The 57,671-nt window shown below is 69.0% G+C and carries 47 protein-coding genes (1 of these 47 running past the window's edge); 27 read left to right on the top strand and 20 right to left on the bottom strand.

Translation table 11 applies throughout. The annotated features are described in order from the left end of the window. Nucleotides 1-183 carry the end of an amidohydrolase family protein gene (locus ACIBK4_RS49310; protein ID WP_399006526.1) on the top strand. The gene continues 1,032 nt to the left of window position 1, outside the view, so only the last 183 of its 1,215 coding nucleotides appear in the window; its start codon lies off the left edge, out of view; it ends in the stop codon at nt 181-183. A gap of 78 nt (nt 184-261) precedes the next feature. Here the strand turns inward: ACIBK4_RS49310 and ACIBK4_RS49305 are convergent, their stop codons facing one another. From ACIBK4_RS49305 to ACIBK4_RS49295, 3 genes are read right to left on the bottom strand one after another with little or no spacing between them, the layout of a single operon-like run. Then, nucleotides 262-1,161, bottom strand: a complete 900-nt coding sequence (locus ACIBK4_RS49305) for an aminoglycoside phosphotransferase family protein (protein WP_399006524.1) — start codon at nt 1,159-1,161, stop codon at nt 262-264. A gap of 51 nt (nt 1,162-1,212) precedes the next feature. After that, the gene (locus ACIBK4_RS49300) at nt 1,213-1,677 is read right to left on the bottom strand and encodes a ferritin-like domain-containing protein (RefSeq protein ID WP_399006522.1); all 465 of its coding nucleotides are present in this window, start codon (nt 1,675-1,677) and stop codon (nt 1,213-1,215) included. Continuing rightward, nucleotides 1,674-2,192: a hypothetical protein gene (locus ACIBK4_RS49295; RefSeq protein WP_399006520.1), complete on the bottom strand. Its 519-nt coding sequence runs from the start codon at nt 2,190-2,192 to the stop codon at nt 1,674-1,676. Before ACIBK4_RS49295 ends, ACIBK4_RS49300 begins: the two co-directional genes overlap by 4 nt. Nucleotides 2,193-2,500: 308 nt before the next feature. Here ACIBK4_RS49295 and rimP point away from each other — a divergent pair, with 308 nt between their 5' ends. The 9 genes from rimP to ACIBK4_RS49250 all read left to right on the top strand — a co-directional run bounded on the left by rimP (nt 2,501) and on the right by ACIBK4_RS49250 (nt 14,843). Continuing rightward, nucleotides 2,501-3,040, top strand: coding sequence for a ribosome maturation factor RimP (gene rimP / locus ACIBK4_RS49290; protein ID WP_399006518.1), 540 nt, complete (start codon nt 2,501-2,503; stop codon nt 3,038-3,040). A gap of 2 nt (nt 3,041-3,042) precedes the next feature. Continuing rightward, complete coding sequence (gene nusA, locus ACIBK4_RS49285; RefSeq protein WP_366436953.1) at nt 3,043-4,041, top strand: transcription termination factor NusA; 999 nt, start codon at nt 3,043-3,045, stop codon at nt 4,039-4,041. Nucleotides 4,042-4,131: 90 nt separating this feature from the next. Continuing rightward, the gene (locus tag ACIBK4_RS49280) at nt 4,132-4,410 is read left to right on the top strand and encodes a YlxR family protein (protein WP_200714795.1); all 279 of its coding nucleotides are present in this window, start codon (nt 4,132-4,134) and stop codon (nt 4,408-4,410) included. A gap of 146 nt (nt 4,411-4,556) precedes the next feature. Next, nucleotides 4,557-7,745 (top strand): translation initiation factor IF-2, encoded by a 3,189-nt coding sequence (gene infB / locus ACIBK4_RS49275; RefSeq protein WP_399006515.1) that lies wholly within the window; start codon nt 4,557-4,559, stop codon nt 7,743-7,745. Nucleotides 7,746-7,881: 136 nt separating this feature from the next. Then, on the top strand, nt 7,882-8,175 hold the full coding sequence (locus tag ACIBK4_RS49270; protein ID WP_399006514.1) for a DUF503 domain-containing protein: 294 nt from the start codon (nt 7,882-7,884) through the stop codon (nt 8,173-8,175). Nucleotides 8,176-8,261: 86 nt separating this feature from the next. Next, nucleotides 8,262-8,711: a 30S ribosome-binding factor RbfA gene (gene rbfA, locus ACIBK4_RS49265; RefSeq protein WP_043683505.1), complete on the top strand. Its 450-nt coding sequence runs from the start codon at nt 8,262-8,264 to the stop codon at nt 8,709-8,711. Beyond that, entirely contained in the window at nt 8,708-9,613 is a 906-nt protein-coding gene (gene truB, locus ACIBK4_RS49260; protein WP_399006511.1) for a tRNA pseudouridine(55) synthase TruB, read from the top strand. The genes rbfA and truB overlap by 4 nt, the downstream gene beginning before the upstream one ends. Before the next feature lie 267 nt (nt 9,614-9,880). After that, nucleotides 9,881-13,708: a trypsin-like peptidase domain-containing protein gene (locus ACIBK4_RS49255; protein ID WP_399006509.1), complete on the top strand. Its 3,828-nt coding sequence runs from the start codon at nt 9,881-9,883 to the stop codon at nt 13,706-13,708. A gap of 139 nt (nt 13,709-13,847) precedes the next feature. Then, on the top strand, nt 13,848-14,843 hold the full coding sequence (locus ACIBK4_RS49250) for a bifunctional riboflavin kinase/FAD synthetase (protein WP_399006507.1): 996 nt from the start codon (nt 13,848-13,850) through the stop codon (nt 14,841-14,843). Nucleotides 14,844-14,931: 88 nt separating this feature from the next. Here ACIBK4_RS49250 and ACIBK4_RS49245 read toward each other — a convergent pair whose 3' ends face one another. The 3 genes from ACIBK4_RS49245 to eccE all read right to left on the bottom strand — a co-directional run bounded on the left by ACIBK4_RS49245 (nt 14,932) and on the right by eccE (nt 20,412). Next, nucleotides 14,932-17,967, bottom strand: a complete 3,036-nt coding sequence (locus ACIBK4_RS49245) for an SCO5717 family growth-regulating ATPase (protein WP_399006505.1) — start codon at nt 17,965-17,967, stop codon at nt 14,932-14,934. Between the two features lie 307 nt (nt 17,968-18,274). Beyond that, nucleotides 18,275-19,021: a hypothetical protein gene (locus ACIBK4_RS49240; protein ID WP_399006503.1), complete on the bottom strand. Its 747-nt coding sequence runs from the start codon at nt 19,019-19,021 to the stop codon at nt 18,275-18,277. Further along, on the bottom strand, nt 19,021-20,412 hold the full coding sequence (gene eccE / locus ACIBK4_RS49235) for a type VII secretion protein EccE (RefSeq protein ID WP_399006501.1): 1,392 nt from the start codon (nt 20,410-20,412) through the stop codon (nt 19,021-19,023). The genes ACIBK4_RS49240 and eccE overlap by 1 nt, the downstream gene beginning before the upstream one ends. A 205-nt stretch (nt 20,413-20,617) precedes the next feature. Between eccE and eccB the strand changes: the two genes are divergently transcribed. The 3 genes from eccB (at nt 20,618) to ACIBK4_RS49220 (ending at nt 24,188) form a co-directional block, all read left to right on the top strand. Next, the gene (eccB, locus tag ACIBK4_RS49230; protein ID WP_399006499.1) at nt 20,618-22,150 is read left to right on the top strand and encodes a type VII secretion protein EccB; all 1,533 of its coding nucleotides are present in this window, start codon (nt 20,618-20,620) and stop codon (nt 22,148-22,150) included. Nucleotides 22,151-22,171: 21 nt separating this feature from the next. Next, nucleotides 22,172-23,446 carry a type VII secretion-associated serine protease mycosin gene (mycP, locus tag ACIBK4_RS49225; RefSeq protein ID WP_399006497.1) on the top strand — a complete coding sequence of 425 codons (1,275 nt, stop codon included), beginning with the start codon at nt 22,172-22,174 and terminating at the stop codon, nt 23,444-23,446. Between the two features lie 133 nt (nt 23,447-23,579). Beyond that, entirely contained in the window at nt 23,580-24,188 is a 609-nt protein-coding gene (locus ACIBK4_RS49220) for a hypothetical protein (RefSeq protein ID WP_399006495.1), read from the top strand. Nucleotides 24,189-24,426: 238 nt separating this feature from the next. Here ACIBK4_RS49220 and ACIBK4_RS49215 read toward each other — a convergent pair whose 3' ends face one another. From ACIBK4_RS49215 to ACIBK4_RS49185, 7 genes are all read right to left on the bottom strand, one after another. Further along, nucleotides 24,427-24,975, bottom strand: coding sequence for a hypothetical protein (locus tag ACIBK4_RS49215; RefSeq protein WP_399006493.1), 549 nt, complete (start codon nt 24,973-24,975; stop codon nt 24,427-24,429). A 41-nt stretch (nt 24,976-25,016) separates the two neighbouring features. Next, nucleotides 25,017-27,335: a hypothetical protein gene (locus ACIBK4_RS49210; RefSeq protein ID WP_399006491.1), complete on the bottom strand. Its 2,319-nt coding sequence runs from the start codon at nt 27,333-27,335 to the stop codon at nt 25,017-25,019. Between the two features lie 99 nt (nt 27,336-27,434). Then, entirely contained in the window at nt 27,435-27,947 is a 513-nt protein-coding gene (locus tag ACIBK4_RS49205; protein ID WP_399006489.1) for a hypothetical protein, read from the bottom strand. Nucleotides 27,948-28,021: 74 nt separating this feature from the next. Then, nucleotides 28,022-28,408, bottom strand: a complete 387-nt coding sequence (locus ACIBK4_RS49200) for a hypothetical protein (protein WP_399006487.1) — start codon at nt 28,406-28,408, stop codon at nt 28,022-28,024. A 151-nt stretch (nt 28,409-28,559) separates the two neighbouring features. After that, the gene (locus tag ACIBK4_RS49195; protein ID WP_399006485.1) at nt 28,560-29,096 is read right to left on the bottom strand and encodes a hypothetical protein; all 537 of its coding nucleotides are present in this window, start codon (nt 29,094-29,096) and stop codon (nt 28,560-28,562) included. Then, nucleotides 29,093-31,396, bottom strand: a complete 2,304-nt coding sequence (locus tag ACIBK4_RS49190; RefSeq protein WP_399006483.1) for a hypothetical protein — start codon at nt 31,394-31,396, stop codon at nt 29,093-29,095. Before ACIBK4_RS49190 ends, ACIBK4_RS49195 begins: the two co-directional genes overlap by 4 nt. Before the next feature lie 11 nt (nt 31,397-31,407). Further along, nucleotides 31,408-31,887 carry a hypothetical protein gene (locus ACIBK4_RS49185; protein WP_399006481.1) on the bottom strand — a complete coding sequence of 160 codons (480 nt, stop codon included), beginning with the start codon at nt 31,885-31,887 and terminating at the stop codon, nt 31,408-31,410. Nucleotides 31,888-32,440: 553 nt separating this feature from the next. Between ACIBK4_RS49185 and ACIBK4_RS49180 the strand changes: the two genes are divergently transcribed. The 5 genes from ACIBK4_RS49180 (at nt 32,441) to ACIBK4_RS49160 (ending at nt 36,834) form a co-directional block, all read left to right on the top strand. Next, nucleotides 32,441-32,887, top strand: a complete 447-nt coding sequence (locus tag ACIBK4_RS49180) for a hypothetical protein (protein WP_399006479.1) — start codon at nt 32,441-32,443, stop codon at nt 32,885-32,887. Between the two features lie 2 nt (nt 32,888-32,889). After that, the gene (locus ACIBK4_RS49175) at nt 32,890-34,713 is read left to right on the top strand and encodes a hypothetical protein (protein ID WP_399006477.1); all 1,824 of its coding nucleotides are present in this window, start codon (nt 32,890-32,892) and stop codon (nt 34,711-34,713) included. 90 nt (nt 34,714-34,803) lie between these two features. After that, nucleotides 34,804-36,033 carry a S8 family serine peptidase gene (locus ACIBK4_RS49170; RefSeq protein WP_399006604.1) on the top strand — a complete coding sequence of 410 codons (1,230 nt, stop codon included), beginning with the start codon at nt 34,804-34,806 and terminating at the stop codon, nt 36,031-36,033. Nucleotides 36,034-36,101: 68 nt separating this feature from the next. Continuing rightward, the gene (locus tag ACIBK4_RS49165) at nt 36,102-36,449 is read left to right on the top strand and encodes a WXG100 family type VII secretion target (RefSeq protein ID WP_366436972.1); all 348 of its coding nucleotides are present in this window, start codon (nt 36,102-36,104) and stop codon (nt 36,447-36,449) included. 85 nt (nt 36,450-36,534) lie between these two features. Continuing rightward, nucleotides 36,535-36,834, top strand: coding sequence for a WXG100 family type VII secretion target (locus ACIBK4_RS49160; protein ID WP_366436973.1), 300 nt, complete (start codon nt 36,535-36,537; stop codon nt 36,832-36,834). A gap of 259 nt (nt 36,835-37,093) precedes the next feature. On the opposite strand, the gene ACIBK4_RS49155 is transcribed toward ACIBK4_RS49160, so the two are convergent. The 4 genes from ACIBK4_RS49155 to eccCa form a co-directional block, all read right to left on the bottom strand. After that, nucleotides 37,094-37,723, bottom strand: coding sequence for a hypothetical protein (locus ACIBK4_RS49155; RefSeq protein WP_399006474.1), 630 nt, complete (start codon nt 37,721-37,723; stop codon nt 37,094-37,096). Between the two features lie 20 nt (nt 37,724-37,743). Next, the gene (locus ACIBK4_RS49150; RefSeq protein WP_399006472.1) at nt 37,744-39,942 is read right to left on the bottom strand and encodes a hypothetical protein; all 2,199 of its coding nucleotides are present in this window, start codon (nt 39,940-39,942) and stop codon (nt 37,744-37,746) included. Continuing rightward, nucleotides 39,942-40,403, bottom strand: a complete 462-nt coding sequence (locus ACIBK4_RS49145) for a hypothetical protein (RefSeq protein WP_399006470.1) — start codon at nt 40,401-40,403, stop codon at nt 39,942-39,944. The genes ACIBK4_RS49150 and ACIBK4_RS49145 overlap by 1 nt, the downstream gene beginning before the upstream one ends. Before the next feature lie 285 nt (nt 40,404-40,688). Then, nucleotides 40,689-44,660, bottom strand: a complete 3,972-nt coding sequence (gene eccCa / locus ACIBK4_RS49140) for a type VII secretion protein EccCa (RefSeq protein WP_399006468.1) — start codon at nt 44,658-44,660, stop codon at nt 40,689-40,691. Nucleotides 44,661-44,988: 328 nt separating this feature from the next. Between eccCa and eccD the strand changes: the two genes are divergently transcribed. Beyond that, nucleotides 44,989-46,512 carry a type VII secretion integral membrane protein EccD gene (gene eccD / locus ACIBK4_RS49135; protein ID WP_399006466.1) on the top strand — a complete coding sequence of 508 codons (1,524 nt, stop codon included), beginning with the start codon at nt 44,989-44,991 and terminating at the stop codon, nt 46,510-46,512. Between the two features lie 75 nt (nt 46,513-46,587). On the opposite strand, the gene ACIBK4_RS49130 is transcribed toward eccD, so the two are convergent. Next, entirely contained in the window at nt 46,588-46,869 is a 282-nt protein-coding gene (locus ACIBK4_RS49130; RefSeq protein ID WP_093629502.1) for a DUF397 domain-containing protein, read from the bottom strand. Nucleotides 46,870-47,172: 303 nt separating this feature from the next. Here ACIBK4_RS49130 and rpsO point away from each other — a divergent pair, with 303 nt between their 5' ends. From rpsO to ACIBK4_RS49105, 5 genes are all read left to right on the top strand, one after another. Then, nucleotides 47,173-47,460, top strand: coding sequence for a 30S ribosomal protein S15 (gene rpsO, locus ACIBK4_RS49125; RefSeq protein ID WP_019064787.1), 288 nt, complete (start codon nt 47,173-47,175; stop codon nt 47,458-47,460). Between the two features lie 352 nt (nt 47,461-47,812). Beyond that, nucleotides 47,813-50,035, top strand: a complete 2,223-nt coding sequence (locus ACIBK4_RS49120; protein WP_399006463.1) for a polyribonucleotide nucleotidyltransferase — start codon at nt 47,813-47,815, stop codon at nt 50,033-50,035. After that, nucleotides 50,032-51,411 carry a M16 family metallopeptidase gene (locus ACIBK4_RS49115; RefSeq protein ID WP_399006461.1) on the top strand — a complete coding sequence of 460 codons (1,380 nt, stop codon included), beginning with the start codon at nt 50,032-50,034 and terminating at the stop codon, nt 51,409-51,411. The genes ACIBK4_RS49120 and ACIBK4_RS49115 overlap by 4 nt, the downstream gene beginning before the upstream one ends. Nucleotides 51,412-51,453: 42 nt before the next feature. Beyond that, the gene (gene dapB / locus ACIBK4_RS49110; RefSeq protein WP_399006459.1) at nt 51,454-52,206 is read left to right on the top strand and encodes a 4-hydroxy-tetrahydrodipicolinate reductase; all 753 of its coding nucleotides are present in this window, start codon (nt 51,454-51,456) and stop codon (nt 52,204-52,206) included. A 10-nt stretch (nt 52,207-52,216) separates the two neighbouring features. Further along, on the top strand, nt 52,217-52,669 hold the full coding sequence (locus tag ACIBK4_RS49105; protein WP_399006457.1) for a hypothetical protein: 453 nt from the start codon (nt 52,217-52,219) through the stop codon (nt 52,667-52,669). A 75-nt stretch (nt 52,670-52,744) separates the two neighbouring features. Here ACIBK4_RS49105 and ACIBK4_RS49100 read toward each other — a convergent pair whose 3' ends face one another. Together ACIBK4_RS49100 and ACIBK4_RS49095 are read right to left on the bottom strand one after the other, a co-directional pair. Further along, entirely contained in the window at nt 52,745-53,299 is a 555-nt protein-coding gene (locus ACIBK4_RS49100; protein WP_399006455.1) for a hypothetical protein, read from the bottom strand. A gap of 122 nt (nt 53,300-53,421) precedes the next feature. Next, on the bottom strand, nt 53,422-53,661 hold the full coding sequence (locus ACIBK4_RS49095) for a hypothetical protein (RefSeq protein WP_366436983.1): 240 nt from the start codon (nt 53,659-53,661) through the stop codon (nt 53,422-53,424). A gap of 202 nt (nt 53,662-53,863) precedes the next feature. Between ACIBK4_RS49095 and thyX the strand changes: the two genes are divergently transcribed. The 3 genes from thyX (at nt 53,864) to ACIBK4_RS49080 (ending at nt 57,529) form a co-directional block, all read left to right on the top strand. Beyond that, nucleotides 53,864-54,604, top strand: coding sequence for an FAD-dependent thymidylate synthase (thyX, locus tag ACIBK4_RS49090; RefSeq protein ID WP_019064794.1), 741 nt, complete (start codon nt 53,864-53,866; stop codon nt 54,602-54,604). Between the two features lie 211 nt (nt 54,605-54,815). Then, nucleotides 54,816-55,715, top strand: a complete 900-nt coding sequence (gene dapA, locus ACIBK4_RS49085; RefSeq protein WP_399006452.1) for a 4-hydroxy-tetrahydrodipicolinate synthase — start codon at nt 54,816-54,818, stop codon at nt 55,713-55,715. A 128-nt stretch (nt 55,716-55,843) separates the two neighbouring features. After that, a complete protein-coding gene (locus tag ACIBK4_RS49080; protein ID WP_399006450.1) occupies nt 55,844-57,529 on the top strand; it encodes a ribonuclease J in 1,686 nt (561 codons plus the stop codon). Nucleotides 57,530-57,671: the final 142 nt, after the last annotated feature.

Raw genomic sequence — 57,671 nt, 5'->3', positions numbered from 1 at the left:
GCCGAGGTCCTGGCAGCGACCACATCATCGGCGGCCCGCCTCTTGGGCTACGACGACCTGGGCACCGTAGAACCAGGCAACAGAGCAGACCTGGTCCTGGTGGAGGGCAATGCCTACGACCTCACAGACCTCGCTTCCAACGTGACAGAGGTGTGGAAGGACGGAGTCCGGGCGGCCCTTTAAAACAAGGGGCGGGTGGTTTTTTTAGGGGCGCGGGGAACTGCGCGACCAGCCCCCACGCACCCGCAGAAAACACACGACCTAAAGCCACCCGGCAAATTCCAGCAACAACTCAGCATCCCGAGGCCGCCCCACGCGCAGTGCCCGCACCCCGGACTCCACAGCCCGAAACAACGTCCACCCCCGCAACCGCTCCTGATCAACATCCAAAGACTCGGCAAGTCGCTTGATCCGCCGCCGAGTTGTGGACGCCCCCGACGGCGTAGCAATCAGATCCTCCACCCGATCCCGAACCAACCGAGCCAGATCAAACGCACACTCACCAACGACCGGATCCGGCCCCACGGCAAGCCACGGCACCCGCTCCGCTGAAAGCACCTTGCTCTGCCGAAACGTCCCATGCAGCAACCGAACCTCAGGCGGCGCAACCAACAACGCCTCCCGAGCCTCCAACGCGGCCGAGACCAACGCATCCACCTCGGCCCCGCCACCGCCACCGCCCCGCATGACCTGAGCCTGCCGCCCCGTCCGCTCGGCCACCGTCTCAAACGCGTGATCACCAGGCGGCTCCACCCACAACCGCCGCAACGTCCCCGCAGCCTCCAGCAACGCCTTCGCCTCGGGCAACGACCGCACCGACACATCGGGATGCAACCGCTCCAGCACGAGCACACCCTCGGCGGCGAACGGTTCGACGAGCTGCACGGCACCCAGCCCACCCCAGCGGGCGAGCGCCGCCCGCTCGCTCTCCGGGCGGGCCCGACGCGGGGCCAGTTTCAGCACGGCCGGGGTCCCGTCGCCCCGCCGCACCAGCACAACCAGACTGCTGCGCCCACCGGGAACCTGCACCCGCTCAACGGTCAACTCGCGTAGATCGACGGCCTGTCGGGCCACCTCGGGCAGCTTCTCCAACCAGTCGTCACCGCTCGGTGCCGTCTCCCCGAGCGCCTTCACCAGACGCGGCGGCGGTTCGAAAGCCATGCGCGAGTTGTTCCCTTCCTACGGTCCTGCGGTGTTGCGTCCCGGTGCGGATCACGCCGTGGGTGTCGCCGAGGCCGTGGGGGTCGCGGCCCGCTCGGCGAGACCAGGGAAGGGTACGCTCCCGCCGCGCCAGCGCACCGCGCGGACCGCCGCTTCGCGCAGCGCCTCCGCGGCCGTACCGCGCACCCCGCCCGTCGCCGCCCGCACCAGGTCGGAATAGACCCCGGCCACCCGGTCCTCCAGCTCCGCGGCGAGTTCCACGGCCGCCGCCGAGTCCGGTACCGGGAACGGCAGCGCGTACGCGGCGGACGCGGCGACGGGGGTGCCGCCCAGATCCCGCACCTCGCGGGCCAGCGCGTCGCGCCGGGCGCGGTGGGCGTCGTAGGCCGCCTTCGCCTCCTGTCGCCGGCCCTCGCGGATGCGGCCGCCGACGACGCCGTAGCCGTACACCGCCGCGTGCTCGGCGGCCAACGCGGCCTGCAGCGCGGTCAGTTCCGCGGCCTTCTCCTCGCTCACTGGGCATCCTCCGTCAGCAGATACGCGTGTGCTGCCCCGGCGGCGGCCACCGAGGCCAGCAGCCGGGCCAGTTCGCCGGGCAGATCGAGCAGCGCCTTGGCCCGCCGGTCGGCGAGACCCCGCTCGGCGGCGGCCAGCCCGGCGAGGGCGTCGCTCGCGGTCGCGGGTACGGCCGGAGCAGAGGCCGACGGTGAGGCGGTGGCCGTGGCGGACGGTGTTGAGCCGGTGCCGCCGAAGGCCGTCGTGTGGCGGACGACCTCCGCCCGGAGCGGGTCCAGACGGGGTGCCAGGGTCGGGTGGGCGGCGAGGACCGCGTCGTAGTGCCGGAGAAGGGTCTCGCTGTCGGCGGCCGCACGCGCGCGTGCGTGTTCGGCGGCGGACCCGCTGCCGCCCGTGGTCCCGGAGTCGTCGCCGTCGGTGGAACAGCCCACCAGGAGAGCGGCACCGGCGGCCGAGACGAGCAGGCTCCGTCTACGCGGTCCCGGGAGGGTGCGCGAGGGTGGGGGGAACGGCACGGCAGATCGTCCTCGGGGGCTCGTACGAACGAAAAGGCGGGAAGGGCGGCGCGGCCCGTGATCACGGTACCCGCGCAAGCCTCCGACGTATGTCACCGGCTCGTACGCCTACCCAAGGGGCGCGAGGAACTGCGCGACAAGCCCCCACGGACCCGCACTCGCCCGACCACCGCAGCCCCCCGAGCCCAAAGGCGCCCCGCTCCACCGCCGGAGGCGCACGTGGACGGCAACACACCTCAGGACCGGATACCCTTTGACCAGACACGCGCCCTACCCACAACAGCACACGCGGCCGAGGAGTCACCCGGATGAGCACGACCCAGAGCGAGAGGCTGCGAGAACTGCTGGAACCGCTCGTCGGCTCCCAGGGACTCGATCTCGAAGAGGTCGCGGTGGACTCCGTAGGACGCAAGCGGGTGCTGCGCGTGGTCGTCGATTCCGATTCCGGTGCCGATCTGGACCAGATCGCCGATGTGAGCCGCGCGCTCTCGGCGAAGCTCGACGAGACCGACGCGATGGGCGCCGGCGAGTACACCCTGGAAGTCGGGACCCCCGGTGCCGAGCGCGAGCTCACCGAGCACCGTCACTACGTACGCGCCACCGACCGGCTGGTGAAGTTCCAGCTGGCCGAGAGCGGTGAGCTGGTCGCCCGGATCATCACGGTGGACGACGACGGCATCGACGTGGAAGTGCCCGGCGTGAAGGGGCGCAAGCCCACCGCCAAGCGGCTCGCCTTCACGGACGTCGTCAAGGCCCGCGTCCAGGTCGAGTTCAACCGCAAGAACAAGAACGACGACATCGCGGACAACGACATCGAAGACAACGAAGAGAACGCAGAGGAGGCGTAGCCGTGGACATCGACATGAGTGCCCTGCGGGGCTTGGTGCGGGAGAAGGAGATCTCCTTCAGCCTGTTGGTCGAGGCGATCGAGTCGGCCCTCCTCATCGCCTATCACCGCACGGACGGGAGCCGCCGCCACGCGCGCGTGGAGCTCAACCGGGAGACCGGCCACGTGACGGTGTGGGCGAAGGAGGACCCCGAGGACCTGGAGGAGGGGCAGGAGGCGCGCGAGTTCGACGACACCCCGTCCGACTTCGGCCGGATCGCCGCCACCACCGCCAAGCAGGTCATCCTGCAGCGGCTGCGCGACGCCGAGGACGACGCGACGCTCGGCGAGTACGCGGGCCGCGAGGGCGACATCGTCACCGGAGTGGTCCAGCAGGGCCGCGACCCGAAGAACGTGCTCGTCGACATCGGCAAGCTGGAGGCCATCCTGCCGGTGCAGGAGCAGGTCCCCGGCGAGACGTACCCGCACGGCCTGCGCCTGAGGTCGTACGTCGTCCGGGTGGCGAAGGGTGTGCGCGGTCCGTCCGTGACGCTGTCCCGTACGCATCCCAATCTGGTGAAGAAGCTGTTCGCCATGGAGGTGCCGGAGATCGCCGACGGGTCGGTGGAGATCGCCGCCATCGCCCGCGAGGCCGGCCACCGTACGAAGATCGCCGTCCGTTCCACCCGCAGCGGTCTGAACGCCAAGGGCGCCTGCATCGGCCCCATGGGCGGCCGGGTGCGCGCGGTGATGGGCGAGCTGAGCGGCGAGAAGATCGACATCGTCGACTGGTCGGACGACCCGGCCGAGATGGTCGCCAACGCGCTCTCCCCGGCGCGGGTCTCCAAGGTCGAGGTGGTGGACCTCGCGGCCCGCTCCGCGCGCGTGACGGTGCCGGACTACCAGCTGTCCCTGGCGATCGGCAAGGAAGGGCAGAATGCCCGGCTTGCGGCCCGCCTCACGGGGTGGCGGATCGACATCCGTCCGGACACCGAACAGCCGTCCGACCAGGGCGGGGAATAGATCTCGGCCGCGAGTGGCTTAGATCACGACAACAACCGTTCGATTCTTCCCCCGAAGGGGTGAGGTCGGTGCGGGGAGGTAGACTTAGCAGTGTCTGGCCGGACGCGAGCCCGCGCATGCCCTGAGCGCACCTGTGTGGGGTGCCGGGAGCGAGCGGCCAAGAAGGAACTGCTGCGGATCGTGGCGGTCGAGGGCGAATGCGTCCCCGATCATCGCGGTACGCTGCCCGGCCGGGGTGCGTATCTGCACCCCGCCCTGGTCTGTCTCGACCTGGCGGTCCGCCGCCGGGCGTTCCCACGGGCGCTGCGTGCCCAGGGAACGCTCGACACCAAGGCGTTGCGCCTCTCCGTCGAGCAGGCAACACCGTAAGAGCGAGTCGTACGGAACCTCCGTGCGGCCCGGTATTCCGCGAGTTGGAAGTAGGTCGAGATTGCGATGAGCACTCGATGAGCACGCGATGAGTACGCCCATGAAGTAGCGACGGTCCGGACGCACCCGGACCTAAAAGGAGCGAAGTGGCTAAGGTCCGGGTATACGAACTCGCCAAGGAGTTCGGGGTGGAGAGCAAGGTCGTCATGGCCAAGCTCCAAGAACTCGGTGAATTTGTCCGTTCGGCGTCCTCGACGATCGAGGCGCCCGTTGTACGCAAGCTGACAGACGCCCTCCAGCAGGGCAACGGAGGCGGCAAGCCCGCCCCCGCACGCAAGGCTGCCCCGGCTCGTCCGGGTGCCCCCTCTCCGGCGCAGGGTGCCCGTCCGGGTCCTGCCGCCCCGCGCCCGCCGGCCCCGAAGCCGGCCGTCGCCGAGAGCGCCCCCGCGGCTCCCGCAGCCCCGGCCGCGCCCGCCGCACCGGCGTCCACCGGTGGTCCCCGTCCGGGCCCGAGGCCCGCGCCGCGGCCCGCTCCGGCCTCGCCGGCGCCGACCGCGCCCGAGTTCACCGCCCCCCCGGCGGCTCCCGCGGCTCCGGCCGCGCCCGCTTCCACGGGTGGTTCCAGTTCTGCCCCGCGTCCGGGCGCCCCGCGTCCGGCGAGCCAGGCTCCCCGTCCGGGCGGTGCCCGTCCGGCCGGTCCCGGCCAGGGTGGTCAGGGTCGTGGCGACCGTCCCGAGCGCAGTGACCGCGGCGACCGTCCCGGCGCTCCGCGTCCGGCCGGTCAGGGCGCGCGTCCCGGTGCTCGTCCGGCCGGTCCCCGTCCGGGCAACAACCCGTTCACCTCCGGTGGTTCCACCGGCATGGCGCGTCCCGGGGCCCCTCGTCCCGGTGCTCCGCGGCCCGGCGGTCAGGACCGTCCGGGCGGTGCTCCCGGTGGCGCTCCGCGTCCGCAGGGTGCCGGTCAGGGCGGTCCCCGTCCCCAGGGTGCTGCGGGCGGTGCCCGTCCGGGTGCTCCCGGCGGCGCGCGTCCGTCCCCGGGCGGCATGCCCCGCCCGCAGGGCGGCGCTCCGCGTCCCGGCGGCGGCCCCGGTGGCAACCGTCCGAACCCCGGCATGATGCCGCAGCGTCCCGCTGCGGGTAGCCCCCGTCCCGGTGGCGGCCCCGGTGGCCGTGGTCCCGGTGGTGGCGGCGGTCGTCCCGGCGGTCCCGGTGGCGGCGGCGGTCGTCCCGGTGGCGGCGGCGGCTTCGCCGGTCGTCCGGGTGGCGGCGGTGGCGGTTTCGCCGGTCGTCCCGCGGGTCCCGGTGGCGGTGGCGGCGGTTTCGCCGGCCGTCCGGGTGCTCCCGCCGGTGGTGGCGGTGGCCGTCCCGGCTTCGGTGGTCGTCCCGGTGGTCCGGGTGGCCGCGGTGGCACACAGGGCGCCTTCGGCCGTCCCGGTGGTCCCGCGCGTCGTGGCCGCAAGTCGAAGCGGCAGAGGCGCCAGGAGTACGAGGCCATGCAGGCCCCGTCGGTCGGCGGTGTGATGCTGCCTCGTGGCAACGGACAGTCCGTCCGTCTGTCGCGTGGTGCGTCCCTCACCGACTTCGCCGAGAAGATCAACGCCAACCCGGCGTCGCTCGTCGGCGTGATGATGAACCTCGGCGAGATGGTCACTGCCACGCAGTCCGTCTCCGACGAGACGCTGAAGCTCCTCGCGGACGAGATGAACTTCGTCCTCGAGATCGTCAGCCCCGAGGAGGAGGACCGCGAGCTGCTCGAGTCCTTCGACATCGAGTTCGGCGAGGACGAGGGTGGCGAGGAGTTCCTCGTCGCGCGTCCGCCGGTCGTGACCGTCATGGGTCACGTCGACCACGGTAAGACCCGACTCCTCGACACCATCCGCAAGACGAACGTCGTCGCGGGCGAGGCCGGCGGTATCACGCAGCACATCGGCGCGTACCAGGTCACCACCGAGGTCAACGACGAAGAGCGCAAGATCACCTTCATCGACACCCCGGGTCACGAGGCGTTCACCGCCATGCGTGCCCGCGGTGCCAAGTCGACCGACATCGCGATCCTCGTGGTGGCGGCCAACGACGGTGTGATGCCCCAGACGATCGAGGCGTTGAACCACGCCAAGGCGGCCGACGTGCCGATCGTGGTCGCGGTCAACAAGATCGACGTCGAGGGCGCCGACCCGACCAAGGTGCGCGGTCAGCTCACCGAGTTCGGGCTGGTGGCCGAGGAGTACGGCGGCGACACCATGTTCGTCGACATCTCCGCCAAGCAGGGCCTGAACATCGACGCCCTGCTGGAGGCCGTGGTCCTCACCGCGGACGCCTCGCTCGACCTGCGGGCCAACCCGGAGCAGGACGCGCAGGGCATCGCGATCGAGTCCCACCTGGACCGTGGCCGCGGCGCCGTCGCGACCGTCCTGGTCCAGCGCGGCACCCTGCGGGTCGGCGACACCATGGTGGTCGGCGACGCCTACGGCCGTGTCCGCGCGATGCTCGACGACAAGGGCGACAACGTGGAAGAGGCGGGTCCCTCGACCCCGGTCCTCGTCCTCGGTCTCACCAACGTCCCGGGCGCCGGCGACAACTTCCTCGTCGTCGACGAGGACCGCACGGCACGTCAGATCGCCGAGAAGCGCGCGGCGCGCGAGCGCAACGCCAACTTCGCCCGGCGCGGAGTCCGGTTCTCCCTGGAGAACCTGGACGAGGCCCTCAAGGCCGGTCTGGTGCAGGAACTCAACCTCATCATCAAGGGCGACGCGTCCGGTTCGGTGGAGGCTCTCGAGTCCTCGCTGCTCCAGCTCGACGTCGGCGACGAGGTCGACATCCGCGTCCTGCACCGCGGCGTGGGTGCGGTCACCGAGTCGGACATCGACCTGGCGACCGGCTCCGACGCGATCGTCATCGGCTTCAACGTCCGCGCTGCGGGCCGCGCGGCGCAGATGGCGGAGCGCGAGGGCGTCGACGTCCGGTACTACTCGGTGATCTACCAGGCCATCGAGGAGATCGAGGCGGCCCTGAAGGGCATGCTCAAGCCGGAGTACGAGGAGGTCGAGCTCGGCACGGCGGAGATCCGCGAGGTCTTCAAGTCGTCCAAGCTGGGCAACATCGCCGGTGTCCTGGTCCGCTCGGGCGAGGTCAAGCGCAACACCAAGGCGCGCCTCGTCCGCGACGGCAAGGTCATCGCGGAGAGCCTCACCATCTCCGGTCTGCGTCGCTTCAAGGACGACGTCACCGAGATCCGCGAAGGGTTCGAGGGCGGTATCAACCTCGGCAACTTCAACGACATCAAGGTCGACGACGTCATCGCGACGTACGAGATGCGCGAGAAGCCTCGCGGCTGATCGACACAGCACGCGATCGGGGCCGGTCGGCGGAGAGAATTTCCGTCGATCGGCCCCGGCCGTTGCGTGTACGGTTCCTGTATCGGCGTCCGAGACCGGCGCCCATACCCCGAACCGGCGGGACATCCGGACACACATGTACGTGGGGACTCTGTCCTTCGACCTGCTCCTCGGCGACGTCCACTCGCTGAAGGAGAAACGCTCTCTCGTCCGTCCGATCGTGGCCGAACTCCAGCGCAAGTACGCGGTGAGCGCGGCCGAGACGGGCAGCCAGGACCTCCACCGCAGGGCCGAGATCGGGCTCGCGGTGGTCTCCGGGGACACGGGACACCTCACGGACGTACTGGACCGCTGCGAGCGACTCGTCGCCGCGCGGCCCGAGGTGGAACTGGTCTCCGTTCGACGCAGACTCCACAGCGACGAAGACTGAAGCCGGAGAGACCGAAGCCGGACGAAGAGCGAAGCAAGCGGCAAGACGTAGTTGCAGCACGACGTAGTTACTAAGGAGACGGACCAGTGGCCGACAACGCGCGTGCCAAGAGGCTGGCGGACCTCATCCGAGAGGTGGTGGCCCAGAAGCTGCAGCGCGGCATCAAGGACCCCCGGCTCGGCACCCACGTCACCATCACGGACACCCGCGTCACGGGTGACCTGCGGGAGGCGACCGTCTTCTACACGGTGTACGGCGACGACGAGGTGCGAGCCGAGGCGGCGGCCGGTCTGGAGAGCGCCCGGGGCGTTCTGCGTTCCGCCGTGGGCGCGGCGGCCGGCGTGAAGTTCACCCCGACCCTCACCTTCGTCGCGGACGCCCTCCCGGACACCGCCAAGACCATCGAGGACCTCCTCGACAAGGCACGGCAGTCCGACGAGAAGGTCCGCGAGGTCTCGGCCGGCGCCGCCTACGCGGGCGACGCCGACCCGTACAAGAAGCCCGGCGAGGACGACGAGGACGACGCCTCCGAATGACCGAGAAAACCCGGACGCCCGACGGCCTTGTCATCGTGGACAAGCCGTCGGGCTTCACCTCGCACGACGTGGTCGCCAAGATGCGCGGCATCGCCCGCACCCGCCGCGTCGGGCACGCAGGCACCCTCGACCCCATGGCCACGGGCGTACTCGTCCTGGGAGTCGAGAAGGCGACAAAGCTCCTGGGACACCTGGCGCTGACGGAGAAGGAGTACCTGGGCACGATCCGCCTGGGCCAGAGCACCCTGACCGACGACGCAGAGGGCGAGATCACGGGGTCGACAGACGCCTCGAAGGTCACCCGGGACGCCGTCGACGCCGGGATCGCCAAGCTCAGCGGCCAGATCATGCAGGTCCCGTCCAAGGTCAGCGCCATCAAGATCGACGGCGTCCGCTCGTACAAGCGGGCCCGCGACGGCGAGGACTTCGAGATCCCCGCCCGCCCCGTCACCATCTCCTCCTTCACGGTCTACGACGTCCGGGACGCCGTCGCCGAGGACGGCACCCCCGTCCTGGACCTGGTGGTCTCGGTGGTCTGCTCGTCCGGCACCTACATCCGGGCCCTGGCCCGCGACCTGGGCGAGGACCTGGGCGTCGGCGGCCACCTCACGGCCCTCCGCCGCACCCGCGTCGGGCCGTACAAGCTGGACACGGCCAAGAGCCTGGAGCAGCTCCAGGAAGAGCTGACCGTGATGCCGATCGCGGAGGCGGCCGAGGCCGCGTTCCCGCGCTGGTCCGTGGACACCCGACGGGCGAAGCTGCTGCTCAACGGCGTCCGCCTGGACATCCCCGAGGAGTACACGGGCGTCGGCGCGGTCGGCGTCTTCGACCCCGAGGGCCGCTTCCTGGCGCTCGTGGAGGAACAGAAGGGCAAGGCCAAGAGCCTCGCCGTCTTCGCCTGAGAGACGCTCCCCGGGCGGGCCGGAGTCTCAACTCCCGCCCGTGGAGCGGCGGTCACGGGGTCTACGTTCCCGCCGCTCCACGGTCCCCCCTCGGTTCCCCCACCCCTAGGGTGTATCCAACCCTCCGCTTCTATTCACCCGTCCGGGCAGGCGCTCGGAGTGAACCGAGGGAGCGGAAGGGGGCGCGTTCACCACGCGATCTGTCCCGCTGATCACGCCACGCCTACCGTCGAACACAGGGCACGGGTACGGCGGGGAGGTTCGACCATGGCGGGACGTGGCCCGCGGACGGGCGGCGCCCGTCGGACGCGGGACGAGACGCGGGGCGAGCGGTCGACGCGGGGCACCGCATCGCCGGTCGGCGACGGGACGGGCGCCGCGCCCGCCGCTTCCGACGACGAGTCCCTGGTACGCATCCGCGACCTCGCCGGACGCCCGCGAGGGACCGGCTTCGTCGCCGACCACCACGGCACGGTCATCACCAGCCACGAGGCGGTCGACGGCCTGCCCCGCCTGCTCCTGCACGCCACCGGCGACCGCACCTGCCTGGTGACGGCGGACGCGGTGACCCCCCTACCGGCCCTGGACCTGGCCCTGGTCCGCACCGAGGGCCTCGGCGTGGACCCGCTCCCCATCACGGTCCGGGACCGCGTGGAGACCGGCACCTACGTCCGCATCGCCGCGGGCCGCTGGCGCGAGGCCCGCCTCCTGGGTGCGACCTCCGTGACCTACACGGCCACCGACCGCTTCCATCTCCTCGACGACGCCCTGGAGTTGGCGATCGGCACGGCGGGGCGGGACGCGTTGCGGCTGGGCGGGGGAGCGGCCGGGGGCCCGGTCCTCGACGCGGTGACCGGCGCGGTGATCGGCGTCCTCGGCACGGCGTTGCAGTCCGGGCAACGGGACACGGGTTTCGCGGTACCGCTACGCCAAGTGCGGGGTGAGGAACGGCTGTTGGGGCTTGCTCAGGGCTCGTCGGCCGCCTTCCGGGCCCCGTTGGACGACCTCCTCGCACGGAACTCGGCGACGGTACCCGCGTACGGCGCGGACCTCAATCTGGCGGGTGTTCTGGAACTGACGGCCACGTCGGTGGGGTCGGACGGACCGCCGGGGGCACTGGCGGGGTTCGTCGGTCCGGGGCGCGACGGCGACGGTTGTGGTGCGGTGAAGCCGGTCGAACGCCCGTCGCTGGTAAGGGAGTTCACCGCGTTCGTCGACAGCCCGGCCGCCGTGCTCGGCCTCGTCGGGCCACCGGGCAGCGGCCGTACGACGGAACTCGCGGCGCTCGCCGCACGGCGCAACGGGGGTGCCGAACCGGCTCCCACGCTGTGGCTGCGCGGCGCCGACCTGCGGGACGGCGATGCTTCGGTGGCGGACGCGGTCCGCAGGGCGGTGGAACGGGCGGCACGGATCGTCGCGGCGTCGGTCTCGCTGCCGGGGAGCTCCGGTGACCTCGGTGACGTGGGCCCCGAGCGGCTGGCGCGGGTTGCCCGGGACGCCGGGCGGCCCTTGCTGTTGCTGCTCGACGGGCCTGAGGAGATGCCGCCGGTGCTGGCGCATCGGTTGGGGGAGTGGACTCGGGGGACGGGGGAGTGGTTGCGGGAGAGTGGGGCGCGGTTGGTGGTGGGGTGCCGGGCGGAGTATTGGGAAGGGGCGGGGTTTTCGGGGGAGTTGTTGTACGGCGGGGGTACGTCTGGAGCGGGGTCGGCTCGGGGTGGGGTGTCTGCGTCGGCGCGTGACGATGTCGGTTCGGGTGATTTCGGGGTGCGGGCATCCAGCGACGGCGGTTCGCCTCGGTCTGGGGCGCCCGCGCCTGACGACGCCGGTCCGCCTCGCTTCGGGACGCCCGGGCCTCTCGATGCGGGCCCGCACAACTCAGCCCGTCCGGCGTTTGAGGGCGAGGCCGTTCAGGCCGATGGGGGGTCTGGGGGCGCAGCCCCCGGGACGGTGCTGCCGGCTTGCGTTCAGCTTGGAGACCTGCGGCCGGAGGAAGCACGCCGGGCCCGCGCAGCGTACGGCGTTCCCGAGGGCGTCCTCGCCGACGCCGACGCTGGGCACCCCCTCACCCTCCGGCTCCTCTCCGAGGTGCTCGCCGCGCTGCCCGCCACCCCGGGTGCCCAACTCCACCCCGACGACGTGTTCTCCGCCTACCTCGACCTCATGTGCCTCCGCATCGCCGTCCGCCTCGCCGCGGAGAACGGCCTGCGCGGCACCGCCGTGAGGCGCCTCGCGGCGAAGGTGTCAGGGCAGGTCCACGAGGCGGCGCGGCGCAGCCTCGGGCCGGGGCAGGGGGAGTTGGACCGGGAGTCGTTCGAGGCGGTGTTCCCGTGGGGACCCGCACCGGCACGGCTCGGCGGTGGTACCGGGTGGGCGTCCGCCGTACTCACCGAGGGCCTGCTCGTGCCGGCCGGTACCGGATACCGGTTCGCCCACGAGGAGTTGGCGGACTGGATCCAGGGCACCCACCTCGACCTCGACGAGGCCCTACGGGCGCTGGTCCACCGGCCCAGGACGCCACGGACCGGGCATCCACTCCCCGTACCCCATCACCGCATCGGCCCCGTCGTGCAGGCCCTGCTCCTCCTCGCCCGGCAACACGGCACCCATCAACTGGCCGTACGACTGGAGGAGTTGGCGGAGGCCCTGGACGCCGACCCGGACTCCTGGTGGGCCGCGCACCTGCTCGCCGAGGTGTTGCTCCGGGTGCCCGACGCGACGCCGTACGGCAATGCAATGCGGCTGCTGGCCGACCAGTTGGTGGGCAAGAGGCATCAACAGGCGGCCGTACCAAAGGAGTTCGCGCCCGAGTTCTGGACCGCGCTGCGCCTGCCCCACGCCGAGCGGTTCGAGTTGCTGCGCCGGCTCGTGTTCGCCGACGGCGCCCCGCAGGACGGCGGACCGTCCCGATTCCTGGACGCCGCCGCCGAGTTGCTCGCCGCCGACCCCACCGCCGTACAGCCGCTGCTGACCCGGTGGTTCGACGACGAGCGGCCGTTGCCCGCGACGCCGGAGGCGACCGTGGCGACGGCCGCGCAGGCGTTGTTGCACACGCATCGGCGGGGGGCGTTGGACGATCTGACGGAGGTGCTCGTCGGGTGTGCGCACGGGCGGGCCGATGAGCTTCTCGGCGTGCTGGCCGAGGAGGAACCCTCGGCGGTGTGCCGGGCCGTGGACCGGTGGGCGCACGACGAGCGGCCGGGGCGCAGGGTGGCGGCGGTGGCGTACGGACTGCGGGCCGCTCCGCACGTACGGACCGAGGCGGACCGTGAACTCCTGCGCTATGCGGCCCAGTTCCTCCTCGCCCGCCCCGCCGACTCCACCCTGCACGGCGGCGCGCTCGCGCTCCTCGTCCGCGATCCGCGCACCCGCGCCCGCCATCTCCCGCAGGCACTACGGCACTTCGCGTCCGGCGACCCCCAATTCCCGCCGAGCGCACTGGCCGCGGCCCTGACCACCCACCCCGAACCGGTCCTCGAAGCCTTCCGCGCCCGGCTGCACGGACCGCACGCGGGCGAGGCGGTCCGCACGCTCGCCGACGTGGCGACCCCGTCCCTCGCCCGCCGGGCCGCCGCCCTGGTCCGCGAGACCGCCGTACGGTGGCCGGAGACGGCCGCGTACCTCGGCGTCTACGTCGACCGGTGCCTCGACCACGGACCCGCCACCCGGGCGATCCTGTTCCCCCTGGTCACCGGCCTCCTCGACGGCGGCCCGGCGTCGGCGCGGACCGCCCTCGCGGCCGTGCTCCCCGCCCCCGGCACCCCCGCCTCGCGCCCCCTGCGCCGCGAACTCCTGGAGTTCCTGCTCGCGCACGAGCACGACCCCGCCGTACTGGACGCACTCCTGCACACGGCAGGACGCCGTGACGACGACGAGATCCGCGACCTCGTCCACCGCACCGGCCGGCTGCTCGTCCGTACCCCCGCGGGCGCGACCCGTTTCGACCGCGGCCTCGTCGACCTGGGCCGCCACGTGCCCGGCTTCGCCGCCCTGATGGCCCGCTGGCTGGCCGACACCCCGGAGGACTGGGCGGCGGTGGTCGGACCCGGCACCCGGCGCATGATCGAGAACCTGGCCGGGGTGGGGGTCCCCGCATAGCGGACTTCGTACGTGCGCCCGGTCACAGCCTCCATGCCGATGCGGGTCGCAAGCCCCCGGCATGGCACCCTTAGACCTGCGTAAGAGGTCAACGACACAGGTCTACATACGGACACGGGTTCGATGAGGAGCGGTCACAGTGCAGCGCTGGCGTGGCTTGGAGGACATCCCTGAGGACTGGGGGCGCAGCGTCGTCACCATCGGTTCTTACGACGGGGTCCACCGCGGGCACCAGCTGATCATCCGGCATGCCGTGGAACGCGCCCGTGAGCTGGGCGTTCCCTCCGTCGTCGTCACCTTCGACCCGCACCCCAGCGAGGTCGTGCGCCCCGGCAGCCACCCGCCGCTGCTCGCCCCGCACCACCGCCGAGCCGAACTGATGGCCGAGCTGGGGGTCGACGCGGCGCTGATCCTGCCGTTCACCAAAGAGTTCTCCAAGCTGTCCCCGGCCGACTTCGTGGTCAAGGTCCTGGTGGACAAGCTGCACGCGAAGGCGGTCGTCGAGGGCCCCAACTTCCGCTTCGGCCACAAGGCCGCGGGCAATGTGGCCTTCCTGATCGAGCAGGGCCGGACATACGACTTCGAGGTAGAGGTGGTGGATCTTTACGTGAGCGGTGCGGCGGGCGGTGGCGAGCCCTTCTCCTCCACACTGACCAGGCGCCTGGTCGCCGAGGGCGACGTCGAGGGCGCCCGCGAGATTCTCGGCCGCCCGCACCGGGTGGAGGGCGTCGTGGTGCGCGGCGCCCAGCGCGGTCGCGAAATGGGCTTCCCGACGGCCAACGTCGAGACCCTGCCCCACACGGCGATCCCGGCGGACGGCGTCTACGCCGGTTACCTCCACGTCGAGGGAGAGGCCATGCCGGCCGCGATCTCCGTCGGCACGAACCCGCAGTTCGACGGCACCGAGCGCACGGTCGAGGCGTACGCGATCGACCGCGTCGGCCTTGACCTGTACGGCCTGCACGTCGCCGTCGACTTCCTCGCCTTCGTGCGCGGCCAGGCGAAGTTCGAGTCGCTGGAGGGCCTGCTGGAGCAGATCGCCCAGGACGTGAAGCGCTGCCGGGAACTGATCTCGGCGGACACGGGCGACGAGGGCGACACGGGCGACACGGGCAGCGGCGGGGACGCCGGATAACTGTTCTCGTTCCTGTTTTTTGTCTCTACGACGACGAAGGGCGGCCGGTGCCTACAGGCATCGGCCGCCCTTCGTCGTTCGGGTGGGGTTACTGCTGAGGAGGTGCGGGCGGCGGCGGAGGCTGCTGACCCGGGTGCTGGGGGTACGGCGGGGCTGGCTGCTGCGCCGGGGGCGGGCCCTGCTGGGGGTAGGGCTGCGGGGCGTACGGCTGACCGGGGTGCGGCGGCTGCGGTTGTTGCGGTTGCTGCTGAGGGTAGGGGCCGGGCTGGCCGGGAGGCTGCTGGCCCGGGTACGGCTGCTGGCCCGGATAGCCCTGCTGTCCCGGTTGCGCCGGGTACCCCGGGTATCCCTGCTGGCCCGGCATCGGCGGGGCCAGGACCGGCGGCGGGTTGCCGTCGCTCGTCCAGAGGCCGTGCATCTGCTGGTGGCGGACGAAGTCCTCGGCGACCAGGGCCGCGAGGTTGAAGTACGACTCCCGTACCTTCGGCCGCATCATGTCGAGGTCGACCTCCGCACCGGCGGCGAGATGCTCGTCGAACGGCACGACCACGACACCCCGGCAGCGCGTCTCGAAGTGGCTGACGATGTCCTCCACCTTGATCGTCTTGCCGGTCTCACGGACACCGGAGATGACCGTGAGCGAGCGTGAGACGAGGTCGGCGTACCCGTGCGCGGACAGCCAGTCCAGCGTCGTACTCGCACTGCTCGCACCGTCCACGGACGGCGTCGAGATGATGATGAGCTGGTCGGCGAGGTCGAGCACACCGCGCATCGCGCTGTAGAGCAGACCGGTACCGGAGTCGGTGAGGATGATCGGGTACTGGTTGCCCAGCACGTCGATCGCGCGCCGGTAGTCCTCGTCGTTGAACGTGGTCGAGACGGCCGGGTCGACGTCGTTGGCGATGATCTCCAGACCGGAGGGCGCCTGGGACGTGAACCGGCGGATGTCCATGTACGAGTTGAGGTACGGGATCGCCTGGACCAGGTCGCGGATGGTGGCGCCGGTCTCGCGGCGCACGCGACGGCCGAGGGTGCCGGCGTCCGGGTTGGCGTCGATCGCGAGGATCTTGTCCTGGCGCTCGGTGGCGAGCGTGGAGCCCAGCGCGGTGGTGGTCGTGGTCTTGCCGACACCGCCCTTGAGGCTGATGACCGCGATCCGGTAGCACGACAGCACCGGCGTACGGATCAGCTCCAACTTCCGCTGCCGCTCGGCCTCTTCCTTCTTGCCGCCGAGCTTGAACCGCGAGGGCGCGACACTCGGCCGCCCGCTCTTCGCCTTCTGCTTCTTGTTGTTGAGCAGCCGGTCCGACGACAGCTCCACGGCAGCGGTGTAACCCAGCGGCGCGGCACCGGGGTTGGTCGGCTGCCGCTGGTCGTGCTGCATGGGCTGCGGCCAGGCGGCACCGGTACGGGGGTCGACCGGGGGCTGCGCCTGGGGCTGGGCCTGGGGGTGCGGCTGCGCCTGCGGGGGCTGCGGTCCGTCGGGCTGGGCCTGCTGCGTGGGTGCGGCAGGTGCGGCGGACGCGGGCGGGAAGCCGTAGCCGCTCTGGGGGTTGGGCGGACCCGGCTGCGCGGGCGCCGGGGGGAAGCCGTAACTACCTTGCTGGTTAGGCGCGTTGGGGGCGGGCTGGCCCTGCTGTACGGGTGCGGGGGGTGCGGGCGGGAAGCCGTAACCGCCCTGCTGGTGCGGCGGTGCCGGGGTCGGCTGCGCCTGCTGCGCGGGCGGGAGCGGGAAGCCGTAACCACCTTGTTGGTTCGGTTGGTTCGGTACGGCGGGGGTGGGCTGTCCCTGTTGTACGGGTGCCGGGGGGAAGCCGTAACTGCCTTGCTGGTTCGGTGTGTTGGGGGCGGGCTGCGCGGGTGGGAAGCCGTAGCCGCCCTGGGTGTTGGGGGCGGGCGGTGCGTTCCAGGCGGCCGGTGCTGGTTGCGGGGCCTGCGGCTGGAAGGGGGGCTGTTGCTGGGGCGCCAGCGGCGGCTGCGCCGGGGGCGCGACGGGCTGCTGCGGCACGGGCGGCATCGGAGGCGGGGGTGCCATGCCCTCCGCCGACGCGGGCTGCGGCTGGCCTTGGGGGTGGGGCTGCGCGGGCCAGTGGTCGGCCGGGGCCGGGGCGGCGGGCTGGTAGGAGGGCGGCAGCGGCGGGACACCGCTCTGCGGGGCCGGCGGAGGAGTCCAGGTGGGCGGCGCTTCCGGTACGTCACCGGTGGCGGCCGGGGCCGGGGCGGCAGTCTGGGGGGAGTCGGCGTCGGGCGTGGACGGTGTGGCGTCGGGGGCGTCCGGCTCCTTCGCCGTGTCGCCGGCCGGGTCCGCGTCGGGGTGCGCAGCAGAGGCGTCGTCGGTGCTCTCGCCGGCGCCGGATTCCGCGGAGTCCCCGGCGTCCGTCTCGGCGACCGCGCCGTCCTCGTCCTGCGTGCTCACCTCGGCGGCGTCGGTGGCCTCGCCCTCGGCGTCACCGTTCTCCGGGACCTCGCCCTCGAACTCCGGCTCTCCGGAACCCGGTTCAGTGTCAGCGGCACCCGAGCCTTCCGCACCTTCCGTACCTTCTACGGAAGCCTCGTCACCCACGGGAACCTCGGCCGGAGCCGGAGCCGGAGCCGGAGCCGGAGCCGGAGCCGGAGCCGGAGCCGGAGCCGGAGCCGGAGCAGCAGCCGCCGGGGTCTCCGCGTCGGCCTGATCAGGGGCGGCCTGCGCCTCCCCGCCCCGCTCCGCGATCTCCCTCTTCAACGCGGCGGAAGAGATCCGCATCGTCGCCCCGCTCACGAGGTCGCCGTTCTCCGGCTCCTCCTCGGGGACGGAGGGTGGCTGGACCGCAGGCGGCGGAGTCGCGGCCGCGGGTGCCCAGCCGGGCTGGAAACCGGAGTTGTCCGGCGGTGCCGGTACCGGGAACGAGGGTCCGACCGGGGGCGCCGGCGGCGGGGGCGGCAGCTCCGTACCGTTCGCCGGAGTCGGTGCCGGTGAGGCCTGCGCGGACGCGCCCGACGCGCCGGACGAGTTCTGCGTGTACCAGGCCGGCGGCGCGTAGTCGATCGTGAACTCGCCCGTCATCTCGATGGCGGACTCGTCGTCGGGCTGGTCATCGCCGGGCGTGGCCCAGCCCCCGCGGATCCCGTCCCGATCGCTGCTCACAATTCCTCCTGGTGTGGTCGAGCACCCTCATGTCGTGCCGGGGCGACGGTTCGCACCGTCCGATGCGCCGGGTTGTCCCCCTGGGGCCCCTGGGCCACGCACCATCCGCTCGCGGATACTCGTGACGTGCCCAGTCCCAGCCTAATCACCAAAACCGTGGACTCGGCAGGCCCGCCCACTCCTTCGTGCACACCCGCACGACCGAGACCGGCGATAGCGGATCAAATCGCCCTGGAAAACGACCAAATGGGACAGGTGGGGTATCCCATTCCGTCCGGTCGGCTCTCTTGGTGCTCCGGTCCGCCCGTCAGTCCATGCGGCGGGCCACGCCCAGCAGACCGACCTCCGCGTCCGTCGGCTGGGTCATCACGTACTGCCGGTCCCGCTCGGTGCACCACAGGGTGACGCCGTCGGGCAGCGTGGGCAGTGCGTCGAGGTCGAGGCGGGGCAGGGCGAGCACGCGCCCGATCTCCGCCGCCTCGTCCGGCGACACCCGCTGCACGCCCACCAGCCGCGCCTGTCGCATCAACCGCGGGGCGACCGGGCTGAGATACGGCAGCAGCGTGAGCACGGACTGCCAGGGCGCCGAGGTCACCCGCCCGCGCGGCGGCCGCATCCCGCAGTCCCGCACCACCAGCACGGGCGTACCGGCCGAGGCACCCTGCGGGGGGACGCGGCCGACGTCGTAGACCGCGAGGCCGTTCTGGCCGCCGCCCATCGCGTGCACCATCTGCATCCAGGCCTGCGGCCGTCCCGTCTCGACGGCGACCCGCGCTCCCGTGGCCGCCGCGCGCAGCGCCAGCACCTGGGCCGTCCAGAGGCCGCTGATGAGCAGGATGTCGTACGGCGTGGGGCGGTTGACCCCGAGCACGGCCGGTTGGCCCTCGGGGTCTATGCCGACCACGACGCCGTCGTCCCCGATGGGCAGCGACAGCGCCTCCACCTGGTCGACGGGCAGGGTGTGGCGCGGGTGGCGGGGGCCGAGCAGGCCGAAGCCGGAGCGCAGACGGGAGGTGAGGCCGGTGGCCCGGGGTTCGGTGGGTGTCATGGTCATCAGCGGGCACCTCCGAGGGGCAACGTGGCGAGGACGCCGGGGAGTTGTTCGCGGTCCAGGCGGGCCAGTCCGGTCCGTGCCTGGCGGGCGGCCTGCTCCAACTCGCGCCGGGCGTCGGTCAGTTCCTGGTTGCTGCGGCCGGTGATCCGCAGGTGCCCGGTGAGGGCCACGTCCTGCTGCTCGCCCTTGGCCAGGGTCAGGCTGAACGTCGTCGCCAGTGCGGGGACCGCCGTCAGTTGGGCCACGAGCTGTGCCAACGAGGCGCCGGTATCGCCCAGTTGGGGCCAACGCCGTACCCAGTACGTGGTGTGCCGGCGGTTGTCGCAGCGCCAACTGCGGCTGGACTCCTCGGTCCGCCGCTGCGGCGCCTCGCTCCGCCCGGCCTGCGCGGTCACCATCGGGTTGGCACACGCGGAGGTGGCGATCGCGGCCGTCAGCTCCTCCTCGGAGAGCACGGTGGCCCGCAGCCCGGCACCGGAGAGCCGGCTCGACAAGTGCTCCGCCGACCGCGCCAGACACTTCTGCGCGCCGATCAGCCCGCCGCCGCGCGCGGCCACCGCCTCGGGGCACAGTTCGGGGTCGAGCTTGAGCGCGATCCATGTGATGCGCACCGCGGGGGAGCCCGTCTGGGCCTGCAACGGCGCGTAGTTGCTCACCACGACCGACTGCTGCGGCAGATGCAGCGCGGGCGCCGGCTGCGTGTGCACCACGATCTGCGCCGATTCGAGGCGGATGCCGTCGACTTCGAGAGTGTCCCGCACGAGCCCGACCGGCAGTGGTCTGCGCCCGCGCTCGGCACGCAGCGCGCCCGCGTCCGACTCCACCTGGAGGACCGCGGTGAGGAAGTCGCCGTCGCCGACCATCCCGACCGGCCGCCGGTCGCGGTCGTCGCCGCGGTGATAGCTGTACGTCCGCAGGTTCGGGTCGCACTCCACGGCGGGCGCGAGACCCGCGTCGGTCCCTGGCGGCACCGGGGTGTTCGCGGCCCGCCGGGCCCGGGCGCGCAGCGCGAGCAGCGTGCCGAGCCACTCCGGCAGGGAGCGCCCCCGGCGTCGTACGACAGCGAGGACCACGAGAAGCGCGGCGAGCACGATCGCCGGCACCAGCGCCATCGGACCGACGAGCCAGCCGGACACCACCAGCGCGGCGGCGACCTCCAGCAGCACCAGCCGCTGGGTCGTGAACGAACCCCCGCGCCCCGAGCGGGACTTGAGATGCGGAGTGAAGGATCCGCGGTACGGCACGGTCGTGCGCGACGCGGGCGGACGGGAGTCCGGTCCCGGTGCCGATCCTGATCGCGACCGTGATCGGGAATCCGACCCCGATACCGGCCCCGATCCCGCTCTCGACGCCGATTGCGATCGCGACCGATTCCGCGTTGCGGAAGCCATCACTCCAAAACCCCCGAACTCTCCCGAAATTCCCTGCGCACTGGTCCCTTCAAGGCCAGAGCACCCTACCCGTGACACAAGCACACCCACGCAACAGGCATAGTAGGGGGCGGGTCTGACACCTGAGGTATCAGAGGCAATCGGGGGCTGGGGACGTATCTCCACAGGTCCTCCACGGCTCCGCACGGGGAGAGAGCGGACACAGATGGCATCACGGCGCGACGAACTCAACGCCTACACCTTCGCGAAGCGCCGCACGCTGGCGTCCTTCCTGCAGCCGTCGCCCACGGGCTCGGAAGAAGGGGCGCCGAAACCGCTGGGCGCGCTGGTGCCCGGCGTCGTCGTGGGCGTGGTGATCCTCGCGGTGTTCGGCGGTATCGGCATGTTCAAGCCGACGGCCCCGCCGGGCTGGTCCAAGCCCAACGAGCACGTCATCGTGGCGAGCGAGTCGACCACGCGCTATGTGGTGTTGAAGACGGGCAAGCAGACCCAGCTCCACCCGGTCCTCAACATGGCCTCCGCCAAACTCCTCCTGGAACCCGGCCAGGACTCGGTGATCACCGTCGACGAGAAGGTCCTCGACAGCGGCAAGCCCCCGCACGGCGCCACCATCGGCATCCCGTACGCCCCCGACCGTCTGCCCTCCTCCGACGAGGCCGAGGCGGCGAAGCGCTGGGCGGTCTGCGAGAGCCCCTCCGCCGGCGGCCGGTCCATCCAGAAGGCCGCGTTCGTCCTCGCCGAGAAGGACTGGTCCAAGACCGAGGGACCCGACAAGCTCACGGGCGGCGACCTCATGTACGTCGTCGGCCCGGACGGCAAGAAGCAGTACGTCGTCGACGCCAAGGGCACCGCCTACCCGCTGGCCGACCCCTCCGACAACGAACTCCTCAAGGCCCTCGACACCCAGCGCCGTGCCCCGCAGCGCGTCTCCCAGGAGTGGCTCGACACCCTCCACAAGGGCGACCCGATCGAGATCCCGAAGATCACCGACGGCACCCCGGGCACGAAGGCGAACGCGCTCGGCGACGCGTCGGTGCAGCAGTACGACAAGGTCGGCGAGGTCATCAAGGCCAACGACGGCCAGACGATGAACTACTACGTGGTGCTGCCCGGCAAGGTGGCCCGCATCACGGAGTTCGTCGCCACGCTGCTGCTCAACAGCAGTGACCTCCTCCCCGTCGGACAGACGGGCGAGGCGCAGCCGGTCAGCCCCGGCGCGGTCGCCGACAGCACGACCTTCGAGGCCGACAAGAACTGGCCGACGTACATGCCGAAGACGGTCAACGACGGCACCAGCGCCACCAGCGGCCGCAACACCGTCTGCAATGTGCTGCGTTCGGTCGGCAGCGGCAACAAGACGACTCTCTCCACCTGGGCGGGCACCGACTTCCCGGCGGCCCTCCCCACCGGTTCCTCCAGCGGGTACGTCACCGCCGGCTCGGGCCAGCTCTACCGCCAGGTCATGGGCACCGAGGCCGACGCGGGCCCGGTCTTCCTGGTCACCGACACGGGCCTGCGCTACGCCCTGCAGTCCAACAGCGACAGCGCCACCACCGACAGCGGCATCGGTACGACGGCCAAGCAGCGCAAGGACGAACTGAGCGAGGCCAAGATCGCCCAGACCCGCCTCGGCTACGAGAAGGTCACCCCGGCCCCGGTCCCCGCGGAGTGGTCCACGTTCCTGCCGACGGGCCCGCGCCTGTCGGAGGCGGCGGCCCGGCAGCCGCAGGGTTCGTAGGCGCGAGGGGGACGTCAACTCATGCTGACCGTACGGATGTTGGGCCCGCGCAGGCTGGCCGCGCTCACGGCGACGACGGCGCTGCTGGCCGTACCGCTGACTGTTTCGCTGTCGCTTTCGGCGGCGACCCCGGTGTGGGCGGACGACGCCCAGTGCACGTTCCCGTCGAAGCCGTACACGGGCCGCCCCTGGGCGCTGCAGCGCGTCAACCTGGACGAGCTGTGGGCGCAGTCCACCGGCAAGGGCGTCAAAGTGGCCGTGATCGACACGGGAGTCGACGTAAAGAACCCGCAGTTGACGAAGGCGGTCGACGCGTCCGCAGGGGAGAACCTCCTGCCCACCAAGAACTCCAAGGGCGAGAAGATCGACCGCGGCAACAACCAGGGCACCAGCGACACGGTCGGCCACGGCACGCGCGTGGCGGGCATCATCGCGGCGCGCCCCGCCAAGGGCACCGGTTTCGTGGGCCTGGCCCCCGACGCGACGATCATCCCGATCAAGCAGAACGACGCGGAGGGCGACGGCACGGCCGAGACCCTGGCGCAGGCGATCGACGACGCCGTCAGGAAGGGCGCCGGCGTCATCAACATCTCCCAGGACACGGCGAACGCGGTCGCCCCCGACGACAAGCTGGAAACGGCCGTGCACCGCGCGCTGGAACAGGGCGTCGTGGTCGTCGCCTCGGCCGGCAACGACGGCCTCGGCGGCAAGAACCAGATCACCTACCCGGCCTCTTACCAGGGCGTCCTCGCCGTGGCGGCCTCCGACCGCAACAACGAACGCGCCTCCTTCTCCCAGTCCGGCGAGTTCGTCGGCGTGGCCGCCCCCGGCGTCGACATGATCTCCACCGTCCCGGGCAACGGCCACTGCTCCGACAACGGTACGAGCTTCTCGGCGCCCTATGTCGCGGGCGTGGCGGCCCTGTTGAAGTCCAAGTACCCCGACTGGACGGCCCAGCAGATCGTCGCCCAGATCGAACAGACCGCGGAACGCACCATCTCCGGCCACGACCGCCTGGTCGGCTGGGGCGTCGTCGACCCGGTCAAGGCACTGACGGACGTCGACCCCGAACACCCCGTGGAGTCCCCCAAGCCGGAGGGCGGCGTGACGAAGGGCGAGGCACCGTCGATCGCCCCCGTCCACTTCGGCGAGACGGCGGACGAACGGAACACGCGGCTGGGCACGTACGTCGTCGTCGGCGGGCTGGTCGCGGTGGCGGGGCTGGGGGGGACGGCTGTGGCGGTTCGGGATGCGCGGAGGCGGCGGGCGCGGGTCGGGGGCGGAGCGGGCGGGTGACGGGGATGAACGGGGGCGGCGTTTTGGCGGGAGTGCGGGGCTGGTGGCAGGTGGGCTTGAACGGTGACGACGCTTCGGCGGCCCGGCCGACGGACGTGAACGTCAACCTCAACGACCTTTTGGCGGGTGCCAGTTGGACGCGCTGACCGAGCTGAACATCATCGGCCTGGGCGTGTCCGGCGTCCTCCTGGCCATGGCCTGTGTGAAGGCGGACCGGGTGCGCGCGTGGCGGGCCGGCATCAACCCGTCGGCCCCCGAAGTCTCCGACGCCTCCTTCACGGTGGCCCGCGTCGCCCTCGGCGCGATGGCGGGGGTCGGCATCTGGACGTGCGTCCAGGGCTTCGGCGTGGCCGACGACATGGCGTGGAGCGACGGGGAGTTGACGAGTGCGGTGCGGGGAGCCACGGATGACCTGGACGGCTACACGTACCGGACCGACCAGTCGGGCACCCCGCTCTACTTCGACGACTACGAAACCCTGATCAGGGACAAGGTCACCGAGAACGGCGGCGGCGACGCCCCGAGCACAGGCGTGACCGCGGAACCGGCCCCCGCGAACACGGACGCCGACGCGTACTTCACGGTCGCGGCCAACGGCACGGAGACGTCGTTCTGCACGCATGTCGTCCGCGCCCGCTCGAAGAAGGACGACTACACGCCACCCGGGATCACCGGCGGGGAGGGGACGGTGACGTTTCCGGGGTATCGGCTGGCGGTGGGGACGCGGGAGGGGGCGTGCTGACCGGCGCATGGAGTGAGGGAGCCGGGGCGACGACGACCCAACGCGTCCGTCCGGACGGAGTTCCGGATCGCGGTCCAGGTCCCGAACGCCCTGCCGCAACGGGAACACTTCGGTACCGCGCTGAAGTTGCCCTCGCGGGTGATCGACACCTCTGACTCCCGTTGTCGTAAGAGGAGTTCGAGCCCCGACAGCAGACCTCCTGCACCTGCGCGGCCGTTGCCCCGAGCCAGGTGGGGCGTCAGCCCTGGCAGGCGTCTGTCTTCGCCACCGCGGCCGCATATCGCTCGACCAGCCGCCGCATGTCCGACGCGGCTGAGGCCTGTGTGGCCCGAGCCGTGACCCACAGCGAACTGTCCGACGACGCGGACGCAGGGCACGCCACTTTGTTGACGGCTCCGGTTTTCGAGTAGATCAGCTGTCCGTTGTCCGCGCTCGTGTCGTTCGGATCCACTCCCACCGCGGACATGGCCACGTCCCGGGCCGAAGCAGTGTCCGCTCGTTTCTCCGTGCTGACGGAGAGCACTGTTTTCCCGTCGACCTGGATTCGGCAGCGCTGAACTCCGACCGCGGATGTCGGCTGCGCGCCGACCTTCTTTCCGGGCGGCAGTACGGGTTCCAGCACAGCGCTCGAAATCGGGGTTCCGCACAGATCCTTCGGCAGGGCGTACTCGCGTGTGGGGGACGGCGAAGAGCAAGAAGCCGTTGCCACAACGAGGAGCACCGCTCCGAAGATGACAGCGGCGTGACGTTCTCCGCTGCCCGAGAGTCCCTGCATCGCGTTGTCCAATACCGTCGGTGATTCTGCCTGTGGGGTGGGGGAGCCGTGGATCAGTCGGGGATCTCGGTGTCCATGTCTCTGGCCATCGCGTGGATGTCGGTATTCGCGTCATCGAAGCCGGTGGCGGTGCCTTCGCTCACCCATGTGTCGATCTGGTTCGAGTAGGTGGCGTGGTGGGCCTTGGCCGCTTCGTTGGCCGCCAGGTAGTTGATGCTGGTCGTCGTGTCCTTCACCGTCTCCCAACGCGTCGCGATGTCACTGCCGACCTCTGAACGGTATTGGCCGGATTCGTCTTTGTAGAAATCTTCCAGCACCACCGAGGTCACGGTTCCCGCGAGGCCGCCGACACCGGCACCGACTGCGGGGCTGGCGATGAAGCTCGTACCGATGCCGACCCCGGTGCCGACGACACCGGATATCACGTTCTTCTTCTGATTCACGGCAGTATCGAAAGCACCGTCACTTTCGCCGGCCGGGCCGAGAACGGCTTCCTGCCGTCCCTGCGCGAGGAGACCGCTGAACTCTCCGGACTTGCGCGAGATGCTCGTGATCGTGTCCTTCGCATCGTGCGGGTAACGGTTTTCATCCGGAAGATCGGGATTCAGGTGGTAGTCCATCAAGCTGGCCGTGTAAGCCTTTTCGCCCACGCTCAGAGCGCTGTAGCCCTCAGGGTTCTGGCTGACGGTGACGAGGAATCGTGTCACCCCGCTGTGATCCAGCTTCGCGTCCTCACCGGCCAGCGGGAACAGCAGGTTCCATCCGGATTTCCCGTCCCTCACTTCCGGGCCGTCGGCCATCGCCCGGTGAATGTCGGGAAGGTACTCGGATCCGATCTGGCCGATGCTGTCCGACATGTAGGAGTTGTCCTTCAAGCGGCCGGGGTCGTCGGAAATGGAGTTGACGATCTCCCTCATCAGACCGGCTTGTTCGGCGGTGTGAGCCGATGTGTTGTCCGCGTTGGGAAGCTCGCCGGCCGGATGCCCCGTGGTGGCCGCCTCCAAGGCCAGGGCGAGATTGTTCTGCCCGGTGTGGAGATCGTCCCCATGGAGGTCCACCTCCTGGGGCCAGTCCCGTTCCTCGAACAGGTACTGGAAGTTGGACAGCGTGACCTTGCCCTTGTAGTCGTTCTCGTCGTCCGAGTCCCGCTCGAAGGGGTTGTCCGGGTTGTCCTTCGAGACGTACTCCTGGTTGAAGAACGACGTAGCCGCGTCAGGGCTGTTGGACAGGCCCTTCAGGTAACCCGTGAGCGGGTCGGAGCCGCTGTCGTCCCCGATGCGGTTCAGCCAGGGATCGCCGCCCATGCGCTGCCAGAATCCGTTGCGGTGCGCGCCGTTGTCGGTGAGCTTGCGTTCGGTCTCCATGAGCTTGGTGCCGTAGTCCTTGAGGAACTGGTCGTCGTAGTCCCCGGCCCGCATCAGGTTGCTCATGACCTGGAAGCCCATGGGGCCACCGTGGTTGCCGTACAGCGGCTTGTCGCCGATGTCGATCATCGTGCGCTTCCAGTCGGCCATCGCCGTGGAGTCGCTCTGCGAGGCGTGGGCCAGCGTCATGCTCAAGTTGCGCTGCAGATCGTCGAATTGATCGAGCCGCTTCTGCCCAAGCTCGTAGTTCCCCCGATTGGGGTCGGTGATCCCGGTCCAGAATTCCAGGGTCTTCTGGGGCCCGAGCCGCGTGGCGAACTCCTCCGAGAACAGTGAGTCGCCGCTGTACTTCTTGAGACCGGCATTGATCCTGTCGAACTCCTCGACCGTCAGATCGTCGGGGTTCTTCTTCGCCAGCTCGGCCAGTGCGTCGGCTTCCTTGACGGCCGCGACGGCGTCGTCCCGGTTTGCGTAACTGGCGTCCGAGAAACCCAACTGGCTCTGATCGGCGATGGCTTGGAGTACCGTTTTTGCCGTCTCGTCACTCTCGGTCGCCTTGTTCAGAATGCCCTGGATCTGATCCCGCAGAGCGGTGATCTCGGCCGAGTTGTCCTTGTCCTCCCGGGCGCGGCCCTCCGGAGGAACATTCGTGGTGACCGTGAAACCGCCCTCGTACCCGATGACGGTGAGGTTCTTCTTCCGGCCGCCCTCGACGGCGTCGACCAACTGCCCGTGGAAGTCCTTCAGTTCATTCCGGGTGTCACTCAGGATGCCGTGAATCGTCTTCGCCTGAGTGTGGGCGTCGGTGAACTCACCGGCGGTCTTGCCGATGAACTCCTTGGTCACCGTGGCATTCATGCCGGCCCAGTCGGCCTTGTTGGCGGCCTGGTGAAGGTCGTCCTCGGCGTCCTTCTTCAGTTCCGCGAGGTGACCGACGAGCGTCGACCAGTCGGTGACGGCGTCGTCGAGCAGCTTGAAATTGGCGTCGCGGAGAGCATCGAATTGCATGGGTATGTGTCCTTGGAGAAGGTGAGAGAAGCGAAGGGGAACCCGGTGCCGCTGTCCGGTGATGCAGTCGGGCCGCGTTCGCCGGGGCGGTCACCACCGCTACTCCTTCTTGTCCTTGTCTCCGTAGTAGACGGGATTCTTCTCGCCCGGCTTGCCGACCCGTTCGTCGAAACCGGCGTCCAGGGTGTCGATGCTGCTCATCTGCCGCTGGATATAGCCCTCGTCACCGGCGTGCAGCTTCGTCGTGGTGTGCATGTGGTTGGAGATCTGCGCACATGCGTCCATCAGGGACTTGAGCTGCTCATCCCACCGGTTCGACACATGCTGGAGCCCGGCGCCGAGCGCGAACCCCTGCTTCGACAGATCGCCGGCCGCGGAGTCGCTGCTGGGAACGGCGACGCGGGCCTTGTCCCACAGCTGGTTGTAGAGGGAGTTCGCGGCACTCCCGATCTTGGCGAGGTCCTTCTGCCCGACCCGGAGGTCGCCGTACTGCTTCGGCAGCACGTAGGGCCCGTACGTCCCGCCACCACCGTCGACATGGTTCAACTGCATCGCAGGCGACTGCCGATCGGCGGCCTGAGCCTTGAGCTGCTCCCACTCGTCCCACGCCATGGGCGGACCCTTCCCCCGTGTGCTCGAAACCGATGTCCGGTCAAGCTAGCAACCCGCTCCGGGTAAAGTCCTGGTCAGGTCCGCGATGCCTGGATTGTCGGGTGTGAAGTTTCGGGGAAGGCGATGCAGCCGCCCGCGAGGAGACACGCCTTCAGCTGTCCCAACGTCTTCGGTGGACCGCTCTCCTTCAAACAGCCGATGGTGTCGGCGGCTTTGACGGCGGCCGAGTAGTCCATGCGGATGCCGGCCTCGCAGTACGACGTGGACTTCGTGGAGCGCGCGAAGGCATAGGCGGTGGCAGCCCTGGAAGATTCGGTAACGGCTCCCGCACCGTCGTCCCCGTCCGCGATGGGCACGATGGTCGACGCCAGACCGCTGTCCGGCTCTGGGATGAGCGAGAACGCACCGCCGCCGGCGATGATGCCGGCGACTTGCTTCTGACGCGCGATGCGCTCGTCCACGGGCTTGCTGTACGCCGCCCCCTGAACCCCGTGTCCGGCCGTCGCGCGACTGGTCGGTCTGTCCGGGGCATCGGCCGAGGGCGAAACGCGGGAGGGGGTTCCACGACAGCCTGCATCCGTACGGTCCCCGTGGTGAGCGGCGAGCCCCCGATCACGAACTCCGCTTGCAGGGCCCCTGTTTCTTGATCGTCGCCGTGTAGCTGGAGATCAGAGTCTTCATGGCCGATTCGTCCGGACGTGCCGGCTTCAGGACCTTGATGAGGGTACTGATGTCTTCCTCCTCCACGCCGGCTCCACGGCACTTCAACAGTGACACCGCGGCGTCGTCGGCGTACGCGATGCTGGTGCCCTCCGCGAACTTCGGCCGTGCGATGCGGAGTTGGGTGAACAGGATGTGCCGCGCCGAGTCACCGGCGTCGATACGCTCCCTGCTCAACGTCAACACCATGACGTCGTCGACGCTGACCGTGCACAGCAGTACGCCGTCGGTCGAATCATCTGTCTCTGTGGTGAGGTGTTTGCCGGAGGCGGGCAGGAGTTGAGAGAGCGCGTCGGTGGGAACGGATGTCCCGCACAGAGCTTTGGGAACCGTGAACCCCCGGCTCGGCTTGTCCGCCGAGCAGCCGGCTGCGGTGACTGCGGCGATGAGGATGGAGACACCCGGCAGGATGTAATTCTTGTGCCTCACTTCGCGTCACTCTCCGAGTTCCACTGGGCGCCGTCCGAGTGGCTGACACCTGCGGCAGTGCGAACGGCACGCCTGAGATCGTCGGCCGTGTCGGAGTTGATGTGCTGATTGTTCATCAACGCGTTGTCGAGCGCTGCTTGGGCCGAGTCGATGGCCGCGCCACGACCATTGCTGTATTGCTTCCCGGCCTCTAGTTCCGCAGCGGTCGTAGTGTCTTTCTCAATGCTCTTCATGATGGATTCCTGGATGTCCTCAGAAGCCCATTCGAGCGGAGCGCCGGCAATGGGGATGCGTTCGCCGACCTTCTCGATCCCCATGCCCAGGATGCGGTCCACCCATTTCTGCTTGTCGGCCGCCGCCTCGTTGAACTCCGTGTCCGACGCGGCGTGATACTCGTAGATCGCGTCGGCTCTGGCATCGCTCATGATGCCCGCGATCGCCGAACCCGGCGCGACGACGTCACCCACGCGTCCGTCCAGTGAGGCCGTCGACTGACTGTCACCGTTGACGACGTGGTCCACGACCTCGGCGGTATAAGCCTGTTGGGCACTCGTGATCGCCGAATAGGCATCGGGATCCTGTCCCACCGCGCCCAGGAAACGAGCGGCGTGACCGGAGTCCAGTCCAGCGGCCGTACCGAACGTCGGGAACAGATCGCTGCCCGGGTCTTCCTTGTACATGGCCCGCTGGAAGTCCCCCATGTACTCGGCGGTGATGTCGCCGAGGCTGCCCCGAAGGCCGTAGAGCGGGCCGGACTCCTCGTCGATGTCGCCGTTCTCGTTGTGCCGGATGAGTTCCGGGTGCTCGCCGAACTTGTCGACGAGGTCGCGGACCAGGTCGGCACGGGCCTGCGTGTGCTTGATGGCGTCGGAGGCGTCGTCACTGTCGTACGGCCGCCCGGTCGTCGCCGACTCCAGCGCGTGCCCGAGTGCTTCGGGGCCGAAGGTGAGCGCGTTCTTGGTCTTGTCCTCGTCGGCCAGGATGTTCGCGTCGTTGGTGTCGACCGTCCAGTCGAAGTCCTTGTCCGTGAACAGATCGAGATACGAGGTGAACCCCGGGCTGCCGCCCTTCGCCGTGCCGTCCTCGTTGTACGCGGTCGGCGGCTGCGTGAAGAACTTCTCCGAGGCCTCGGGGCTGTGACCGAGCGCCTCCAGCACGCTGTTGAGGGGGTCGTTGCCGGAGCCCAGCCGCCCCGACGGGTTGAAGCCGTAGGTGTCTTCCTGGCCCGTGGGCTTGTTGTTGAGGAAGAAGTACGGGTCCTTCTTGTGCAGTTGGGTGACGTGCTCGGCGATCGGATCGAGGAACCGGGGGTCGTAGTTGCCGTAGCGCAGCAGGCCGCCGAGGACCTGATAGCCGTACGGCTTGTTCCACTGTCCCTGTTCCCAGCCGATCTGCTGGGTGCCCAGGCGGCGGAAGTCGGATCCCCAACTCGCGGGCAGGTGCTGCCTCGTGTCCGGGTCCGTGGCGTTGGCCAGCGCGAACCCCATGTTCTGTTGCAGGTCTTTCATGGCGTTCAGCCGGACCTTGCTCGCGTCGGGGTTCGTCCCGTCGACCGACATCTCGGCATAGAACTCAAGCGTCTTCTCCGGCCCGCCGAGCCCCTGGTAGAACTCGGTCGCGAACTCCCCGTCCTTCTCACGGCCGTTGAAGCGCATCAGCCGGTTGAACTCCTGCAGTTCCGTGTCGCTCATCTTGTCGCCCTTGCGGGCGAGTTCCAGCGCGCGTTCGGCCTGGGCGTCGTTCAACGACTCGTACGTACTGTGGCCCGCGTTGTGGGCGTCGCCGCCGTGGCTCTTGCCCAGGGCCCGGGCGACCGAGGCGTCGATCTCCGCGGCATGCGAGAGGATTCCGTTGATCCGGCTCTCCAACTCCCGCTTGGCGTCGAGCTGTTCCTGCGTTCGCTCGTCCGTGTCGCCGCGGATGTGGGGGAAGATGCAGACGACCTTGCCGTCCCCGATGTCGTCGACACGCACGCCGAGAGCGCTCGCATCCTTCCCCGCGGCGTCCTTGACCTGCTTCTGCAGCGAGACGAGTTCGGGATGCCCGTCGGCGAGCACCTGGTAGATGCTGTTGGCCTCCGCGTGAAGATCCGAGACCTCTTTCGCGGTCTTCGCGATGAAGTCACGGGTCACCGTCGCGTTGACGCCGGCCCACTGCGCCGAGTCCGACTTCGCCTGCATTCCCTTACGCGCGTTCTCCGCCGACGTCTTGAGCCTGTCGACGGTCTTCTTCCAGTCCGCCACCGCGGTACCGAGCTTGTCCAGGTCGACCTCGACGAGGTCCGTGAAGGTGAGAGCCACAGCCGGTTCCCCTACTTGAAGTACTCGTTGAGTTTCGACACCGATACGGCCGAGCCGTCGCTGTTGCGAAGGACGGTCCCGATCTCCGCGTCGTCCTCGGAATGACGCTTCTTGCTGTAGTCCAGGTGGTCGGAGATGTGCGCACAGGCCTGCAGCACGGACTTGACCTGGGACGTCCACACCTCGACGGTCTTCTCCAGCGCACCGCCGGTCTCGAAACCGCGCGATTTCAGGGTGGTCGCGGCCTGCGCGGTCGAACCGGCGCCGTCCTTGCCGGCCCCCGCGCCGGCGATGTCCGCCCCGGAGCGGATGTCGTCGTACAGGATGCGGGCCTCATGCCCTACGGCACCGAGATCGTCCTGGTACACGACGAGGTCCCCGGATCCCCCACCACCGCCCCCGCCGTCCGGCGCCAGCTGATTGAGCCGCATATGCGTCGACTCCCGCTCGGCCGCCTGGGACTTGAGCTGCTCCCACTCCTCCCACGCCATGCGTGGACCCCTTCCCCGTGTGCCCTGCCGCGGCCGCTACCGCTCGGTGAACGCGGCTGCTCCTGCGCTGTCGCGCGGTCAAGTTAGCAACCCTGACCGGGCAAAGTTCGGGTCATGTCCGTCATGCCTCGATTGTTATCGCGTGAAGCTTCGAAGGAGACGGCCCGTCGGCTCCGCCGGAAACCGGCGTCAAGCCGACGACCGGCGTTGCTCCTGCCGTGCGTCGATCGCGTGTGGAAATTTGATGGAGATCACCGGGCGGTGAAGCTTGCGTACCGGTCGACACGGTCACGGTTGACCTGTCGGCGCCCCGGGTAACGGATCAGGAGCCGTGCGACCGACGGGGTGCGAACCGGCAAACCGGGCAAATGTGACGCCCGCTCCAGCGTCGTAACTGAGTTAACACACAGGCCGGTTGGCCCCGATGTGCACGTTGACTACAGTGGTAAACGTGTTGTCAGGCACGGCTCACTTTGCGATCGTGCGGTGAGCGATTGATCGTCCTCGGTCGGGCCGCGGCCGATGGACGTACGGGGAAACGGGGAGGAGCGTCGTGCTTCCGGCAGACATGGTGGGGGGCGTGTCGGTCACCAGGGCCAAGGACCTGGAGGCGAGCAGCGAAGCGCTGACCGACTTCGTGAGTCGCGTGGACAAGGTTCTGCGCGATCTTGAAGCGTCGGCCGGGAATCCGACCCGGGTGGGGGCACAGACCGTCAGCGCGGGATCGATCCACCGGGGTGGGCGAGGCGCTTTCCATGAAGCGGACGGCCTGTACGACGAGTACCACGCGGTCCACAACAAGCTCACATCCCTGTCCAAGACGCTGCATCTGCAGATCGAGGCGATCGGTATCGCCGTGCAGGGTGCCAGGGGCACCTTTGACGGGGTGGAAGAAGATCAGCGCCGGCGGTTCTGGGAGATTCAGACGGAGATCACGAGGATCAACACCGCCTCGGGTCCCGAGCGCACCAACACCGCCAACTCCGGTATGAGCGGGTGACGATGACTGACCATCAGCACAAGGCGGACCTGCGCAGGGTCGCCAGCCAGAATCAGTTCACCGACTTGGCTCGGGGTGTCGAGGAACGGCCGCGCGGAGGCGGGCTGTTGGACAACCTCGTGGTCAACCCCGTGCGCGCGGTGGTCGAACAGACCTCGCAGGGCAAGGCTGTCCATGACTCCGTGTATGGAGGGCCCAAGGACCTTCGCACGAATTTCGAGGATCGTCCCCTCAACGAGATGGTCGACCTTGTCGAGCGGACGAACCCGGAAGACCTGGAATCCTCCGGCAAGGCCCTGTGGGACGCGCGTGACGCGATCAAGGTGGCGGCCGACGAGCTCAGCGGACACATCGACAGAGTTCGTTGGGCCGGGGAGGCGGGCGAGGCGTTCCGTAAGTGGGGGAGCGAGCTCGTCACCCACACGCGCAGTCTGAGTGCTTTCGCCGGAGGCGCGGGCGACCAGATCACTGCTGCAGCCATGGGCCTGGCGTCCGTGCGCAGTGCCATGCCCGCCCGCGATACACAGGCGGCGCGGAAACACCCCGCGACGTTCACAGCGGCCGAGAAGGTCGCGGACAAGGACGAGTACACCGCAGCGGTACGTGTGGAGAAGGATCGTCAAGAGGCGATCAACCAGATGAACCGGCTGTCGTCCTACTACGTGGTGTCCAAAGACGAACTTGCGGCTTTGAACAGTAAGGCGCCTGAGTTCACGACCATGCCGGATGTCGGAGTGCCGCAACCTGACACGACGCTAAGGCGCGTCGACGGCTCCTCGAACTCAGGCCGGGACCACGTGCAGGGGACAACTACGGTCACTGCCGCAAGGCATCACACCCTGGTCGAGTCGGCCACGGGTGATTCAGGCAAGCACGTCGTGAGCGACGTCACGCCGCCTGCAAAGCACGTCGCCAGTCACGTCGCGCCTCCTGACGTGCCCACGCATACGAACATCGACAGCGTGGGCACACTGCCACCGGCCACCACTACACCTACGACGGTCCACAATCCGCCGGTTACAGGTGTCGCTGTCCCAGGGGGCGGTCAGGCCAATGCCTTCGACAGCGGCTTCGGAACTCCCGTGCCCAACGGTTCTGTGGGCAGAAGCATGGGTAGTTCCGGAGGCCTTCGGAATCCGGTCTCCGCGCAAGGGCGCAGCGGTACGTCGGACCTGAGGAACTCAAACACGGGGCGGTCGGCGAGCCGAGGGCCCACAAGCCAGATGGGCCGCGCCACCGAGACAGGCCGGTCGCTGGCCAAGGGCCCCGCCGCCGGAGCCAAACAGTCCCCGATGGGTCGTGGTGTCACCGGTGGTACGCCGAGAGCGAGCGGTACGGCGACTCCGCGCGCCAACGGCGGGTCGGTCACCGGTGCCGGTCGTTCGAACGGAGTGGTGGGCGGACGGCCCACCTCCGGCACAGGCGGTTCGGCGAAGGGCGAGTCCAGGATTCCCCGTGGCAATGTCATCGGAGCCGAGGAAGCGGCCGGCTCTCGGTCCGCGCCCGGTCGACCGGGCCAGCGTGGTGTCTTCGGAGCGCCCGATGCTGCTGCAGGGCCGGGCCCGAACGCATCGAGGGCACGCGGCGGTACGGGCGCGTCGGAGACTGTCACGGGGGTGCCCACCGAACGTAAATCCGTTGCCCGAGCTGAACGCAATGGTATGACGCGCGGTGGCTCCGGCCTCGTACGCGGACCAGGCAACCAAGGGAATCTCGGCAACAAGGGACGAGCGGACGGAGCTTCGTGCCCCGACCAAGTCGTTGAGGACGAAGAGACACACCTGCCCATCCAGCCGCGGCGTGATGTGCCGCCGGCCGCCAACTGAGCGCGAGCGAGGACAGCCAACGTCATGAAGTCAGGGAACAGCCGTCGAGCCCAGAGGGCTGCGCTGCTCAGGACATGCCGCGCCGGACGACTGCGTGCCGTGGGTGCGGTCCTCGGTGCCCTGGCTGTAGTGAGCGTGGGATTCGCGCCGAACGCCGGCGCTGACGATGTTCAGTCGAAGCAGTGGTACCTGGACCAGATGCAGGTTCACGAGATGTGGAAGGTCAGCACGGGGAAGGGCGTAAAGGTCGCTGTCATCGACAGCGGAGTAAACCCGAATACACCTTCGTTGAAGGGCCAGGTCCTGGTCGACGAGGTACCCAAGGCGGTCGCGTACCACTCGACGGTCGACTACGACGGCCATGGGACAACTATGGCCGAGCTGATCGCGGGCACCGGATCCGGCGGTAGCCTCCAGGGACTGGCGCCGGGCGCGAAGATTGTCCCCTATCGCGCCGCCTTCGAAGGGTTCAAGGCCGATACGGCGGAGAAGAAGAAGACCCCCAAGCCGTGGCAGGCGATCAGGGCCGCAGCCGACACCGATGCAAAGATCATCAGCATGTCCTTCGGAGGGTTTGTCAGCCCACAGGAGGAAGAAGCGATCAAGTATGCCGCTTCAAAAGGCAAGTTGATGGTCGCCGCAGTGGGCAATTCGGGTACGGGGAAAGGCGCTGGCAATATCGACTATCCCGCTGCTTACCCTTATGTAGTCGGCATCGCGGCGGTCAATTCTTCGTTCGCCGTCACGAAGTTCTCCTCGTACGGGAATTTCGTCGACCTCGTGGCACCCGGTGAGGGGATTCCGGGGTGGTGCGATACCGCCTTCCGTACGTACTGCGACACGGCCGGCACGAGTTCGGCGACCGCGATCGCCTCGGCCTCCGCCGCGCTCATCTGGTCCGCTCACCCCAACTGGACGGTGAACCAGGTCACTCGCGCGCTGATCGACACGGCGAGCCGGTCGTGGGCGGAGAACGACCCGAGCAAGTACGCAGGTTACGGGTTTGTCCGTCCTCGTATGGTCCTGGAGAACGTCAAGTACAACGCAGGCCCCGCGAACGTCGACCCGCTCGCGAAGGAGAACGGCGGCGACCTGCTGGCGAAGTCGGCGAGTTCGTCCTCGGCCGCATCCACCCCGTCTGCGTCAGCCACGGCGCAGGGCCAGGAAAAGAGTTCCACCGGCGGCACCTCGGCAGCAGGGTCGAGCGCGGACTCGTCCGGCGACAGCAACACGCTGTGGATCGCACTCGGCGGTGCCGCCGCAGTAATCCTCATCGCCGGCGCCGGCGTGGCCGTAACACGCGCACGACGTGCCAGGTAACCGGGATATCCAGCCAGACCACGAACCAGTCAATACAAGTCGGTCAACACAAGAAGGGTGAGCTGACCATGTCCAACAAGCAGAAGCTCGAAGATGCCGCAGTAGTCGATATTCAGAAGCAGATGCTCGACAAGTACGACGGCATTGCCAAGCGCGTGCACGGGCTTCAGGGTGTGATCGACGGGCTTGAGGGCCAGTGGCACGGTATTGGTCGTGCCGCGTTCGACAAGAAGCAGTACGAGATCAACGAGTCGCTGCAGAAGATCGGCACCATCCTCGGTGACGTCATCGAGGCGATGACCGCGACGCGCAACATCAAGGACAGCAAGGAAGACGAGGTCCGCGCGGCGGTCAACAAGATCGACCTCCAGGACGGCGCGCCGACGGTGACCCCGTCCTCGTTCAACTCCTACTGAGTCACGCGCCACCACACAACGCCACCACGTACGACGACACTGAGCGGCCCACCGGCCCCACCCGAACGAGACGAGGTACACACGCATGAGCCGTAACTCCGACGGCCTTTCCGTCACTTATGACGGGCTGGACTTCGCGGCCACCAAGATCGGCAACGAGGCGAAGCAGCTGGAGCAGGACCTCCAGGAGCTTCGCGCGCTGGTCGTGAAAAGCCAGCAGTACTGGGAGGGTGACGCGCAGGGCACCTTCAACGAGAAGCTGCACAGGTGGGACAAGGAAGCCAACGACATCCACACGGCGCTGACCGGCATCGGCCACGTCGTGCACACGTCGGGCGGTACCTACATGGAAGGCGACAAGAAGGCCGCCAGCTACTTCCACTAGGTCCCAGTAGGGCCAGTAGGACGCAGTCGGGTCAGTTGGGCCCAGTAGCACCGAGGTTCGTCGCAAAAACCGGGGTGGGCGCGCGCGGGAGGCGCCCACCCCGGTGTTGCTCAACAAGGGGCCGTAATAAGAGTCGAGGATTCCATTGCAGGGGGACAGGAATCGCCGACGAAGCAGCGTGGGATGGCGCCACGGCCCCCTGCATCCGATCGGGCCATATGCATCGATCATCGCGCTGGATGATCTCCGCATTGGTATTTCAGTTGGCCCCGTAGCGCGGAAGCTCCTCGGCGAACGTCCGAGTCGGCTGACACTCGCCCAGTTCGTAGGCCCGCTGGGTGATCTGATAGGCGAAGTCGGTCAGGGCCTGACGTAGTGCCAACCCGTTGGTCCGACTCTTCCCGATCACGCGCACTTCGGTGACGAGTGCATAGGACTGTGAAGCTTCGGCCGCCTTGACGCCTCGTGGGACGCAAGGGATGTATACGCTGGACATATGCGTTTTGGACAGTGCTTGGACGTCTTTGAGGGAAACACGCTCCACCTCCCCCTCGCCTGCTCCGCCGTATCCCCGGTAATAATCAGCCCACGCTTTTGCCGAGGAATCCTGAACCTGTACTTCGCCGGACAGGATTGAATCGCTGCTGGTATAGATATGGCAGTAGAAAGAAAAATTCCTGCCAGGATTCTCCTGCTTCGCCCCCTCCTTTGCTGACCGGGTGTCAGGGAGTACGCGAATCACCGTCTCCCGCTTTGCTGCGTTATCGCATACTTTACTCGGCAGACGGTCGAGACCTTTCGTGAAGACTTGCTGGTATCCGAACCAGCCTCCGCCCACTAGGCCGAGGATCGCGATGCCGAGGATGGTTCCTCTTGCTCTCTTCTTCATGGGGGGCAATATCCTCTTCCTCAACCGGTAGGGCGTTGCTTGAAATCATGCAGGATGGAATCGCTCGATTCCCAGCCCTCATTGACGGAATTCCGGATAAGATCGTCGGTCCCCTGTTTGGGTAGATCGACATGGCGGCGTTTCAGGGCATCATCGACCGACCACTGCGTCTGCTGGCTGACGGAGTCTTGCGTCTGGCTGAGATCCCGGCCCGTTCGGTACAAGGCCTCGTCCATCGCCTGGCCTACGTCAAGTTCCTTGCCGCTGACCATTCGATCAACGGCCATACTGGCGACACCGCCGAAGAAGCCTCCACCGGCGGCACCGGTCAGCGCACCGGCACCGGTCGCGGGTACGAGCGCGACAGATCCAATTCCGACGCCGGCGGACAGCGCTGATTTGAAGAACTCGCCCTGCTGTGCAATAGCGTCGTTTTCATCCTTCGTGGACCCGATATCGCTGCTGATATCTGCGTCTGCGACAGAACGTCCGACGATTCCTTCAATAATCCCGGCATTCCGGCCGATGTCATGAAGGGCTTGTTCGCGGCTTCCGTCGAACAGAGAAGGGTCGGAGAGGTGTGCGTCCAGGAGACTACCGGTGTAGATGCTCTCGCCGTAGCGAATTGATGCCCTTCCTGCGGCATCTTGGGAAACAGCGGACAGAAACCGCGTTGTGTCCCAGCGATTGAGGCCCGAGGGTGCGTCGCTGTTCGTGACGAACACTGCTCCCGAGTTCGGGCCTCCAAATGCTTGGCTGATTTCCGGCATGTAGGCTGCGGCCATATGTCCGAAGCTGGCGCCCATCTGCTTGGTCACGAGGTCTGCACCGCCGTCCGGGTCAGCCACTGCTTGCATGATGTTCGCCATGATCTTGACCTGTGCGGTGCTGTGCGGCGCGGCCTGCTGCGTCGGGTCCCCAGCCGGTACTCCGGTCACCGCAGCCTCCAGAGCGTGCCCCAGTGAAGTTCCTCGATCCGTGTACTTCGTGGTGCCGAACATGTGGTCCAGATCCGACTTGGAGTCGAAGGCGTGGGTTGCTGCCTCCGGATTGTGCGATAGGGCATCGAAAAGCCCTTCCAAGGGATCGCGACCGTTGCCCTTCCCGAATTCCAGGTCGATCTGGTCGTAACCCTTGGTCCATAGGTTGTTGGTGCCGGATTCCCCTGCGCCCTTGTCGGCCTTGAAAAGTTCGCTACGGTAGTCGTCAAGGAATTTGGTGTCGAAATGTCCTTGTCGCATCAGGCTGCTCAGCACCTGGGAGCCGAGAGCTCCGACCGGACTCTTCATCGGGTTTGAAGGGTCGGTTACGAAGTTGGTGTTCCTCTCTTTGAGGACGTCCTTCTTCCAATTTTGCATGTCGTCGGAGTCCGAGAACGATGCCGTGGCCAAGGTGAGGCCCAAGTTCTTTTGAAGGGTCTCCATGCGTGCGAGTTCTGTACCCCTGGCGCCGGCATGAAGTTCTGCCATGTCCGCCCAGAACTGAAGAGTTCCCTTCGCGCCCAGCCGCTTCGCGAACTGCTCTGAGAACAGAGCGTCATTGTGGTAGTTCTCCAGGTACAGATTGAACTCGGTGATGTCGTCCAGCGACATCTTCTTCGGGTCCTTGGCCATTTTGGCCAGTTTGTCGGCGGCTTCTACGGCCTTGGTGGCGGAGTCGCGGTCGGCGTATGCGGCGTCGGAGAAGCCGTACTCGGCTTGGTCGACGAGGAGTTGGAGGACTTTGGCGGCGCTGTTGTCGCTCTCGGTGGCTTTGCCGAGGATGTGTGCGATCTCGGTGCGGAGTGTGTCGATGTCCTGCTGGCTGGTGGTGTCGGTCTTGCCGCTGGGGTCGGATGCCCAGTCGGGGCGGGTGTTCTGGGTGACGACGAAGGTGCCGTCGCCGGTGTCCACCACGGTCAGGTGTTTCTTGGCGCAGCGGTCGATGGCGTTGTTCAACTGGGTGCGGTAGCCGACGAGTTCACCGTGTGTGTCACTGAGGATCTTGGAGATCGAGTCGGCCTGGGTGTGCGCGTCGCCGAACTCGGTGGCGGTCTTGTCCACGAACTCGCGCGTGACGGTGGCGTTGAGGCCGGCCCAGTCGGCCTTGTCCGCCTTGGCCTTGAGGTTGTTCTCGGCGTCCTTCTTGAGGTCGGCGAGTTTCTTCGTCATCTGCTGCCAGTCGGTGATGGCCTCACCGAGTTGGCTGAAGTTTCCGTACCGGAGTGTGTCGAGGTCCATCAGTTCTGCCCGCTCCGGTGGTCGAAGCCGTCGTCGAGGGTGGAGATGCTGCTGATGGAGTCGGCGATGTAGACCTCGTCCCCGGCGTGTGCGCCCTTGGTGTAGTCGAGGTGGTTGGAGATGTGGGCGGTCGCGTCGAGCAGGGACCGGGTCTGGTCCGCCCAGCGTTCGGCGACGTGGTCGAGTGCGGCGCCGAGCGCGAACCCCTGCTTCTTGAGACCGCCGGCCGCGGTGAGGGAGGCGGTGCGGGCGTAGGTGCTGAACTGGGCGAAGTCCTGGTGCAGTTGGTAGGCGGCGTCGCCGACAGCGGCCAAGTCCTTCTGACTGACCCGCAGATCACCCTGCGGACTGTCCCCGCCGCCGCTCCCACCCTGGTCCGCCGGAAGCTGGTTCAACTCCATCTTCGTCGAGTGCCGCTCCGCCGCCTGGGCCTTGAGCTGCTCCCACTCGTCCCACGCCATGCGTGAATATCTCCCCGTTTGTCTGCGCGAATCTCGCCGGCAAGGGGAGACGCGCCGTGAACCTACCAACCCACTGAACACAGATCTCAAAGAGAGCCAAAGATCTAGCCACGGTTCTCACGCCTGTCTATTGGCTGCCGTGAGCCGTGAGCCGTGAGCCGTGAGCCGTGAGCCGTGAGCCGTGAGCCGTGACCGGCCTGGCCGGCTCACGACCGCCTGCGGCCGGCCGGTGCCCTGACGCGCGGCACCCGACATGAGCCTGATCCAGTGACCCGAGCCGACCTCTCAGAGTTCCGACTCCACCAACCCCATCTGAACCAACGGCTTCCCCCGCTTCCGCGACACGAACACCCCCCGCCCCGCCGGCATCGGCCGCGGCCGAACCCCGCCCAAGAGGTCGCCCTCCGCAGGGTCGCCCGCCAACACCACGCCCTGGGCGCCGAGTTCCTTCATCCGCTGCATGAACGACTCGTAACCCGCGCGCCCCGCACCCGCCGTGGAGCGGGCGATGACGAAGCGCACGCCCACGTCCCGGGCGAACGGGAGGAGTTCGGTCAGGCCCGACAGCGGGTTGCCGCTCGACGTGGACACCAGGTCGTAGTCGTCGATGATCACGAAGACCTGCGGGCCACGCCACCAACTCCGGTCCCGGAGCTGCTGCGGCGTGACGTCCGACGTCGGCGTCCGGCGCTGCATCAGGTCGGCCAGCGCGTCCATGTGGTGCTGCATCTGGTTCGACATGGGGATGTACTCGGCGAGGTGCGAGGTCGGGGTCACGCCCAGCAGGGAACGCCGGTTGTCGACCACGAAGATCTTGCACGTGTTGCCGTCGTAGCGCTCGGTGAGGCGCTTGATGATGAGCTTCAGCAGGTTCGACTTGCCGGACTCGCTCTCGCCGAAGACGAGGAAGAACGGGTCCTGGTCGAAGTCGACGAACACCGGCTCCAGGTTGTCCTCGTCGAGCGCGAAGGAGACGCCCCGGTTCGGGAAGCGGTCGCCCGGGGGGAGCTGGGCCGCGGCGAACTCCCGGGGGAGCAGGCGGACTTCGGGTGCACCCGGCTCCTGCCAGTGGCGGGCGACCTCGGCCGCGAGTGCCGTCGTCGCGTCCGCGAGATCCGTGTCGGAGGACAGGCCGTCGATGCGCGGGACCGCCGCCATGAAGTGCTGCTTCTGCGGGGTCTGGCCCCGACCGGGCACGCCCGTGGGCACGTTGGCCGCGACCTTGCGGTCGAACTCCGAGTCCATCGGGTCGCCGAGCCGCAGCTCCAGCCGGTTCATCAGGTGGTCCTTCATGTTCGCGCGGACCTCCATGGAGCGCGACGCCGTGAGGATCACATGGATGCCGTAACCGAGGCCGCGCGCCGCGATGTCCAGCACCAGCGGCTCCAACGCCTCATAGTCCGTACGGAAGTTGCCCCAGCCGTCGATGACGAGGAAGACGTCACCCCAGGGCTGATCCGTGACGGAGATGTCGCCGCGCGCGCGGCGGGTCCGGAACTCGGCGATCGACGAGATGCCCGCCGTACGGAAGTACTCCTCGCGGCGCGTCATCACGCCGTAGACCTCGGCCGCCGTACGACGGACCTTCTCCGGGTCGAGGCGGGAGGCCACCCCGCCCACGTGCGGCAGTGCGGCCACGGCCGACAGGCCGCCACCGCCGAAGTCCAGTGCGTAGAACTGCACTTCGTGCGGGGTGTGGGTGAGCGCGAACGACGCGATCAGCGAGCGCAGCAGCGTCGACTTGCCGGACTGCGGACCGCCGAGGATCTGCATATGGCCGGCCGCGCCACCGAAGTCGGTCCACAGCGGGTCGCGCCGCTGCTCGTACGGCTTGTCGACCAGGCCGACCGGGACGACAAGCCGGCCCGCGCCCTCGTAGCCCGGCTGCGTCATGCCTCGCCCCGGTACCGCGGCGAGGCCGGGCAGCAGGGAGTCGAGCGACGGCGGGCTGTCCAGCGGGGGCAGCCACACCTGGTGCGCGGCCGGACCCTGCGCCTCAAGCCGGCGCACGATCACGTCGAGCACGGTGTCGGAGAGCGCGTCGTCCTTCTCCTCGACCGTCTCCTCCCGCCGCTGCTGCGGCACGGGCGCGTACTGCACCGGCACCTGCGCCGCCGTGAACAGCACGGGCCTGCGGTCCACCGGGAGCGGTCCGCCGAGCGCGGCGGCCTGCTGCGAACTCGTGCGGTACACCCCGGAGACGTACGCCGCCTTGAAGCGCACCATCTCGTCGGTGCCGTACTTCAGGAAGCCGGAACCCGGCACGTTCGGCAGCTCGTACGCGTCCGGCACCCCCAGCGCGGCCCGCGACTCGGCCGCCGAGAACGTGCGCAGACCGATCCGGTACGACAGGTAGGTCTCCAGACCGCGCAGTCGGCCCTCCTCCAGGCGCTGCGAGGCCAGCAGCAGATGCACGCCCAGGGAACGGCCGATGCGGCCGATCTGCACGAACATCTCGATGAAGTCCGGCTTGGCGGTGAGGAGTTCGCTGAACTCGTCGATCACCAGGACGAGTGACGGCACGGGTTGCAGGGGTGCACCCGCCGCGCGCGCCTTCTCGTAGTCGTGGATGTTGGCGTAGTTGCCCGCGTCGCGGAGCATCTCCTGGCGGCGGTTCAACTCACCGCGGATCGAGTCACCCATACGGTCGACGAGGGTCAGGTCGTCGGCCAGGTTGGTGATCACGGCCGCCACGTGCGGCATCTGTGCCATACCGGCGAAGGTCGCACCGCCCTTGAAGTCCGCGAGGACGAAGTTCAGCGTTTCCGAGGAGTGCGTCACCGCGAGGCCGAGGACCAGCGTGCGCAGCAGCTCCGACTTGCCGGAACCGGTCGCGCCGACGCACAGGCCGTGCGGGCCCATGCCCTCCTGGGCCGCCTCCTTGAGGTCGAGCATCACGGGCCGGCCGTCCTCACCGAGCCCGATCGGCACCCGCAGCCGCTCCGCAGTCGAGCGCGGCCGCCAGGTCCGCTTGGGGTCCACGGAGGCCGCGTCCCCCAGGTTCAGCAGATCCGTGAACTCCAGGTTGGCGAGCAGCGGTTCGTCGTCGTCCCCGCCCGACACCATGCGCAGCGGCGCCAGTTGGCGGGCAAGCGCCTCGGCGGCCTCGTACGACAGCACGTCCGGCGTGCCCTCGTAGACCATGCCGTGGCCCGACTCCAGGCGGAGTTCCTTCGGGTGGACGACGATCGAGAGGTCGCCCCGGCCGCTGTTGAGGTCGCCGGGCACGACCTCGATGATCGTCACCCCTTGCAGGCCCTCGGGGCCGGCCAGGAACGAGGTCGGCGGCAGGGAGACGCCGTCCAACACGACCACCAGGTGCGGCTGTTCGGGCACCGGCGCTCCGGAGGGGTGGAAACGCGGCCGGCCCTGGAGGCGGTCGGCCAGCATCTCCTCCAGCTCCATCGGGTCGGTCGTGATCAGCCGCATGCTGCCCGCGCCGTCCGCGAGACCCGGCGCCTGCGCGTGCGGCAGCCACTTGGCCCACTCCCACTCGGGCACCGACTCGCGCCCGGTGGCGACGGCGACGACCAGGTCCTCGGGGGAGTGCAGCGAGGCGAGGGAGGCGGCGACCGCGCGGGCGGTGCCGCGCACGGTGACCGGCTCGCCGCTGATCGTCACGTGGTAGAAGGCGCGCAGCGAGACCGCCATCGGCAGGTCGTCGAGGGAGCCGTGCGTGGCCAGGAAGCGCTGCATCGCGCCCGCGGTCAGCGGCTCCAACTGGTCCACCGGCGCGGTCTCCGGCGGGATCAGGGGAGTGGCCAGACCCTGCGAACCGAGGCCCACCCGGACCTGTCCGAAGTCCTCGTCATTGGTGCGGCGTTCCCAGACGCGACTGCCCTCGGCGACCAGTGCCCACAGTTGCTCCGGCGAAGGGTGCAGGTAGTACTGGGCGTCGCGCTGGGACCGCGCGGTCTCCAGGGCCGTACGACGGGTCTGCGACAGATAGCGCAGATAGTCGCGGCGCATGTCGGCCATCTGCCCCTGGTTGCCCCGGCGGTAGCGCACCAGCATCGAGACGCCCATCGCGACCGTGGACGCGATCATCACCATGCCCATGATCTTCATGAACGGCTGGGCACTGGGGTTGAAGAAGAACACCACCGACCCGCCCATGCCGAGCATGGGCAGCAGCTGCATCAGCGCGCCCTCCTGCTGGCCGCGCGGAAGCTCCGGCGGGGCCTGCAGCACGACCTCGTCCGTGGGCACTTCCTTCGGCAGCGACCTCGGCGGGCGCTTGACGACGATCTGGCTCACTACGCACCAATTCCCTTGCCGGACCGAGTTGTTTCGTCCGCCGCCCCGTGTCGGGCGGACGCCGATCCGCACTGCGCGATCCTACTGACAACCACTGACAACGGCGGGCGGTAGGGTGCCCGTGAGACGTGTGAGCAGTTGCGAATCGTTCCGGGAAAACCGGGCAAAACCGCAGCGTTCGAAGCAGGCGAACCCCGTTGAGTCCCGGGCGCGACGGCGTCCTCGGCCGGCGAGACGGGTGGCACGGCACGACCTACACAGGATCTTTACGGCGGATGCGCGCGGCAACCATCGCGAACCGTCCGTCACTGACGAGGGGGAACAGCAGGTGAGCATCACGGCCTCCGCGCCGGCCGGCGCGACCGGCGGAACGGGCACCGGAGCCCCTTCCGCAGCGGGCATGGGGTTCGGCTTCTGCCGCGTCACCATCGTGGCGCCCGACAGCCGGATCGACGTGGCCCTGCCCGACGACGTACCGGTCGCCGACCTCTACCCCGAGATCCTGCGGCTGTCCCAGCAGAGCCTCACCGAGGGCGCCCCGGTCGGCTACCACCTCGTCCGCCGCGACGGCACCGTCCTCGACGGCGCCCGCTCCTTCGCCGCCCAGCGCATCCTCGACGGCGAACTGCTCACCCTGCGCCCCTTCGCCGACTCGCTCCCGCCGGCGGTCTACGACGACGTCTCCGAGGCCGTCGCCTCCGCCGTCACCCGTGACCGTGCCCTGTGGAACGGCGAGTTGACGCGCGCCGCCGGTCTCGTCGCGGCCGGCATCCTGCCCGCGCTGCTCGCCTTCGTGGCCTGGAGCTCCCAGATCCGCCACGACATGCACAGCCTCCAGGGCATCGTCGCGGGCCTCGCCGGCATCCTCCTCATCACGATCGCCTGCGTACGCGCGCGTGTCTACGACGACCGGGGCTCGGCCGTCGCCCTGGGCCTGGGCGCGCTCCCGAACATCGCCGTGGCGGGCTCGGGACTCCTCCCCTTCTCCGAAGGAGAAGGCATCGGGCGGCTCCAGTTCCTGCTCGCGTGCGCGGCCGTCCTCGTCGCCACCGTCGTCCTCACCCTGGTCTCGCCGGGCGGCGACGGCCCCTTCGTGGCCTTCGTCTTCGCCTCCGCGATCGGCCTGTTGACGACCTTCGTCGCGATGCTCACCCACCTGAAGCCCATCGAGACGGCCGCCGTCTGCGCCCCGCTCTCCGTGTGCGCGCTCGCCTTCCTGCCGGGCCTGTCCATGCGCTTCGCCCGCCTCCCCATCGGCTTCGAACCGCCCAACCCCAACCGCGGCGGCTACGGCGACGGAGACGGCGAACCCGTGGCCCCGGAGCCCGTCGACGCCGAGCGCATCGCGGCCCGCGCCCGGCGCGGCCACGAACTCCTCGTCGGCCTGGTCGGCGGCTGCGCCCTCGTCTCCGTCGGCGCCTCGATCGTCCTCGGCTTCTCCAGCGACGTCTGGGCTCAGCTCCTCGCGCTCGCCACCGGGGTCGCGATGCTGATGCGCGCCCACCTGTTCCGCTACACCGCCCAGGTCGGCGCGACCCTCGCCGCGGGCCTGGCGGCCCTCGTCTTCCTGGGCCTGGGCCTCGCCCTGAACCCGCCGCACGCGTACGTGCGGGACGCGATCCTGGGCGACGCGACCTCCCTCGACGTCCGCAGCGTCTGGCTCGCGGCGGCGGTCGCCGCCTCCACCGCGCTGGTCACCGCGATCGCCCTGATCACCCCGAACCGCGGAATCACCCCCTTCTGGGGCCGCTTCCTGGAGATCGCCGAGAGCTTCGTCCTGCTCACCCTGATCCCGCTGTCCCTGGCGGTCTTCGACGTGTACGCGCAGGCACGGGCCATGACCAGCAAATAGCCGCAGGCATGTAAGAAGGACGGAAGAGGGGCGGCACACACGCGTGCCGCCCCTCTTCCATTTCCCTGCCTACGACTACTGCTGCTCCTCCGGAGCCGGCTCCAGGTCGAACTCGCCGTCCCGGGCGCCCAGGACGAAGGCCGTCCACTCCGCCTCCGTGTACCGCAGCACGGTGTCCGGGTCGAGCGACGAGCGCATGGCCACCGCGCCGTCGGGCAGGTCGGCGATCTCGACGCGCTCCTCGTGCTCCTCCGTGCCCGGCGCACTGCGCCACTCGACACCCGAGATGTCGAGGGCGTACAGCTCGTCCCGCTCCCGCTCCTTGCGTGCCTTGATCTCCTGCTCCGTCTCCGCCATGGCGAAGCGACCCCTTCCGGACGAACGGACGTGTTCCACGCTTCCGTCCACGGAAGGTTCGTTCCTTCCACGGACGGAAGTCACCCTAGTGGCCGTATCCGCCCCGGTCAGGGCCCTTCAGGGAGCTGGACCGAGGCATCCCCCCAGGCTGGTACGCTGTGTAGCGGCCGTTTGTGTACGCACCCCCGGAGCTCACGCTCTGGAGGCAGCGCCCAGCGGATCCCGCCTCCCGAGTCACGGAAGCTCCCCTGAGAAGTGGACCAGGGGCACTCGGTGGCACATCTCAGACTACGAGGAGTACGCGTGTCGCTCGACGCCGCTACGAAGAAGCAGCTCATCAGTGAGTTCGGTCAGAAGGAGGGCGACACCGGCTCCCCCGAGGTCCAGGTCGCCATGCTCTCGCGCCGTATCTCGGACCTGACCGAGCACCTCAAGACCCACAAGCACGACCACCACTCCCGTCGTGGTCTGCTGATCCTGGTCGGTCAGCGCCGCCGGCTGCTCCAGTACCTGGCCAAGAAGGACATCCAGCGCTTCCGTGCGCTGGTGGACCGCCTGGGCATCCGCCGCGGTGCTGCGGGCGCCAAGTAAGACGCCGTGAAGGGAGCGGTTCCCGAAACGATCGGGAGCCGCTCCCTTTGCCGTACGTGCGGATTGCCCGTACGTGCGGAAACGTGCGGAGTGTCACTCACGCTTTGTAGTGTGGTAGCACAACGCACGACGTAGGACGCACGACCCAGTACGACAGCGTGCGAAGACAGCACGACAACGAAGAGGAGAAGCGCGCCTCGCCGCCGCCGGTCCTCGGTAGTGGCCCCCGGGGACGAAGCCCCGGGTGCTTCGATCGAAGACCGGCCCGCACCAGACAGCGCTTCTCCGCCACCGTCCCCCCGCCACACGGGCGGGGAGGGACGAAAGACGACAAGTAACGGAGAAAACGCTAGTGGAGAACGAGACCCACTACGCCGAGGCCGTCATTGACAACGGCACTTTCGGCACCCGCACCATCCGCTTCGAGACGGGCCGCCTGGCCAAGCAGGCCGCCGGCTCCGCCGTGGCGTACCTGGACGACGACACCATGGTGCTGTCGGCCACCACCGCCTCCAAGAACCCCAAGGACCAGCTCGACTTCTTCCCCCTCACGGTGGACGTCGAGGAGCGGATGTACGCCGCCGGCAAGATCCCCGGCAGCTTCTTCCGCCGCGAGGGCCGGCCCTCCGAGGACGCGATCCTCACCTGCCGCCTGATCGACCGCCCGCTGCGCCCGTCCTTCAAGAAGGGCCTGCGCAACGAGATCCAGGTCGTCGCCACGATCATGGCCCTCAACCCCGACCACCTGTACGACGTCGTGGCGATCAACGCCGCCTCCGCGTCCACGCAGCTGGCCGGTCTGCCCTTCTCCGGCCCGGTCGGCGGCGTCCGCGTCGCGCTGATCAACGGCCAGTGGGTCGCGTTCCCGACGCACACCGAGCTCGAGGACGCCGTCTTCGACATGGTCGTCGCCGGTCGCGTCCTGGAGGACGGCGACGTCGCGATCATGATGGTCGAGGCCGAGGCCACCGAGAAGACCATCCAGCTGGTCGCGGGCGGCGCCGAGGCGCCCACCGAGGAGGTCGTCGCCTCCGGTCTGGACGCCGCGAAGCCCTTCATCAAGGTGCTCTGCAAGGCCCAGTCCGACCTCGCCGCCAAGGCCGCCAAGCCGACCGGCGAGTTCCCGATCTTCCTCGACTACCAGGACGACGTCCTGGAGGCCCTCACCGCCGCCGTCCGCCCGGAGCTCGCCTCCGCGCTGACGATCGCCGGCAAGCAGGACCGCGAGGCCGAGATCGACCGCGTCAAGACTCTCGCCGCCGAGAAGCTCCTCCCGGAGTTCGAGGGCCGTGAGAAGGAGATCTCCGCCGCGTACCGCTCGCTGACCAAGTCCCTGGTCCGTGAGCGCGTCATCAAGGAGAAGAAGCGCATCGACGGCCGCGGTGTCACCGACATCCGCACCCTGGCCGCCGAGGTCGAGGCCATCCCGCGCGTGCACGGTTCCGCGCTGTTCGAGCGTGGCGAGACCCAGATCCTGGGCGTCACCACCCTCAACATGCTCCGCATGGAGCAGCAGCTGGACACCCTCTCCCCGGTGACCCGCAAGCGCTACATGCACAACTACAACTTCCCGCCGTACTCGGTCGGCGAGACCGGCCGCGTCGGCTCCCCGAAGCGCCGCGAGATCGGCCACGGAGCGCTCGCCGAGCGCGCCCTGGTCCCGGTCCTCCCGACGCGCGAGGAGTTCCCCTACGCGATCCGTCAGGTCTCCGAGGCCCTCGGCTCGAACGGCTCGACGTCCATGGGCTCGGTCTGCGCCTCCACCATGTCGCTGCTGAACGCCGGTGTGCCCCTCAAGGCCCCCGTCGCCGGCATCGCCATGGGCCTGATCTCCCAGGAGATCAACGGCGAGACGCACTACGTCGCCCTCACCGACATCCTCGGTGCGGAGGACGCCTTCGGCGACATGGACTTCAAGGTCGCCGGCACCAAGGAGTTCGTCACCGCCCTCCAGCTCGACACCAAGCTGGACGGCATCCCCGCCTCCGTCCTGGCCGCCGCCCTCAAGCAGGCCCGTGACGCCCGCCTCCACATCCTCGACGTGATGATGGAAGCGATCGACACGCCGGACGAGATGTCCCCGAACGCCCCGCGGATCATCACCGTCAAGATCCCCGTGGACAAGATCGGCGAGGTCATCGGCCCGAAGGGCAAGATGATCAACCAGATCCAGGAGGACACCGGCGCCGAGATCACGATCGAGGACGACGGCACCATCTACATCGGTGCCCAGGTCGGTTCGCAGGCCGAGGCCGCCCGCGCCACGATCAACGGCATCGCCAACCCGACCATGCCGGAGGTCGGCGAGCGCTACCTGGGTACGGTCGTCAAGACCACCACCTTCGGTGCGTTCGTGTCGCTGCTCCCGGGCAAGGACGGTCTGCTGCACATCTCGCAGATCCGCAAGCTCGCCGGCGGCAAGCGCGTGGAGAACGTCGAGGACGTCGTCGGCGTGGGCCAGAAGGTCCAGGTCGAGATCGCCGAGATCGACTCCCGCGGCAAGCTCTCCCTGATCCCCGTCATCGAGGGTGAAGAGAACGCCGAGGACGACAAGAAGGACGACGGCGACAAGTGACGTCGACCAGCACCACGACGACGGCCCGCACCTCCTCGGAGGCGCGGGCCGTCGCCCGTACCCAAACCCTCATCCAGGGCACCAACGGCATCGGCACGGTCCGCAAGACCACCCTCCCGGGCGGCCTGCGCATCGTCACCGAGACGCTGCCCTCGGTCCGCTCCGCGACCTTCGGCATCTGGGCACACGTGGGCTCCCGCGACGAGACGCCGTCGCTGAACGGCGCCACGCACTACCTGGAGCACCTCCTCTTCAAGGGCACGCACAAGCGCAGCGCGCTGGACATCTCCTCCGCGATCGACGCGGTCGGCGGCGAGATGAACGCGTTCACGGCGAAGGAGTACACGTGCTACTACGCGCGCGTGCTCGACACCGACCTGCCGCTCGCCATCGACGTGGTCTGCGACATGCTGACCGGCTCCCTCATCCGTGAGGACGACGTCAACGTCGAGCGCGGCGCCATCCTCGAAGAGATCGCCATGACGGAGGACGACCCGGGCGACTGTGTGCACGACCTCTTCGCGCGCACGATGTTCGGCGACAACCCCCTCGGCCGCCCCGTCCTCGGCACGGTCGACACCGTCAACGCCCTCACCGCGGACCGCATCCGCCGCTTCTACAAGAAGCACTACGACCCGACGCACCTCGTGGTCGCCGCCGCGGGCAACATCGACCACGACAAGGTCGTACGACAGGTCCGCGCGGCCTTCGACAAGGCGGGCGCCTTCCGCACCCCCGAGGCGGCCCCCATCGCCCCGCGCGACGGCCGCCGCACCCTCCGCTCCACCGGCAAGGTCGAGCTGATCGGCCGCAAGACCGAGCAGGCGCACGTCGTCCTCGGCATGCCCGGCCTGGCCCGCACCGACGAGCGCCGCTGGGCCCTCGGGGTCCTCAACACGGCGCTCGGCGGCGGCATGTCCTCCCGGCTCTTCCAGGAGGTCCGGGAGAAGCGCGGCCTGGCCTACAGCGTGTACTCGTACACGTCCGGCTTCGCCGACTGCGGACTCTTCGGCGTCTACGCCGGCTGTCGGCCCTCGCAGGTCCACGACGTGCTGAAGATCTGCCGCGACGAACTCGACCAGGTCGCCGCGAACGGCCTGTCCGACGACGAGATCGGCCGCGCCGTCGGCCAGCTCCAGGGCTCCACCGTCCTCGGCCTCGAAGACACGGGCGCGCTGATGAACCGCATCGGCAAGAGCGAGCTGTGCTGGGGCGAGCAGATGTCCGTCGACGACATGCTGGCCCGGATCGCCTCGGTCACCCCGGACGAGGTCCGCGAGGTCGCCCGCGAGATCCTGGGACAGCGGCCCTCTCTGTCGGTCATCGGCCCGCTCAAGGACAAACAGGCGGCCCGGCTGCACGACGCCGTCGCCTGACACCCGCCTTCGGAACCCGTATCCGGTAAGGAAGCAAGAACGATGAGCAAGCTGCGCGTGGCGGTCCTCGGTGCCAAGGGCCGGATCGGCGCCGAGGCGGTCCGAGCCGTCGAGGCCGCCGAGGACATGGAACTGGTGGCCGCCCTGGGCCGGGGCGACACCCTGGAGGCGCTCACGGCCTCGGGCGCCCAGGTGGCGGTCGAACTGACCACCCCCGCCTCGGTGATGGACAACCTCGACTTCTGCGTACGGCACGGCATCCACGCGGTCGTCGGCACAACGGGCTGGACCGACGAACGCCTCGCGCAGCTGAACGGCTGGCTGGACGCCTCCCCGGAGACGGGCGTCCTCATCGCCCCCAACTTCTCCATCGGCGCCGTACTCACCATGAAGTTCGCGCAGATCGCCGCGCCCTACTTCGAGTCGGTCGAGGTCATCGAACTCCACCACCCGAAGAAGGTCGACGCCCCGAGCGGCACGGCCACGCGCACGGCCCAGCTCATCGCCGAGGCGCGCGCGAAGGCGGGCACGGCCGCGGCGCCGGACGCGACGGAGACGGCCCTGGACGGCGCGCGGGGCGCGGACGTCGACGGGATCCCCGTCCACTCCGTCCGGCTGCGCGGCCTGCTGGCCCACCAGGAGGTCCTGTTGGGTGGCGAAGGCGAGACGTTGACCGTCCGCCACGACTCGCTCCACCACAGCAGTTTCATGCCGGGCATCCTGCTCGGCGCCCGCCGCGTGGTGACGACCCCGGGCCTCACCTTCGGCCTGGAACACTTCCTAGACCTGGGCTGAGGCTCACGACATGCGCGCCAAACTCACCTACGCCGTCACGGCCGCCGTCCTGGTCTTCTACTTCGTCCTGGTCGGCAGCCGCGGCGTCATGCTCATACAGTCGGGCACGGTCATCACGGTCACCTTCGGGATCGCGGTCCTGATCCTGCCGGTGATCGGCATCTGGTTCCTCTGGAAGAACACCCAGTTCGTCCGGAACGCCAACAAGCTCGCCGCCGAACTCGACGCCGAAGGCGGCCTGCCCGTCGACGAGTTGAGGCGCACCGCCGGCGGCCGCATCGACCGCGACTCCGCCGACGAGGTCTTCGCCAAGCGCAAGGCCGAGACGGAGGACGCCCCCGACGACTGGCGCAACTGGTTCCGCCTGGCCGTCGCCTACCACGACGCCCGCGACACCCCGCGCGCCCGCAAGGCGATGCAGCGAGCGATCGCCCTGCACGACGGCAGACCCGTCCAGGCCTGAACTCCCGTACGCCGAAGGGGCCGACCCGCACTCGCTGCGGACCGGCCCCTTCGGCGTACGGCTGGTGCCGGGCGGTCAGCTCCGCCGGTACTCGTCGGACCACACCTCGACCGAGTCCGCGGCCCGGTCGAAGGAGGAGGCACGCGCCACGAAGTCGATGTCGTGCGTGGTCAGCAGCGCGGCCACATCCTCGGGAGCACGGTCCTTGCGTACGAGGACCAGCGCCTGCCCCTGCACCGTGCGCGGCAGTCCGAGCCAGCGCACCGGCTGCTGCACGGTCCGCACGGCGACGATCCGGTCCCACCGCACCGTACGGGTGAAGAGGAACCGCACCCGGCGCAGCCCGCGCGCGCTCACCCACACGCCCATGCGCAGCAGCCGCAGGGCGCAGAGGATGACGACCGCCGCGATGGCGAGGATCACCACGGCCTCGGACCGCGAGCCGGTCAACGCGATGATGACCGCGGCGAACAGCACGTACGACGCGAGCAGCAGCACGAGCGCCGCCACCGCCACCCGCCACGGTCCGGGGCGGTAGGGGCGCCGCCAGCGGTCGCGGTCGTCGAACGGCAGCGCGAGCTCGTCCGCGGCCTCGAATGCGCGGTCGGCCGTAAGGAAGGGCAGGGGCACGGCTGGTGTCCTCACTGAATCCATGCGTGGGCTGTGCCCGGTGAGGCTATCCGGCCGGGTACCCGCTCACCACTGTTGGGGGTCCGGATGAGTCATGGTCAGCTGTACGGCTGCGCGCCAGGTCAGCGATTGTCGGCGGCCTGGGACTGCTGGTTCTGCGTCGAGAGGTTGTTCTGGGAGAGTGCCGGCATCCCGAGGACCAGGGAGCCCACGATTCCGGCGATGAGCGTGAGGCCCAGGAGCCAACGCCCGGCTATCTGACTGGTGGACGCACGCTCACGCGGCGGCGGGGTGACATTGCTGCGGAAGCGGTCGGTCTCGGCGATGAAGGCGAACGGAACGGGTTCGCGCCGACGGAACATCGGTGGTGCTTCTCCCTTCGGGGATCGAACGGGTGGTGCTCACCAAGACAGACGAGCGAACGACCCAATTGGTGCCCTGTTTCACCGAATTCGCAGAAGTTCGCCAACGAATGTCGCGGCACGGCACCGAACGCCCCGATGTCAGTGCCGGGCCGTAGAGTGGGCGCCGCCCGAGAGACGTGATGGAAGGACCCTCCGAGCCGTGACCGACACTCCCGCCGACGACCTCAAGCCCAGTTTCCGCAGTGACGTGACCGTCGAGCTGGTCAAGCACACCGCGTCCGACGCGGACGTGCTCTTCGCCGCCCGCGTCTCGACGATCGGCGAGCAGTCCCTGGACGAGATGGGCAAGGACCCCGAGCGCTCCAAGGGCCTGATCAACTACCTGATGCGGGACCGGCACGGCAGCCCCTTCGAGCACAACTCGATGACGTTCTTCATCAGCGCCCCGATCCTGGTCTTCCGCGAGTTCATGCGGCACCGGGTGGGCTGGTCGTACAACGAGGAATCGGGACGGTACCGGGAGCTCCAGCCGGTGTTCTACGTCCCCGGCGAGTCCCGCAAGCTGGTCCAGGAGGGCCGTCCGGGCAAGTACGTCTTCGTGGAGGGCACCCAGGCCCAGCAGGAGCTGGTCGGCCGCACCATGGAGGACTCGTACCGCCAGTCGTACGAGGCGTACCAGGAGATGCTGGCCGCCGGCGTAGCCCGCGAGGTCGCCCGTGCCGTCCTCCCCGTAGGCCTCTTCTCCTCGATGTACGCCACGTGCAACGCCCGTTCGCTGATGCACTTCCTGGGGCTGCGGACACAGCACGAGCTGGCGAAGGTGCCGTCCTTCCCGCAGCGGGAGATCGAGATGGTCGGCGAGAAGATGGAGGAGCAGTGGGCCAAGCTCATGCCGCTCACCTACGCCGCCTTCAATGCCAACGGTCGTGTCGCCCCGTAGCGCACCTCTGTTTGCCGATCGGGCACACATGTACGGATGGGCCGCGCGAAGTGTCCGTATTGCGGCATTTAGAGAAGTTCATCTAGCCTGATCAAACGGACCCGGCACTGCTTGAACCCCCGAGCAGGCAGTGCCGGGCTCCATATTTGTCACGACTTGTCGCCTGCCCCTAGGGCAGACCCCGCCTTGAGCAGCGAGTAGCGTGTTACCCATGGCTCCGACCTCCACTCCGCAGACCCCCTTCGGGCGGGTCCTCACCGCCATGGTCACGCCCTTCACGGCGGACGGCGCGCTCGACCTCGACGGCGCTCAGCGGCTCGCTGCCCACCTGGTGGACGCAGGCAACGACGGCCTGATCATCAATGGCACCACCGGTGAGTCCCCGACCACCAGCGACGCGGAGAAAGCGGATCTCGTACGAGCCGTACTGGAGGCGGTCGGAGACCGCGCCCACGTCATCGCCGGCGTCGGCACCAACGACACCCACCACAGCGTCGAACTCGCCCGCACGGCCGAGCGCACCGGCGCACACGGCCTGCTCGTCGTCACGCCGTACTACAACAAGCCCCCGCAGGAGGGCCTCTACCGGCACTTCACGACCGTCGCCGACGCCACCGAACTGCCGGTCATGCTCTACGACATCCCCGGCCGCAGCGGCGTCCCGATCGGCACCGAGACCCTGGTGCGACTCGCCGAGCACCCCAGGATCGTCGCCAACAAGGACGCCAAGGGCGACCTCGGCCGCGCCAGCTGGGCCATCGCCCGGACCGGCCTGGCCTGGTACTCCGGCGACGACATGCTGAACCTGCCGCTGCTCTCCGTGGGCGCGGTCGGCTTCGTCTCGGTCGTCGGCCATGTGGTCACACCTGAACTGCGCACCCTGGTGGAGGCGTATGTCTCCGGTGACGTCCAGAAGGCCACCGAGATCCACCAGAAGCTGCTCCCCGTCTACACCGGCATGTTCCGCACCCAGGGCGTCATGACCACCAAGGCCGCGCTCACCCTCCAGGGACTGCCCGCCGGACCGCTGCGCTCACCGATGGTCGAGTGCTCGCCCGAGGAGATCGCCCAGCTCAAGATCGATCTTGCCGCCGGCGGGGTACAGCTCTGACAACGGACTTCACAACTCAATACGCAGGGCTTCGGCGCCTGCACCCCACATCCGACAACTGCATTTGCACGAACGTCATGCGCGCCACGTGCCCACAGGTACGTGGCGCGCATGGGTAGGAGAGTCTTTTGAGTCATCCGCATCCTGAACTCGCCCCGCCGCCCAAGCTCCCCGAGGGCGGCCTGAGGGTCACCCCACTCGGCGGCCTCGGGGAAATCGGCCGGAACATGACGGTATTCGAATACGGCGGCCGTCTGCTCATCGTCGACTGCGGCGTGCTCTTCCCCGAGGAGGAGCAGCCCGGAATCGACCTGATCCTGCCGGACTTCACGTCCATCAGGGACCGCCTCGACGACATCGACGGCATCGTTCTCACGCACGGCCACGAGGACCACATCGGTGGTGTTCCGTATCTCCTTCGCGAGAAGGCGGACATCCCCCTGATCGGCTCCAAGCTGACCCTCGCCCTCATCGAGGCGAAGCTCCAGGAGCACCGGATCCGGCCGTACACGCTGGAGGTCGCCGAGGGGCACCGCGAGCGCATCGGCCCCTTCGACTGCGAGTTCGTCGCGGTCAACCACTCGATCCCGGACGCGCTCGCGGTCGCCATCCGCACCCCCGCGGGCATGGTCGTGCACACCGGCGACTTCAAGATGGACCAGCTCCCGCTGGACGGCCGTCTCACGGATCTACACGCGTTCGCCCGGCTCAGCGAGGAGGGCATCGACCTGCTCCTCGCCGACTCGACGAACGCCGAGGTCCCGGGCTTCGTCCCGCCCGAGCGCGACATCTCGAACGTCCTGCGCCAGGTCTTCGGCGGCGCCCGCAAGCGGATCATCGTGGCGAGCTTCGCCAGCCACGTCCACCGCATCCAGCAGATCCTGGACACGGCCCACGAGTACGGCCGCAGGGTCGCCTTCGTCGGCCGCTCGATGGTCCGCAACATGGGCATCGCCCGTGACCTCGGCTATCTCAAGGTCCCGCCGGGCCTGGTGGTGGACGTCAAGACACTCGACGACCTCCCGGACAGCCAGGTCGTCCTGGTCTGCACGGGCTCGCAGGGCGAACCGATGGCCGCCCTGTCCCGCATGGCCAACCGCGACCACCAGATCCGCATCGTCTCGGGCGACACGGTGATCCTGGCCTCGTCGCTCATCCCGGGCAACGAGAACGCGGTCTACCGGGTCATCAACGGCCTCACCCGCTGGGGCGCGAACGTAGTCCACAAGGGCAACGCCAAGGTCCACGTCTCCGGACACGCCTCGGCCGGCGAGCTGCTGTACTTCTACAACATCTGCCGCCCGAAGAACCTGATGCCGGTCCACGGCGAATGGCGCCACCTACGGGCCAACGCCGAGCTGGGCGCCATGACCGGCGTCCCGCACGACCGCATCGTCATCGCCGAGGACGGCGTGGTCGTCGACCTCATCGAGGGCAAGGCCAAGATCTCGGGCAAGGTCCAGGCGGGTTATGTCTACGTCGACGGCCTCTCGGTCGGCGACGTCGGCGAGCCGGCGCTGAAGGACCGTCGGATCCTGGGAGACGAGGGCATCATCTCGGTCTTCGTCGTTGTGGACTCGTCCACCGGCAAGATCACGGGCGGCCCGCACATCCAGGCCCGCGGCTCCGGCATCGAGGACTCCGCCTTCGTGGACGTGGTCCCGAGGATCACGGAGGTCCTGGAGCGCTCGGCCCAGGACGGCGTGGTGGAACCCCACCAGCTGCAGCAACTCATCCGCCGCACGCTCGGCAAGTGGGTCTCCGACAACTATCGGCGCAGGCCGATGATCCTCCCGGTCGTCGTGGAGGTCTGATCGTCGTACGACCTCTCGTACGCGTGAACCTGGAGCGGGGGGGGGGGGGGGGGGGGGGGGGGGGGGGGCGCCGGGCGCGGGGGGGGGGGGGCGGGGCCGGCGCGCGGCGCCACGCACGCGGGGGGGGGGCCCCCCACCCCCC

Source organism: Streptomyces sp. NPDC050528 (assembly GCF_044457795.1).
In the GTDB taxonomy this organism is placed as follows: domain Bacteria; phylum Actinomycetota; class Actinomycetes; order Streptomycetales; family Streptomycetaceae; genus Streptomyces.
Note: the sequence above shows the minus strand (reverse complement) of the source record. Positions and strands in the feature narration are given on the sequence as shown.

Coding starts and splice junctions, on each gene's coding strand:
- dapA (WP_399006452.1), top strand. CDS start 54,816: ATGGCTCCGACCTCCACTCCGCAGACCCCCTTCGGGCGGGTCCTCACC.
- ACIBK4_RS49270 (WP_399006514.1), top strand. CDS start 7,882: ATGTACGTGGGGACTCTGTCCTTCGACCTGCTCCTCGGCGACGTCCAC.
- ACIBK4_RS49305 (WP_399006524.1), bottom strand. CDS start 1,161: ATGGCTTTCGAACCGCCGCCGCGTCTGGTGAAGGCGCTCGGGGAGACG.
- ACIBK4_RS49210 (WP_399006491.1), bottom strand. CDS start 27,335: ATGCAATTCGATGCTCTCCGCGACGCCAATTTCAAGCTGCTCGACGAC.
- ACIBK4_RS49240 (WP_399006503.1), bottom strand. CDS start 19,021: ATGACCATGACACCCACCGAACCCCGGGCCACCGGCCTCACCTCCCGT.
- ACIBK4_RS49165 (WP_366436972.1), top strand. CDS start 36,102: ATGTCCAACAAGCAGAAGCTCGAAGATGCCGCAGTAGTCGATATTCAG.
- ACIBK4_RS49155 (WP_399006474.1), bottom strand. CDS start 37,723: ATGAAGAAGAGAGCAAGAGGAACCATCCTCGGCATCGCGATCCTCGGC.
- ACIBK4_RS49095 (WP_366436983.1), bottom strand. CDS start 53,661: ATGTTCCGTCGGCGCGAACCCGTTCCGTTCGCCTTCATCGCCGAGACC.
- ACIBK4_RS49185 (WP_399006481.1), bottom strand. CDS start 31,887: ATGGCGTGGGAGGAGTGGGAGCAGCTCAAGTCCCAGGCGGCCGAGCGG.
- eccE (WP_399006501.1), bottom strand. CDS start 20,412: ATGGCTTCCGCAACGCGGAATCGGTCGCGATCGCAATCGGCGTCGAGA.
- truB (WP_399006511.1), top strand. CDS start 8,708: ATGACCGAGAAAACCCGGACGCCCGACGGCCTTGTCATCGTGGACAAG.
- ACIBK4_RS49205 (WP_399006489.1), bottom strand. CDS start 27,947: ATGGCGTGGGACGAGTGGGAGCAGCTCAAGGCTCAGGCCGCCGATCGG.
- eccB (WP_399006499.1), top strand. CDS start 20,618: ATGGCATCACGGCGCGACGAACTCAACGCCTACACCTTCGCGAAGCGC.
- ACIBK4_RS49145 (WP_399006470.1), bottom strand. CDS start 40,403: ATGGCGTGGGACGAGTGGGAGCAGCTCAAGGCCCAGGCGGCGGAGCGG.
- ACIBK4_RS49150 (WP_399006472.1), bottom strand. CDS start 39,942: ATGGACCTCGACACACTCCGGTACGGAAACTTCAGCCAACTCGGTGAG.
- ACIBK4_RS49130 (WP_093629502.1), bottom strand. CDS start 46,869: ATGGCGGAGACGGAGCAGGAGATCAAGGCACGCAAGGAGCGGGAGCGG.
- ACIBK4_RS49105 (WP_399006457.1), top strand. CDS start 52,217: ATGCGCGCCAAACTCACCTACGCCGTCACGGCCGCCGTCCTGGTCTTC.
- ACIBK4_RS49175 (WP_399006477.1), top strand. CDS start 32,890: ATGACTGACCATCAGCACAAGGCGGACCTGCGCAGGGTCGCCAGCCAG.
- dapB (WP_399006459.1), top strand. CDS start 51,454: ATGAGCAAGCTGCGCGTGGCGGTCCTCGGTGCCAAGGGCCGGATCGGC.
- rimP (WP_399006518.1), top strand. CDS start 2,501: ATGAGCACGACCCAGAGCGAGAGGCTGCGAGAACTGCTGGAACCGCTC.
- mycP (WP_399006497.1), top strand. CDS start 22,172: ATGCTGACCGTACGGATGTTGGGCCCGCGCAGGCTGGCCGCGCTCACG.
- ACIBK4_RS49160 (WP_366436973.1), top strand. CDS start 36,535: ATGAGCCGTAACTCCGACGGCCTTTCCGTCACTTATGACGGGCTGGAC.
- ACIBK4_RS49255 (WP_399006509.1), top strand. CDS start 9,881: ATGGCGGGACGTGGCCCGCGGACGGGCGGCGCCCGTCGGACGCGGGAC.